At 65.0% G+C, this 54935-nt stretch carries 55 protein-coding genes (2 of these 55 cut by a window edge); 26 read left to right on the plus strand and 29 right to left on the minus strand.

The features are described from left to right. The 3 genes from JG747_RS15020 to JG747_RS15030 form a co-directional block, all read left to right on the plus strand. A protein-coding gene (locus JG747_RS15020) for a substrate-binding domain-containing protein (RefSeq protein ID WP_027047106.1) crosses the window boundary here: on the plus strand, positions 1 to 228 show its 3' portion. The gene continues 720 nt to the left of window position 1, outside the view; the window shows 228 of its 948 coding nt (coding positions 721-948); its start codon lies beyond the left edge, outside the window; its stop codon occupies positions 226 to 228. Between the two features lie 231 nt (positions 229 to 459). After that, positions 460 to 2055 (plus strand): sugar ABC transporter ATP-binding protein, encoded by a 1596-nt coding sequence (locus JG747_RS15025; RefSeq protein WP_202362098.1) that lies wholly within the window; start codon positions 460 to 462, stop codon positions 2053 to 2055. After that, positions 2052 to 3068: an ABC transporter permease gene (locus tag JG747_RS15030; RefSeq protein WP_038648308.1), complete on the plus strand. Its 1017-nt coding sequence runs from the start codon at positions 2052 to 2054 to the stop codon at positions 3066 to 3068. Before JG747_RS15025 ends, JG747_RS15030 begins: the two co-directional genes overlap by 4 nt. 335 nt (positions 3069 to 3403) lie before the next feature. On the opposite strand, the gene JG747_RS36985 is transcribed toward JG747_RS15030, so the two are convergent. After that, positions 3404 to 3796: a hypothetical protein gene (locus JG747_RS36985; protein WP_244748401.1), complete on the minus strand. Its 393-nt coding sequence runs from the start codon at positions 3794 to 3796 to the stop codon at positions 3404 to 3406. A gap of 185 nt (positions 3797 to 3981) precedes the next feature. On the opposite strand from JG747_RS36985, the gene JG747_RS15040 reads away from it, so the two are divergent. Next, complete coding sequence (locus JG747_RS15040) at positions 3982 to 5247, plus strand: hypothetical protein (protein ID WP_202362099.1); 1266 nt, start codon at positions 3982 to 3984, stop codon at positions 5245 to 5247. Positions 5248 to 5446: 199 nt separating this feature from the next. Here JG747_RS15040 and JG747_RS15045 read toward each other — a convergent pair whose 3' ends face one another. The 4 genes from JG747_RS15045 to JG747_RS15060 form a co-directional block, all read right to left on the minus strand. Then, on the minus strand, positions 5447 to 6028 hold the full coding sequence (locus tag JG747_RS15045; protein ID WP_202362100.1) for a hypothetical protein: 582 nt from the start codon (positions 6026 to 6028) through the stop codon (positions 5447 to 5449). Then, the gene (locus tag JG747_RS15050) at positions 6025 to 6621 is read right to left on the minus strand and encodes a hypothetical protein (protein ID WP_019859572.1); all 597 of its coding nucleotides are present in this window, start codon (positions 6619 to 6621) and stop codon (positions 6025 to 6027) included. Before JG747_RS15050 ends, JG747_RS15045 begins: the two co-directional genes overlap by 4 nt. Then, entirely contained in the window at positions 6618 to 7199 is a 582-nt protein-coding gene (locus tag JG747_RS15055) for a hypothetical protein (RefSeq protein ID WP_202362101.1), read from the minus strand. Before JG747_RS15055 ends, JG747_RS15050 begins: the two co-directional genes overlap by 4 nt. Positions 7200 to 7298: 99 nt before the next feature. After that, a complete protein-coding gene (locus JG747_RS15060; protein WP_081296215.1) occupies positions 7299 to 7661 on the minus strand; it encodes a hypothetical protein in 363 nt (120 codons plus the stop codon). Between the two features lie 173 nt (positions 7662 to 7834). Here JG747_RS15060 and JG747_RS15065 point away from each other — a divergent pair, with 173 nt between their 5' ends. Beyond that, a complete protein-coding gene (locus JG747_RS15065) occupies positions 7835 to 8137 on the plus strand; it encodes a hypothetical protein (RefSeq protein ID WP_019859569.1) in 303 nt (100 codons plus the stop codon). A 55-nt stretch (positions 8138 to 8192) separates the two neighbouring features. Here JG747_RS15065 and JG747_RS15070 read toward each other — a convergent pair whose 3' ends face one another. After that, entirely contained in the window at positions 8193 to 8897 is a 705-nt protein-coding gene (locus JG747_RS15070) for an XRE family transcriptional regulator (protein ID WP_019859568.1), read from the minus strand. Between the two features lie 74 nt (positions 8898 to 8971). Here JG747_RS15070 and JG747_RS15075 point away from each other — a divergent pair, with 74 nt between their 5' ends. Beyond that, positions 8972 to 9358 (plus strand): hypothetical protein, encoded by a 387-nt coding sequence (locus tag JG747_RS15075; RefSeq protein ID WP_202362102.1) that lies wholly within the window; start codon positions 8972 to 8974, stop codon positions 9356 to 9358. A 128-nt stretch (positions 9359 to 9486) separates the two neighbouring features. Continuing rightward, the gene (locus JG747_RS15080) at positions 9487 to 10164 is read left to right on the plus strand and encodes a GcrA family cell cycle regulator (protein ID WP_064985839.1); all 678 of its coding nucleotides are present in this window, start codon (positions 9487 to 9489) and stop codon (positions 10162 to 10164) included. Positions 10165 to 10363: 199 nt separating this feature from the next. Here the strand turns inward: JG747_RS15080 and JG747_RS15085 are convergent, their stop codons facing one another. Beyond that, complete coding sequence (locus JG747_RS15085; protein ID WP_032921203.1) at positions 10364 to 10681, minus strand: DUF982 domain-containing protein; 318 nt, start codon at positions 10679 to 10681, stop codon at positions 10364 to 10366. Between the two features lie 84 nt (positions 10682 to 10765). After that, on the minus strand, positions 10766 to 11047 hold the full coding sequence (locus JG747_RS15090) for a DUF982 domain-containing protein (RefSeq protein ID WP_019859563.1): 282 nt from the start codon (positions 11045 to 11047) through the stop codon (positions 10766 to 10768). Between the two features lie 80 nt (positions 11048 to 11127). Between JG747_RS15090 and JG747_RS15095 the strand changes: the two genes are divergently transcribed. From JG747_RS15095 to JG747_RS15105, 3 genes are all read left to right on the plus strand, one after another. Next, positions 11128 to 11829 carry a YdaU family protein gene (locus JG747_RS15095; protein WP_064985837.1) on the plus strand — a complete coding sequence of 234 codons (702 nt, stop codon included), beginning with the start codon at positions 11128 to 11130 and terminating at the stop codon, positions 11827 to 11829. Continuing rightward, positions 11750 to 12127: a hypothetical protein gene (locus JG747_RS15100; RefSeq protein ID WP_147377521.1), complete on the plus strand. Its 378-nt coding sequence runs from the start codon at positions 11750 to 11752 to the stop codon at positions 12125 to 12127. Before JG747_RS15095 ends, JG747_RS15100 begins: the two co-directional genes overlap by 80 nt. Before the next feature lie 174 nt (positions 12128 to 12301). Then, on the plus strand, positions 12302 to 12895 hold the full coding sequence (locus tag JG747_RS15105) for a DUF6456 domain-containing protein (protein WP_064985833.1): 594 nt from the start codon (positions 12302 to 12304) through the stop codon (positions 12893 to 12895). A gap of 58 nt (positions 12896 to 12953) precedes the next feature. Here JG747_RS15105 and JG747_RS15110 read toward each other — a convergent pair whose 3' ends face one another. The 8 genes from JG747_RS15110 to JG747_RS15145 all read right to left on the minus strand — a co-directional run bounded on the left by JG747_RS15110 (position 12954) and on the right by JG747_RS15145 (position 21289). Further along, on the minus strand, positions 12954 to 13256 hold the full coding sequence (locus tag JG747_RS15110) for a hypothetical protein (RefSeq protein WP_064985830.1): 303 nt from the start codon (positions 13254 to 13256) through the stop codon (positions 12954 to 12956). A 191-nt stretch (positions 13257 to 13447) separates the two neighbouring features. Then, positions 13448 to 15424, minus strand: a complete 1977-nt coding sequence (locus tag JG747_RS15115) for an acyltransferase family protein (RefSeq protein WP_202362103.1) — start codon at positions 15422 to 15424, stop codon at positions 13448 to 13450. Positions 15425 to 15562: 138 nt separating this feature from the next. Then, complete coding sequence (locus JG747_RS15120; protein WP_064985825.1) at positions 15563 to 16060, minus strand: DUF2306 domain-containing protein; 498 nt, start codon at positions 16058 to 16060, stop codon at positions 15563 to 15565. Positions 16061 to 16195: 135 nt separating this feature from the next. After that, positions 16196 to 16501, minus strand: coding sequence for a hypothetical protein (locus JG747_RS15125; protein ID WP_019859554.1), 306 nt, complete (start codon positions 16499 to 16501; stop codon positions 16196 to 16198). A gap of 447 nt (positions 16502 to 16948) precedes the next feature. Beyond that, the gene (locus JG747_RS15130; RefSeq protein WP_202362104.1) at positions 16949 to 17776 is read right to left on the minus strand and encodes an ABC transporter permease; all 828 of its coding nucleotides are present in this window, start codon (positions 17774 to 17776) and stop codon (positions 16949 to 16951) included. A gap of 2 nt (positions 17777 to 17778) precedes the next feature. After that, positions 17779 to 19059 (minus strand): ABC transporter permease, encoded by a 1281-nt coding sequence (locus JG747_RS15135; protein WP_202362105.1) that lies wholly within the window; start codon positions 19057 to 19059, stop codon positions 17779 to 17781. Positions 19060 to 19065: 6 nt separating this feature from the next. Further along, the gene (locus JG747_RS15140; RefSeq protein ID WP_202362106.1) at positions 19066 to 20118 is read right to left on the minus strand and encodes an ABC transporter substrate-binding protein; all 1053 of its coding nucleotides are present in this window, start codon (positions 20116 to 20118) and stop codon (positions 19066 to 19068) included. A 43-nt stretch (positions 20119 to 20161) separates the two neighbouring features. After that, a complete protein-coding gene (locus tag JG747_RS15145) occupies positions 20162 to 21289 on the minus strand; it encodes an ABC transporter ATP-binding protein (RefSeq protein ID WP_202362107.1) in 1128 nt (375 codons plus the stop codon). A 288-nt stretch (positions 21290 to 21577) separates the two neighbouring features. On the opposite strand from JG747_RS15145, the gene JG747_RS15150 reads away from it, so the two are divergent. After that, the gene (locus tag JG747_RS15150) at positions 21578 to 22966 is read left to right on the plus strand and encodes an aminotransferase-like domain-containing protein (protein ID WP_202362108.1); all 1389 of its coding nucleotides are present in this window, start codon (positions 21578 to 21580) and stop codon (positions 22964 to 22966) included. 63 nt (positions 22967 to 23029) lie between these two features. Then, complete coding sequence (locus JG747_RS15155; RefSeq protein ID WP_202362109.1) at positions 23030 to 24277, plus strand: NAD(P)/FAD-dependent oxidoreductase; 1248 nt, start codon at positions 23030 to 23032, stop codon at positions 24275 to 24277. Here the strand turns inward: JG747_RS15155 and JG747_RS15160 are convergent. The 5 genes from JG747_RS15160 to JG747_RS15180 all read right to left on the minus strand — a co-directional run bounded on the left by JG747_RS15160 (position 24274) and on the right by JG747_RS15180 (position 27899). Further along, positions 24274 to 24948: a GntR family transcriptional regulator gene (locus JG747_RS15160; RefSeq protein ID WP_019859547.1), complete on the minus strand. Its 675-nt coding sequence runs from the start codon at positions 24946 to 24948 to the stop codon at positions 24274 to 24276. The two genes, JG747_RS15155 and JG747_RS15160, sit on opposite strands and share 4 nt — an antisense overlap. Positions 24949 to 25099: 151 nt before the next feature. Further along, positions 25100 to 25864: a helix-turn-helix domain-containing protein gene (locus JG747_RS15165; RefSeq protein ID WP_038648259.1), complete on the minus strand. Its 765-nt coding sequence runs from the start codon at positions 25862 to 25864 to the stop codon at positions 25100 to 25102. A gap of 621 nt (positions 25865 to 26485) precedes the next feature. Then, positions 26486 to 27085 carry an SOS response-associated peptidase gene (locus JG747_RS15170; protein ID WP_202362110.1) on the minus strand — a complete coding sequence of 200 codons (600 nt, stop codon included), beginning with the start codon at positions 27083 to 27085 and terminating at the stop codon, positions 26486 to 26488. 66 nt (positions 27086 to 27151) lie between these two features. Beyond that, positions 27152 to 27511, minus strand: coding sequence for a low affinity iron permease family protein (locus JG747_RS15175; RefSeq protein ID WP_019859542.1), 360 nt, complete (start codon positions 27509 to 27511; stop codon positions 27152 to 27154). A 142-nt stretch (positions 27512 to 27653) separates the two neighbouring features. After that, complete coding sequence (locus JG747_RS15180; RefSeq protein WP_038648254.1) at positions 27654 to 27899, minus strand: hypothetical protein; 246 nt, start codon at positions 27897 to 27899, stop codon at positions 27654 to 27656. Positions 27900 to 28169: 270 nt separating this feature from the next. Here JG747_RS15180 and JG747_RS15185 point away from each other — a divergent pair, with 270 nt between their 5' ends. Next, positions 28170 to 28463 (plus strand): hypothetical protein, encoded by a 294-nt coding sequence (locus JG747_RS15185; protein WP_019859540.1) that lies wholly within the window; start codon positions 28170 to 28172, stop codon positions 28461 to 28463. A 202-nt stretch (positions 28464 to 28665) separates the two neighbouring features. On the opposite strand, the gene katE is transcribed toward JG747_RS15185, so the two are convergent. The 3 genes from katE to JG747_RS15200 form a co-directional block, all read right to left on the minus strand. Beyond that, entirely contained in the window at positions 28666 to 30774 is a 2109-nt protein-coding gene (gene katE / locus JG747_RS15190) for a catalase (protein WP_202362111.1), read from the minus strand. A gap of 150 nt (positions 30775 to 30924) precedes the next feature. Then, positions 30925 to 31140, minus strand: coding sequence for a CsbD family protein (locus tag JG747_RS15195; RefSeq protein WP_019859538.1), 216 nt, complete (start codon positions 31138 to 31140; stop codon positions 30925 to 30927). 274 nt (positions 31141 to 31414) lie between these two features. Continuing rightward, complete coding sequence (locus tag JG747_RS15200) at positions 31415 to 32446, minus strand: hydroxyacid dehydrogenase (RefSeq protein ID WP_202362112.1); 1032 nt, start codon at positions 32444 to 32446, stop codon at positions 31415 to 31417. Between the two features lie 202 nt (positions 32447 to 32648). On the opposite strand from JG747_RS15200, the gene JG747_RS15205 reads away from it, so the two are divergent. Both JG747_RS15205 and JG747_RS15210 read left to right on the plus strand, forming a co-directional pair. After that, on the plus strand, positions 32649 to 33704 hold the full coding sequence (locus JG747_RS15205) for a LacI family DNA-binding transcriptional regulator (protein ID WP_202362113.1): 1056 nt from the start codon (positions 32649 to 32651) through the stop codon (positions 33702 to 33704). 48 nt (positions 33705 to 33752) lie between these two features. Continuing rightward, the gene (locus JG747_RS15210; RefSeq protein ID WP_202362114.1) at positions 33753 to 34607 is read left to right on the plus strand and encodes a sugar phosphate isomerase/epimerase family protein; all 855 of its coding nucleotides are present in this window, start codon (positions 33753 to 33755) and stop codon (positions 34605 to 34607) included. Between the two features lie 177 nt (positions 34608 to 34784). On the opposite strand, the gene JG747_RS15215 is transcribed toward JG747_RS15210, so the two are convergent. Together JG747_RS15215 and JG747_RS15220 are read right to left on the minus strand one after the other, a co-directional pair. Then, positions 34785 to 35969: an FAD-dependent oxidoreductase gene (locus JG747_RS15215; protein WP_202362115.1), complete on the minus strand. Its 1185-nt coding sequence runs from the start codon at positions 35967 to 35969 to the stop codon at positions 34785 to 34787. A gap of 113 nt (positions 35970 to 36082) precedes the next feature. Beyond that, a complete protein-coding gene (locus JG747_RS15220) occupies positions 36083 to 37606 on the minus strand; it encodes a glucosamine inositolphosphorylceramide transferase family protein (protein WP_202362116.1) in 1524 nt (507 codons plus the stop codon). Between the two features lie 328 nt (positions 37607 to 37934). Here JG747_RS15220 and JG747_RS15225 point away from each other — a divergent pair, with 328 nt between their 5' ends. Both JG747_RS15225 and JG747_RS15230 read left to right on the plus strand, forming a co-directional pair. Beyond that, the gene (locus JG747_RS15225) at positions 37935 to 40022 is read left to right on the plus strand and encodes a GumC family protein (RefSeq protein WP_202362117.1); all 2088 of its coding nucleotides are present in this window, start codon (positions 37935 to 37937) and stop codon (positions 40020 to 40022) included. A gap of 1 nt (position 40023) precedes the next feature. Then, positions 40024 to 41358: a VpsF family polysaccharide biosynthesis protein gene (locus JG747_RS15230; protein WP_202362118.1), complete on the plus strand. Its 1335-nt coding sequence runs from the start codon at positions 40024 to 40026 to the stop codon at positions 41356 to 41358. A gap of 42 nt (positions 41359 to 41400) precedes the next feature. Here the strand turns inward: JG747_RS15230 and JG747_RS15235 are convergent, their stop codons facing one another. Next, on the minus strand, positions 41401 to 42663 hold the full coding sequence (locus JG747_RS15235; protein WP_202362119.1) for a glycoside hydrolase family 5 protein: 1263 nt from the start codon (positions 42661 to 42663) through the stop codon (positions 41401 to 41403). Next, entirely contained in the window at positions 42660 to 43829 is a 1170-nt protein-coding gene (locus JG747_RS15240; protein WP_202362120.1) for a DUF1972 domain-containing protein, read from the minus strand. Before JG747_RS15240 ends, JG747_RS15235 begins: the two co-directional genes overlap by 4 nt. 442 nt (positions 43830 to 44271) lie before the next feature. Here JG747_RS15240 and JG747_RS15245 point away from each other — a divergent pair, with 442 nt between their 5' ends. Genes JG747_RS15245 through JG747_RS15260 form a run of 4 tightly spaced genes read left to right on the plus strand, consistent with a single transcriptional unit; the run spans position 44272 to position 49230 of the window. Continuing rightward, positions 44272 to 45441 carry a glycosyltransferase family 4 protein gene (locus tag JG747_RS15245; protein ID WP_244748436.1) on the plus strand — a complete coding sequence of 390 codons (1170 nt, stop codon included), beginning with the start codon at positions 44272 to 44274 and terminating at the stop codon, positions 45439 to 45441. Further along, the gene (locus JG747_RS15250; protein ID WP_202362122.1) at positions 45438 to 46739 is read left to right on the plus strand and encodes a hypothetical protein; all 1302 of its coding nucleotides are present in this window, start codon (positions 45438 to 45440) and stop codon (positions 46737 to 46739) included. The genes JG747_RS15245 and JG747_RS15250 overlap by 4 nt, the downstream gene beginning before the upstream one ends. A 3-nt stretch (positions 46740 to 46742) precedes the next feature. After that, a complete protein-coding gene (locus tag JG747_RS15255; protein ID WP_202362123.1) occupies positions 46743 to 47978 on the plus strand; it encodes a GNAT family N-acetyltransferase in 1236 nt (411 codons plus the stop codon). Between the two features lie 28 nt (positions 47979 to 48006). Next, on the plus strand, positions 48007 to 49230 hold the full coding sequence (locus tag JG747_RS15260) for a GNAT family N-acetyltransferase (RefSeq protein ID WP_202362124.1): 1224 nt from the start codon (positions 48007 to 48009) through the stop codon (positions 49228 to 49230). A gap of 71 nt (positions 49231 to 49301) precedes the next feature. Here JG747_RS15260 and JG747_RS15265 read toward each other — a convergent pair whose 3' ends face one another. Then, positions 49302 to 49616 (minus strand): EthD family reductase, encoded by a 315-nt coding sequence (locus JG747_RS15265; RefSeq protein WP_019859524.1) that lies wholly within the window; start codon positions 49614 to 49616, stop codon positions 49302 to 49304. A 438-nt stretch (positions 49617 to 50054) separates the two neighbouring features. Between JG747_RS15265 and JG747_RS15270 the strand changes: the two genes are divergently transcribed. The 5 genes from JG747_RS15270 to JG747_RS15290 form a co-directional block, all read left to right on the plus strand. After that, positions 50055 to 50231, plus strand: a complete 177-nt coding sequence (locus JG747_RS15270) for a Flp family type IVb pilin (RefSeq protein WP_019859523.1) — start codon at positions 50055 to 50057, stop codon at positions 50229 to 50231. 101 nt (positions 50232 to 50332) lie between these two features. After that, positions 50333 to 50557 (plus strand): hypothetical protein, encoded by a 225-nt coding sequence (locus JG747_RS15275; RefSeq protein ID WP_019859522.1) that lies wholly within the window; start codon positions 50333 to 50335, stop codon positions 50555 to 50557. Between the two features lie 70 nt (positions 50558 to 50627). Continuing rightward, positions 50628 to 53129, plus strand: a complete 2502-nt coding sequence (gene ligD, locus JG747_RS15280) for a DNA ligase D (protein ID WP_202362125.1) — start codon at positions 50628 to 50630, stop codon at positions 53127 to 53129. Positions 53130 to 53408: 279 nt separating this feature from the next. Further along, complete coding sequence (gene ku, locus JG747_RS15285; protein WP_202362126.1) at positions 53409 to 54317, plus strand: non-homologous end joining protein Ku; 909 nt, start codon at positions 53409 to 53411, stop codon at positions 54315 to 54317. After that, positions 54314 to 54935, plus strand: partial view of a tetratricopeptide repeat protein gene (locus tag JG747_RS15290; protein ID WP_202362127.1) — the 5' portion only. It continues 503 nt past the right edge of the window; 622 of the gene's 1125 nt are visible here — the first part of the coding sequence; the start codon lies at positions 54314 to 54316; the stop codon falls past the right edge of the window. Before ku ends, JG747_RS15290 begins: the two co-directional genes overlap by 4 nt.

Below are 54935 nucleotides of genomic sequence, written 5' to 3' on the forward strand. Positions count from 1 at the left end.
ATCTACGGCTTCGACGCGCTGCCGGAAGCGCTGGTTGCCGTGCGCGACGGCAAGCTCGCCGGCACGGTCGAACAGTTCCCCGGCCAGCAATCGCGCACCGCCGTGCAGATCGCGGTCGCCTACGCCAAGAACAAGACCGAGCCGAAGGAGAAGCTGGTGCTGTTGACGCCGATCGTCATCGGCAAGGACAATCTCGACAAGGCCGAGAGGTTGAGCGAGACGAAGTAGGCTGATTGGATGAGGCCGGCGGGACAGCACCCCCCTCTGCCCTGCCGGGCATCTCCCCCGCAAGGGGGAGATCGGCAGTGTCGATGACGGCACTTTCCTTGCGACGTTGGAGATTAGCGAAAGCCGAATGGACAGCCAATCTCCCCCCTTGCGGGGGAGATGTCCGGCAGGACAGAGGGGGGTGTTCACGCGCTGACGGGACCAGCATGAACCGCATCGAGGAAGCAATCATTGGCTGAAGCCGCACCTGTCCTGCTTGCCGTCGAGGGCGTCACCAAGCATTTCGCCGGTGTCACCGCGCTGAGCGACGTCTCGCTCGACATCCACCCCGGCGAGATCCTCGGCCTGCTCGGCGAAAACGGCGCGGGAAAATCGACGCTGCTCAAAATCCTGTCGGGCGTCATGCCGCCGTCCAGCGGGCGCATCACTTTCGACGGCGCCGACTACGCGCCGTCAAGCCCGCAGGATGCCAAGCGGCTCGGCATCGTCACCATCTACCAGGAGCTCAGCCTGATCCCGACGCTGACGGTGGCGGAGAACATTTTCATCGGCCGCGCGCCGGTCGGGCCGTTCGGCCTGGTGAGCTGGAAGCGCATGGAGCGCGACTCGCGCGACATCATCGCCCGTGTCGGCCTTTCCATCGATCCGATGACGCCGGTCTCGGCGCTGTCGGTGGCAGAGCAGCAGCTGGTCGAGATCGCCCGGGCGCTGTCGCTCAAAAGCCGGCTGATCATCATGGACGAGCCGACCTCGGCGCTGACCGAGACCGAGGTGCAGCGGCTGTTGTCGATCATGGGCCGGTTGCGCCAGGACAAGGTCGCCATCATGTTCGTCACCCACCGGCTGGAGGAGGCCTCCGCCATCTGCGACCGCATGACGGTGCTGCGCGACGGGCGGCTGGCCGGACATCTCGACCGCGACAAGGGGCGGCCGATCCAGTTGCCGCGGATCATCGAGAAGATGGTCGGCCGAGCGGCCTCCGAACTCTATGCAAGGCCGTCGCAGCGCGCGGTGGCCGGCGATGTCGTGCTGTCGGTGCGCGGTCTGCGCACCGTGCGCGATCCCGAGGCGCCGCATGCCATCGTGCTCGACGGCGTCGACATCGATCTCAAGGCCGGCGAAATCCTCGGCGTCGCCGGGCTTGTCGGCTCGGGCCGCACGGAGCTGGCGCGCGCCATTTTCGGCGCCGACCGCATCGCGGCCGGAACCATCACGCTCGACGGCAAGCAGATCGCGCCGGCCTCACCGGCGGATGCCATCGCGCTCGGCATCGGCCTGGTGCCGGAGGACCGCAAGCACCAGGCGATCTTTGCCGCGCTTGGCATCCTGCCGAATTTCTCGGTCGCGTCGCTCGGCACGTTCAGCAACGGTTTCGGCTTCATGGCCGAGCGGCGCGAGCGCGACGCGCTGTCGGGTTTCAGGAAGATGCTGTCGATCCGCATGGCCTCGGCCGAGCAGGCGATCGAGGGCCTGTCCGGCGGCAACCAGCAGAAGGTGATCCTGGCGCGCTGGCTGGCGCGCGATCCGAAAGTGCTGATCGTCGACGAGCCGACGCGCGGCGTCGATGTCGGCGCCAAGGCGGAGGTGCATCAGATCCTGGTGCAATTGGCAGCGCGCGGCATCGCGGTGATGATGATCTCGTCCGAGCTGCCCGAAGTGCTGGCGGTGTCGGACCGCATCGTCACCATGCGCAGGGGCCGCATCACCGGTGAGATGCCGGGCGTCGAGGCAAACGAGGAAAAACTGATGGAACTGATGGCGCTCGACAAGCAGGATGCTCTTGGGCAAGACGCGCTTGGGCAGGATGCGGAGGATCAGGCACGATGAGCATCGCTGAAGAGCAGAGCCAGCGCGGCGGCGCGACGATCGCGCGGCTGTTGATGAGTTTCGGGCCGCTGCTGTTCCTGGCGGCGCTGGTCGTCGTCTTCACCGTGCTGAAGCCGAGCTTCATCGACCCGATCAATCTGTTCAACATCACGCGCCAGATCTCGATCACCGGGCTGATCGCGCTCGGCATGACCTTCGTCATCCTCACCGCCGGCATTGACCTGTCGGTCGGCTCGCTGCTGGCCTTCTGCGGCATGGTCGCCGCCGTCGTCGCCAAGGGCGGTGCGGCCAACACGCTGTCGCTGTCGACCTCAGGCACACAGGGCTATGGCTGGTTCGCGGCGCTGCTGGCGGCCGTCATCGTCGGCGCCGCCGCCGGCGGCGTGCAGGGGCTTGCCATCACCCGACTGAAAGTGCCGCCCTTCGTCGTCACGCTGGGCGGGTTGACGGTGTTTCGCGGGCTGACGCTGACCATCTCCAATGGCGGCCCGATCTCGGGCTTCGACGCCTCTATGCGCTGGTTCGGCACGGGGTTGATCGGCCCGGTGCCGGTGCCGGCCATCATCTTCGCCATCGCCGCGATCCTGTGCCACATCGTGCTGCGCTACACGCGCTATGGCCGCGCCGTCTATGCCGTCGGCGGCAATGCCGAGGCGGCCCGATTGTCTGGCCTGCGCGTCGACCGCATCCTGGTCTCGGTCTATGTCATCGTCGGCTTCTTCGCCGGGCTCGCCGCCTTCGTGCTGTCGGCGCGGCTCAATTCATCGGAAGCGGTGGCCGGCATCGGCTATGAGCTGACGGTGATTTCTGCCGTCGTCATCGGCGGCACCTCGCTGTTCGGCGGCATCGGCTCGGTCGGCGGCACGGTGGTGGGTGCGGCGCTGATCGGCGTGCTGCAGAACGGGCTGCAGTTCAACAATGTCTCGTCCTACACGCAAAGCATCGTGATCGGGCTGATCCTGATCCTGGCGGTGGCGTTTGACCGGTGGCTGAAGTCGCGGGTGCGGAGATGAGGGTGTTCGACGGAACGAGGCGTTGATGATTTTGCGCCGATATACCCGCCGCAGAACAAGCGTGGCGCCAAGCTGGAGCACCCCTCATCCGGCTCGGCGCTGACGCGCCGATCCACCTTCTCCCATAGGGGGAGAAGGGAAGATGGCGCATCACCCCGGCAACTGCTCCTCGATCACCCGCGCCGAGCCCGGCACCAGATGCCCGGCCTGATCGAAGCGCAGCACCACCACCCAGTTGAAGACATCGCCGGGCCATTTGCCGTTCGGCAGCAGCGCCTGCGGGTCGGCGCCAAAGGCCTTGATGAGTTTTCCGAGCTGGCCGTGATGCCAGGCGATCAGGATCGACTGCCGTGGGTTTCACTGGAGAGTGCGGCGACGAGGGCTTGGACGTCCTTGTCGGCGAAGCGCTGGTCGATGGGCAGTTTCAGCGCCTGGCTGAGCGGGGTGAGCGTCAGCCGCTCGCGCGCGCTGTTCTTCGAATCGGCGCTGGCCACCAGCATATCGGGCCGGAAGGCGACACCGTCGAGCAGGAAGGGCTGGAAATAGGCGACATAGGCCTGCGCGCGGGCTTCGCCCTCGGGCGACAGACCGGGTCCGCTGTCGGGCTTTTCGCCATGGCGCACGATCAGCACCGTGGCGTCAGCAAGCCCTGATGTGCTGTTGCCGGCGGCATGGGCGGACAGAGCAAGCGCCATCACCCACAGGGCGGCGAGAACGAGGGGTTTCATGGCGGTCCTTCCCTGGGTTTCGAGCCGACCAATCAACGTATCAATTCGACGGAATCAGGGCCGCCACGGTACCCACGGCATCCCGGCATTGAACCAAGGAGATGCGCGGCCATTTCCCGGCCCGGTTGCAAAACGATCGCCCTTTGCTAGAAAGGCCTGGGGCGGGTGGCATCGTGAGAGACCTCATGTTTGCCGATATCATCAGGCCGATCAGCTTGAGTTTTTCGCTGCTGCGGCGCTTCTGGCCGCAGCTTGTTGCGCTGGTGCTGGCCGGGGTGCTGGCCGGCGATCTCCTGCTGCAGCTGGCGGCGAAAGTGGCGCTCGCCAATCATTTCGCCGGGCTTGCCATGCTGACACTGGTGGCGCTGGCGCAACTGGTGGTGACGGTGGCGATGTTCCATGTGCTGCGCTCCGGCCTGCCGCATCTCTTGGCCGCGCAGCGCGGCGCCGACAAGGCCGCGGAGGAGCAGGTCACTGGCGACCGGCGCGGCTCGCGGCTGGTGCGCATGATCACCATCGCGCTGTTGCCTTTCTTCGCCTATTACGCGGCCTGGGGGTTCCTCGGCGATATCGTGCGGCAATATTCGCGCGCCACGCTCGACCAAGCCGATTTCGGCCAAGCCGGAAATGTGCTCGACGTGCTGGATTCGCGCTGGCTGCTGATCTCGGTGGCGGTGTCATGGCTGATCCGCCGGCTGGCCAAGTTCATGCAGACGAAAACCAAGACCGCCTCGTTCTGGCAGATCGTCGTGGTGATCTGCGAGACCAACTGGATCTTCGTCGGTCTCTATGTGATCAGCCGCTGGAAGGATACGGCGCTGCAATGGCTGATGAGCCGGTCCTTCTGGTCGGTGGTGCAGGCGTCGGCCGATGGGCTGGCGAGCCCAGTGCCGGTGGCGACGGCGGCCCCGATGGTGCCGGTCGAGATCACCTCGATCGCGCCGTCGACGGTCGCCATCAACCTGTTCTTCTACATGCTCCTGCCGCTGATCTGGCTGGTCATGGCGGCGCTGATCTATGGCTATGACGTGCGCGACGATGCGGCCCTGATGCGCGTGCACAATCGCGTGGAGCGCTTCGGCAAGCGCTATGCCGGCCTGCCGAAATTCCTGCGCGACTTCGTCGAGCATTTCATCGCCGGCTACCGCTCGCGCTACCTGCCGATCGCCAATGGCGTGCGGCTGACGGTGAGTTCCAGCCTTCTCCTTCTGTGCACGCTGATCATCGGCTATCGCCTCATCGACTGGGGCGCCGCCTGGCTGTGGCTCGGCGCGACACGGCTGATCGGCCCGCACGAGCTCGATGTCTGGCAGATCTTCTCGCACGGCGTGACGCTGCTGTTCGGCAGCCCGTTCCAGGATTCCTCCACCGGCATTTTGATCGAACCGATCAGGATATGTTTTCTCGCCGCCGTGCTGGAGACGGCGTTTTCGCTGTCGAAGGGTAGATGAGCTACCTTCTCCCCGTTTACGGGGAGAAGGTGCCGGCAGGCGGATGAGGGGCGGCGCTGTCGCGAAAGAATTGAGCTTGATTTCGCAGGGCCGGCGCTGGCCGTGACGTTAGGCAAATCAGCCACTTACCGGAGCGTCGGCGCTGCCCCTCATGGCCCTGCCGGGCATTTCTCCCCGTATAGTGACGGGGAGAAAGTAGCTACTTCGGCGGCCTTTGAAAGCGCAAGAACCAGGGCCGCTCGCTGCCCAGCCCGACCGCCGGGCGAATGGTTTTCACCGCGTCTTCCGGCACGATGAAGATGTCGCCGATGGTGACGGTGTCGCCCTTTTTGACGCCGGAGAATATCGCCGAGGTGCAGTTCGTCACACCCGCCGGCAGGCTGACGCCGGCGATGACATCCGGCAGCGAGCGGCGCCCGGCGGCGTCGGTCAGCATCAGCTTGCAGCCCAGCCACTGCTTTTGCAGGTCGGGGTCACCTATCTTGACCGAGAACGTGGCGATGACGGCGAAGGCGTGGTCGGGCAGGCGGTCGGCCTTGCCGCCGCGCAGATCGGCCAGTTTCCAGTCACTGCCGCCGAACGGCACGGACTGGCCGAAATCGACATCCCTGGCGATGAGGTCCTCGCCATGCAGCCATTCGCGCAGGCTGTCATAGCTGGTCTCGGCCAGCGTCAGCGGCAGCAGGATGGCAAGCGCCACAAGGCTGCGCCGCCGCCATTTTTGCTCGGCCTGCCGGTCTTCGCTGGCGATCGGTCCAGGGGCGGTAGAAACGGCGCTCATGACTTGCCTTGAGGTGGCGGCGCATCGAGGTCGTATTCCGGCAGCACATCCGCCGGCTGGCCATCGGCGCTTGTCGGCACCCCATCAAGGCTGATGCGCGCTTGCGCGTCGAGCGGGCCGAACTGGCGCGCTGCTATCAGCAGGCTGGCGCCGCGAATCTGGTCGGGCGGTATTTCGAACACGAACAGGCCGCGCTTCTCCAGGCCCGGATCGACGCCATGCGGCGGCATGTCCTGGCGGTAGCCGAGCCGTTCCGTCTGGTGATAGCGCAGCCCGGTCGGGCCTTGCCAGGTGCCGTCGGCAACCGTGGTGGAGGCAGCGGTGGCGGTGAGGCTGGTCGTCACCACCGCCCACAGGCCGCTGGTGGTCAAAAGCTTTTGCTGGCCGAACTGGTTGGTTTTCAGCGCGCGGGCAAAGACCACCTTGTCGAGCCGGACATCGAAGCTGCGCGCGCGGATGGTGTCGTGCATGGCGCCATCGGCCGGGATCGGCGCGGTGAGGTCGGCATAATGCGGCTTTGACACCTGCATGCCATAGCTCAGCACCACGGTCGCGCCGAGGATGACGAGATTGCCGAGGATGCGGATTCTCATGAGCCGGTTCCCGGCACGTCGGCGACCGGCAAGGTGATGGTGCCGAGCCGGTAGGGATTGAACCAGCCGGGCATGCCATAGAGGTTGTCGCGCGGCTTGAAGATCTCGGCGGTGACGCCGAAGCTCAGGCTGGCCGGGACAATGGCGTCGCCGGCCAGCGGCCAGACATAGGCCATGCGCTCCGTCATGCCGGGATGCAGTTCCGGCGTCAGCGTCTCGTCCCGCGTCAGCGCGATCATCGGCATGGGATCGGGCAGGGCGAGCCCGTCCGGCTTGAAGACATCGAAATAGGCCTTGTCGGATTGCGCGGTGCGATTGGTCAAGTCGGCCTCCAGCACCAGCGCCTTCTGGCCGGGCTTCATCAGCACGCCATAAACCTTGGCGTGGCTGACATAGGCGCGCACCGGCTGGACGCGCCAGCGTCCGGCATCGATGGCGGTGTCGAGCGGCAATTGCGGCGGAGCGTGGGCGGGGAGGGCGCCGAAGGCGCCCATCAGGCCGGCGACGAACAGCGCCGCGATGGTTCCCGCGCCGGCCGTGATCCAGGTTTGAACTTTTGAGCGGGCAGTCCTGAACATTCCAAATCATGCACGTCGAACGAAGAGCCACCCACGCGCAATCTAGAAAGAAACGGAACCGATTGGAACCCGCAAATGGCTGGTCCAGCGTGCCGGGCCTCAGGCCGCTTCGAGCGCCCACAGGCGATGGCCGTAGCGGCGGAAGAAGCGGGCTGCGAGACGCTGCTGCCTGGCCCGAACGAGATCGGGCAGGCGCCGTTCCTGGCGCCAGCGCGGCATGTTGCGCCAGCAGGCGATGAAGCGGGCGGTGTCCTCGATGGCCTCCTGCGCCGACAGCGCCGGGCCGATTGCCGCCAGGAACAGTGGTTCGGATTGTTTCAACTCGTCGATGACGGCCTTGCGCCGGAAATGATCCTGGCGGGCGTGCGTGATGCCGTTGCGGCGGATCACCTCGAAGGCTTCGAGCAGAGCAGGACTGTCGCCGGTGTAACCGCAGGCGCGGGCGAAATCGGCGGCATCCATCACTGCTCCCGGGTCTGATGCGGCAGGCGACTCACATCTGCGAGTTGTTGAAAGCATAACTCAAAAACCGATAAAAGGGAAACTTTTGGGAAAGTGTTAAAACTGCGACTCGACTCCCGGCTCAAAACACAGGATTATAAGAACAAATCAGGAACAAACGGGGTGGAGAGGCAATGGCATTGCCGGGCAGGAAACCAGTCATCGCGCATGTCGCCTCGATATCGGTCGAGTGCGCCGATTGCGGCCGCAACAGATGGTGGAAACCGGATGAACTCCGGCGTTTCGGGGTGACGGGCAGCACGCCGCTGGCGGAGCTTTCGGGCCGCATCGTCTGCTCGGCCTGCCGCGCCGACGGGCTGCCGGGGACGGCGGTGTCGATCCAGGCCGCCTTCATCGACGAGCGTCAGCGCGTGCGCAGCGAGGCACAGATGCTGAGCGAGCGCGAGGTGCTGGTGGAGGGGGCGAGGCGGGCTTGACAGGGGGTGGCGGTGGTTTTTCCTTCTCCCGCAAGGGGAGAAGGAAAAAAGTGCGCTAATATCCCAGCAATTCCTTCAGCGGTATAACCCGCCAGACATGCTTGATCGCGTAGCGGTTGAAGGTCAGCGTCTTGGGCGGATTGTACTGCTCGACCACCAGCTCGCTCGCTGTGCGCTTGACCAGTTTCTTGACGAAGGCCTTGCCGTTCTTCTCGTTTTCTTCCGGAAACGTCTCGATCACCACATGGTCGCCGGGCACGGCGTCGCGGCCGCCGCAATAGATGAGGTCGCCGGGTTCGTAACGCGGCACCATGGAGTCTGAGAGTACATGCAGCGCGAACACCTTGGGCAGGTTGCGCACGCCCGGCGGGCGCTGGACATAGCCGGCGGGCTCGCCGTTGAAGGTGAAGTCGCCGTCGTCGCCGCCGACCGCCGCACCCAGCACCTCGATATCCATTGAGCCGGCGGGCATCGGGCCGGCATCGGTGACGATCTCGGCGTCGGCCACCGGGCCGGCATCGTCGAGGAAGACGACCTCGCCTTTGCCCAGCGCCACCGGGTCGACGCGCAGGAAGGCGGCGGTCTTCAGGAGGTTCTCGGTCTTGGGCAGGTTGCGGCCGGTTTCCCAATTGCCGACAGCGGCGACATCGGTGTCGTTGTGCTCGGCAATGTGGCGCATGACCAGGCCGCGCTGCTTGCGCGCCTGGCGTATCGCCGCCCCGACCTTGATCGACAGTTCCGTTTTGGCCATGGCGCCCATGTGAGCGATGAAAGCGGTTCTCGTCTATGAAAGAATAGCTTGCATATATTTTTGAGTTATGCTTATATCTGGTCATGCAGAACCTGTCCAGCTTTCATGGCGCGATAGCGCCGGCCTCGCGTGAGGCGAACAAGGCGACTGAAGTCGCCGCCCATTCCCTTCCGTCCTGGCCGTCCTCCCCGGCCGGGGCTAAGCCCGAGCGCTTTGACGCCTCGGGTCCGGCCCGCCTGTCCCTGGCGGCCGGAGCGGCCGGAGCCGCCGCTCCCCTCGGCTCCGGCCCCCAATTCGACCGGCCCGTTTTGTCCGCCGGTCCCTACGTGCGCTCCTGCATCCGCACGCAGGACGGCACTGTCATCCTATTCGAGCCGATGACGGGCAGGGCGGTTTCCGCTCCCGACAGCAAGACGGCGGAGGCGCGGCTGGCGCGCCTGACTGCCGGACACGCGATCCGCCCCGGCTGATCCGGCCAAGAGCCGGCTTTAACACCGAAAACCCTGACCGTGGCCCGGACCGGGCCCGAACCCTGACGCCTTGCCGACGGCGCGCTCTCCAGTGCTGCCGAAGGCGCACCCCTGGATGGAGCCTGGACATGGCAAGCTACAGCGACGCCGAACTGCAAGAGATCGCCCGCTGGCTGAAGGAGGGGCTTTCGGCCTCGAGGATCGCGGCGGCGTTCAGCGCACTGCGCGGCAGCCAGGTGTCACGTAACGCCATCATCGGCATCGTCCACCGCAACGCCATGCTGGGCGCGATCGGCTTTGCCAATGGCCAGGGGATGCCGCCGGTCGCGAGACAAGCCGCCGGCGAAAGGACAATGCGCAAGCCGGCGGCCGTAGAGCGTGCAAATGGCAAGGCCAGCGGCAAAGCAGTGGCGCAAGAGCGCGCCGGCGTCCATCCGGCAGAGGGCGCGCGCAAGAACAAGGCCCGGCCCAGGCGCGATTCCTCGCCGGCCTGGCTGCCGCCACGCCTGTTCGTGCGCGAGGTGGGCGTGCTGATCGCCGATGGCGAGGCGTACCGTCTAGAGCCGCCCGCGCCCCAGCGTGGACCGATCGGCCGCCAGCCGCATGGCGTGGCGATGCGCTTCATCGACTGCCTGTTCGACCGCTGCCGCGCGCCGCTCGATCTGACCCTGGAAGAAGATCCGGAGAACGACGCGCCGGGCGGCCGGCCCGGCGCCGACATGCTGTGCTGCGGCATGCGAACCAAGGAGCAGAAAAGCTACTGCGGCTACCACCAGGCGCGGTTCCAGCGGCGGGTTTGCACGTGAGAGCTTGCCTTCTCCCCGTCTCTATACGGGAGAAGGTGCCGGCAGGCGGATGAGGGGCAGCGCTGACATGGCAGGATTAAAAGCAGATATGAACGTCAAGCATCCAGTTCAGGCGCTACTCGTTCAGACGCCGGCGCCGCCCCTCATTGCCCTGCCGGGCATTTCTCCCCTTATAGTGACGGGGAGAAAGACGCTTGGCCTATTTCGGTATCTGCCGGCCCTGTTTGGGCATGCGGCTTTGCACGGTTCGTGCCTCCAGCCGCATCGGCGGGCCACCCTCGGCAACCAGGATGCCCGCGACGCGGGCAAAGCCGGTGAACACCTTTATCGCGTCGGATTCGGAGATCTGCGCGGCGATCGCGGCACTGCAGGCATTGAGCGCGCTGCGGTAGACGTGACCGCGACGCTCGATCGGCCAGCGCTGCAGGAAATCGGCGGCATCGCTGACGCTGTCGATCTCCTCGACATGCCCTTCCAGGTTGACTTTGAGCGGCACTCCGGTTTTCAGCGTACCCACGGCGTTCACCTTCGATCTCAGCGAGACTATAAAGCCCGCGCTTATAAACGCGCAAGGCCGCCACGCGGTTGCATCGCCGCGGCGTCACGGGCCGGCGGCGGCGTCGAGCCAGTCATGCGCGCGGCTTCTCGGCTTCACCACCAATATGCCCTGTTGCCTGGCGGTCTTGCTGAAGGCCTCGAAGGCCGTTCGCGGGCAGCAACTGCCCTCGACCGCCAACCTGACCAGCCTTGCGGCTTCGATATAGGCGGGTGCGGTCTTGTCGGGCCATTGGTGCCGCAATGCCGTTTCGGCGTCGGCTACCGAGCCGACCAGCATGGTCTTGTTGTCGCAAAAGCGCAGCGTAATCGGCATGAACGCCGTCATCGGCAAACCTCCCCTTGGCACGGACGCGTCATAACGTGCGGGCCGGCGGCTGGTTCCATTAGCTTGCGTGCAGGCACCACATGAGCGAGCGGCCCTTCATGCAGCTCTATGTCTCCGATTTCGTCGGCGACACCTTGCCGCTCTCCACCGAGCAGATCGGCGCTTACATGCTGATCCTGATGGCGATGTGGAACGCCGGCGGCCGGCTGCCCGACGACGACGCCAAGCTGGCGCGGGTGGCGCGCCTTTCCCTGAAAAGATGGCGCGCCATCAGCGTCGATCTGCTGAGCTTCTTCGAGCGCGAGGCGGGCGAGATCGGCCACAAGAGGCTGACCAGGGAATTGCACAAGGCGCAGGTCAAAAGCGAGGCGAGGGCCGCCGCCGGCGCACGCGGTGGAACCGCCACCGCCTTGAAAACAAAGGCTCATGGGGCGGCAAATGCCGGCGTTTTGCCACGGCATTCTCCAGACTCCAGAAACCAGAGTGAAAAAGCTTCCGCTTTTTCCCCTGAAAATGCGCAGCATTTTTCGACTCATGGAGATCACGAGGTGGCAGGGGGCTCCTCTGAAAATGCGCAGCATTTGTCCCCTGCTGCGGGCAGAAACAGACCAACTCCCAGTTTTTCGGGGAAGAAACCCGCCTGGCAGCGGCCGAAAACCCACACCGACGCCGCCAACGCCATCATCGAGGAGATTCGCAGCCATGACCGCAGCCGAACTGCAGCAGGCGACGAAAGCGCTGGCCGCGATGTTCTCATGCTTCCCGCAATCCGCCCTGACTGACGTCGAGATGCAGATGCGTGGCTATCTCGGCGCGGTGCGCGACGCCGAGCTTGCCGATCTGCAGGCCGCCATCCAGCGCTTCGTGCGCGGCGAGGTGAAAAGCGGCAACGCCCAGTTCTGCCCATCGAGCGCGCAGCTCTGCATCGAGCTGCGGGAGCGACGGGTGATGCGCGAGCTGATGGCTCGGCGGGCGGCCTCACAAATCTTAGGTTCCTCGCCCCCGCAAGGCGGGGGAGAGGTGGCCCGGCGAAGCCGGGACGGAGAGGGGGGCGACCTCCGCCAAGCCAAAGCCGGTTGAGGATGGAGCACGAAATCCCGTTGTACGTCGGGCCGTTTCCCTTCGACCGTCGGCGCTACCCCCGCTCCGTCTCGGGCTTCGCCCGATCCACCTCTCCCCCGCTTCGCGGGGGCGAGGAACCCAAGTTCTGCAAGGCCAGCTCACCATCCAACCACCCAACCCAAGGAGCCACCCATGCCCAAAAAAGCCAAAGCCGCCAAGCCGCAGGCCCCCAAACTGCCGAAGGGCGAGGCAGAGCAGGTGCGCATCCGCCGCGAGCTCGGCCATGATTTCGCGCTCAGCGACGACGCCTTCGGCCGCAAGCGGCTGGCCACCGGCACGGCCGAAGCGCGGCGCGTCTATGAAGTGTCGAATGACGGCTACACCTCCACCGGTGGCATCGTGCGGGTGCGCAATGTCGACCCGCTCCTGGGCATCACCTCGCTGTCGCGCCAGCAGCGCGAGGCCGGCCAGCGCTACCGCGAGGATTTCCAGTGCAGCCAGCAGGCGAGCGTGAAGCCGATGCGCTGGAGTGAGCGCGTCGACGGCCGCCGCCATGGCGGCGGCATCGCCGACAGCGTGCTCGACTCCGGCCGGGCGCATGCCGCCGCCACCAGGGCGCTGGGGCACTGGGAGGTCGCGGTGGTGGTACGACAAGTCTGCTGCGTGGGCGGCTCGATCAAGAGCCTGGCTGAGCAGACCGGCGAGGGCAGGGACGTGGTGACGAAGCTGTTGAAGGTCGGGCTGGACCTGCTGGCGGTGCATTATGGGATGATGATGGGGCGGTGAGGGCCGGCGCGAACCAATCCGGCCGGCGATGCCGGCCGGATCAGTTCACGGGATCAGATTATCCGCAGACGCGGACTTCCTCGACGATCCTGTGATGATGGCGCCAGTGATTGATCACTTCGATGTGGCAACGGTGGTGCCGGTGGAAATAACGCGGCCTGTAGCCGTCATCATAGGGGTCGTAGGGGCTATAGACATAACGCCCGCCGCCATAGTCCCCATAGCCATCGTAATAGTCATTGCCGTAATAATTGTCGAAGCCGCCGATGCCGATAAAGACGTGACTGCGGGCGGCGGCCGGGGCGATCATCGCCGCCGCCGAAGCAATGGCGATAACCGAGACAAGCAGGAGCTTCTTCATGGCTACCTCCTTTTCAGGTTGATCTAATATAACTCTCGGGAGGCGAGCGCGTTCCATGGATTTTACGATCCACCGACCAGACCAGAGCGCGGAAAGGTGACGCTTGGGCGCTATGTGGCGGAACCGGTTGAGGCCGGGTTAGGGGCTCTTCCTTCTCCCACAAGGGGAGAAGGAAGAAGCGCTTTGTCTCCCTAAAACAGCGCCTTCTCCAACGGCCCTTCCAGCGTCTCCGCAAAGGCCGTCGCCAGATGATGCCGGTCACGGAAGGCCAGTTTGCCACCGATGAACACGTGACACTGTGTCGGGCCGCAGAAGCGGTCGGTGAGGTCGACATAGCGCGTGTCGGGCACGCTTTTCACCACGGCGCGCTCTTGCGCCGCAGTGCTGTCGTTCGCGGCCTGCGCCCTCGGCGTGTCGCAGCGCGAGGGGGCCTCGCGCCACCACAAAGCGCGGGCCACGCAGGAATCGGCGAAACTGTCGCCGATCGGCGTGTCGCGGATGACGGCGGTCTCGACGCCGGCCTGGCTGAAGGCCTGCAACGTGGAGCGCAGGCCGGCCTGCCAGCGCGCGGTCTCGGCCTTGCGGCCGGCGGCGGGCATGTCGCGCGTCAGATTGCCGATCGAGAATTCCGAGATCACCACCAGGCGCGGCTTGCGGCGGATGATGTCCGTGATCGCCTGTTCGCGCCAGGCGTCGCATTCGGTGTAGTCGCGCTTCAGCACCGTGTTGAAGGTCGAAAGCCGTGACGCGCGGCACGAGGATTTGAGATAGGTGACCACCTTGGTGTCGTTGCGCTTGGCCGCTTCGACCAGCGGCGTCGACCAATGGTCGGCGTGTGAATCGCCGAACAGCACGATGGTGTGGGCGGCGTCGGCCGGGCCGAAGGTGCAGGGTTTCGGCTTCACCGTGTGGAAGTCGAGCAGGCAGTTCTTGTCGACGGCGCGCGCGATGGAGGGCTGTTCGGCGGCCTGTTCGATGCCGCGCTGGGCGGAGTCGATGTTGCGTGCCGCCAGATGCGCGTTGGCATAGGCCGCCGCCACGCCCATGCCGGTCAGCGCCAGGGCGGGGGCGAGTGCTCGAGCGCCAACGGTCAGCCAGCCGCCGCGCCGCGCCGGGTTCTCGATCAGATGATAGGTCAGGAATGCCAGCGCCAGCGCCAGCGCGCCGCAGCCGAAGCGCTGGAGGATGCTGAGATCCGGCGCCAGCATGCCGGCATAGACGATGACCGGCCAGTGCCAGAGATAGAGCGAATAGGAGAGCGTGCCGACCCACTGCAGGGGCGCTAGCGAAAGCACGGAGGCAGGCGCAAGAGCCTGCCAGCGGGCCGGGCTGGTTTCCGCCGCATCGTTCTCTTCGCCGGCGCCGCTCAGCAGCACCAGCACCGTGCCGGCGACCGGCAGCAGCGCATACCAGCCGGGGAAGGGCAGGTCCTCGCTCAAGCTGAGATAGGCGACCGCGATCAGCACCAGGCCGAGCCAGCCTTCCGCTGATCGAAGCCATGGCCGCTGTTGCCACAAGGCCGCCGGCGCCTGCGTCGCCAGGCCGCCGGCGGCGAACTCCCAGGCGCGCAGCGGCGAGAAGTAGAAGGCCCAGGCCGGCGAGAGGCTGGTCAGCCACAGGCAGGCAGCGAAGGAGGCGAGGCCGGCGACGCCGATCACCACGACAGCCATGCGTCGGTCCGGACGCAGCCAGGCCGCGAAGAGCAGCAGAGCCGGCCAGACGAGGTAGAACTGCTCCTCCACTGACAGCGACCAGAAGTGGATGAAGGGGTTGCTCAAGGCGTCGGCGGCGAAATAATCGAACGACCAGCGCAGCAGCCACAGATTGATGGCATAGGCCGAGGCGAACATGGCGCCGCGCGAATAGAGTGCCTGCTCCTGCGGCGCCAGGATGAAATAGCCGAGGCCAAGCGTCATCAGGATGACGAACAGGGCCGCCGGCAGGAGGCGCCGGGCGCGCCGCGCATAGAAGCGCCAGAGGTCGAGCCGGCCGGTCTCGGTGATCTCGCCCATAAGGTGCGTGGTTATCAGCCAGCCGGAAATGACGAAGAAGATATCGACGCCGGCAAAGCCGCCGGGCAGTGCCGAGAGCCCGAAATGATAGGCCACGACGCCACCGACCGCCAGCGCGCGCAATCCCTGTATATCAGGCCGAAACGATGCCGCCACGACAGCTCCTTCGTTACTTAAAGCCCGCCACTTGTCTCGGCGCAACCGGCCGATATCGCAATGCAACAATGTTTTCGCAGTGCAACATGGCCAGAACAAGGAAATGGTCGGAAAGGCGGCGGCTTCGCCGGCTGACACTCAGCCCGGCACCCGCGCACTGCGCGAGGCGTAGAGGCCGGCCGCTGCCGCGAGGATGACCAAAGCGGCGAAGATCGCCAGCTTCTGCGGTGTCGCGCCCTGCGGGCCGAAGGCGACGGCATACATGGTGCGGCCGGGAATGAAGGTCAAAAGTCCGGTGATGATGAGCCCGAAAATATAGGTGCCCTGCATGATGCGGCGGTGGGCGGCAATGTTGCCGCCGCGCGCGGCGCGCACGCCGCGCCACAGCATCACCAGTACGAACAGCGACAGAAGGTGGATCGGGCTGAACGGTCCCCACAGCCGGATCGTCCAGATGAACAGGCCGGAGCCGGCGACCGTCGCCATCAGCGCCACCCAGACGCGGCCAAGCGCGCGGTGGAGCCGGTCGCCCTTGGTGCGCCAAAGCTGCACGGCGCCGAGCAGCAGCGCGGCAATGGCGATCAGCGCGTGGAGCTGGATGACGGGCGAGGCATGGAACAAGGGGCTGAGCGACATCGGTGTTCTCCACGATATCGCGGATTATGGCCGATGAGACGCTGAGGCAGCAAGGACGGCGATGCGACTTCTCGATCCGGCCGCCCAAAAAAACAGCCCCGCCAAAGGGGCTGTTTTTTCAATGGTCTGGGAGCGTTACTTGCTGCCGCCGTTCTGTTTCACGCTGCTGCAGAATTCCGGATGGGCGTTGGTGGGATTGGCGTTCTTGGCCTCATCATCGCAGGCCGCCATCACCATCTTCTGGTCTTCCGGCGTCAGCGCTTTCCAGGCCTTGATGAACTCGTCATTGCTGCGCATCTTCTTCATGGTGGAGTCCGTGTAGAAGGGCTGCATCTTGGCCGGGTCGTCGAGAGCCGAGGTCCCGCTGCCCGATGCGGCGAGAGCCGAGCCGGCAACCATCGAAAGCGCCATGGCGCCAAAGCAGATCATCTTGGTATTCATAATGGATTCCTTCCCTGTTGCTTTGTGACCGTCTAAGCAACGATCAAGGGTGTAACGGGAGGATTTGGGTAAAAGTTCCAATTTCCCACGCAAAATGAACTCGGTTTTCTAAAAATGGCATACGAAAGATTTCAACGTTTGCAAGTTTCATTCATTCGCGCAGGAGAAAGCTCTCATCTGTTGGCGGATGGCTGCACAACGACTTGCCCCGACGTGCACCGTGGCTAGCGCCGAAGTTGGCCGGACGTCTAGGAGCCCAGCGATTTGAGAACTTCCCGGCTCTCTGATTGTTCCGCGCCGGCGGCCTCAAAAAAGGCCCCACCGGCAGCACCGGCGGGGCATTGATCGGAGGTCTGCGATCGCCCGGGAGGCGATCCCAAAAAGCCACGGGAACGGCATTCGAAAAGTTTCACCGTTGCGTACGTCGCCCGTCGCCGATGGCGGGTCTCAGCCGCTTGCTGGCCGGCGGCCCTGGTCGCGCCGGGCAAGCAGGTTCGCCACCACCAAAAGCACGATCGACAGCGCCATCATCAGCGTCGCGGCGGCGGTGATGGCGGGCGAGAGTTTTTCGCGCAGGCCAATGAACATTTCTAGCGGCATGGTGCGCTGGCCGGCACTGGCCAGGAACTGCACGACCACCACCTCGTCGAAGGAAGTGACGAAGGCAAACGCCGCGCCCGAAAGCACGCCGGGCAGGATCAGCGGCAGCATCACCCGGAAGAAGGCGGTCAGCGGTTTCGCGCCCGAGATGGCGGCGGCGCGCATCAGATTGCGGTCGAAGCCGGTGAGGCTGGCGCCCACGGTGACGACGACGAAGGGGCTGGCAAGCGCGGTATGCGCCAGGATGATGCCGGCATAAGTGCTGGCGAGCCCGATGCGGGCGTAGAACAGATACGAGCCGACGGCGGTGATCACCACGGGGACGATCAGCGGCGAGAGCAGCAGCGGCATGACGATGCGGCGGCCGGGAAATTTCTCGTTCGACAGTGCGATGGCCGTCAGCGTGCCGAGCGTTGTGGCGATCAGCGTCGTGCCGAAGGCGACGATCAGGCTGTTGCCGATCGCCGACTGCCAGCGCTGCGTGCCCAGCACCACCTCGTACCAGCGCGTCGACAGGCCTTCGAGCGGGAAGATGAAGAAGGCGCCGCTGTTGAAGGAAAGCGGCACAGGGATGAGGATCGGCACCAGCAGGAACAGGATGACCAGCCCGCACCACAGCCAAAGCAGCGCGACGCGGATGCGTTCACCAGGAGTGGGGTAGGGCGAGAGCAGCATGGCTACACCATCTTCAGGCGGTCGAGGCCGAGGATGCGGGCGAAGATGCCGAACAGGGCCAGGGTGAAGACCAGCAGGATGAAGGAGAGCGCCGCCGCCATCTCCCAGTTCAGTTCGACATTGACGTAATTGGCGATGAAGTTGCTGATCAGCTGGTCGCTGGCGCCGCCGATCAGGGCCGGGGTGATGTAGTAGCCGAGGCACAGGATGAAGGTGAGCAGGCAACCGGCCATGACGCCGGGGAAAACCTGCGGGAGGTAGACGCGCCGGAAGGCAGTGAAGGGTCTAGCGCCGAGCGAATAGGCAGCCTTCATCTGCGAGGGCGCGATGGTGCGCATGACGGAGTAGATCGGCAGCAGCGTGAAGGGCAGCTGGATATGCGTCATGGCGATGATCAGGCCGATGCGGCTGTACATCAAATCGAGCCGCTCGGAGGCGAAGCCGAGCCACAGCAGCATGTCGTTGACCAGGCCGAATTTCTGCAAGAGCACCGTCCAGGCGGCGGTGCGCACCAGGATCGAGGTCCAGAACGGCAACAGCACCGCCACGATCAGGATCGCCGCCAGCCCTTTCGGCACGCTCGCTATGAGATAGGCGAGGGGAAAGCCGAGCAGCAAGGTGGCAAGCGTCACGGCGGCGGCGACGAAGAAGGTGCGCAGGAACACTTGCAGGAAGATCGCCTGTTCGGGCGGCACGCGCTCGATGCCGCCGTCGGCGTTCCACCTGAGGTCGAGGGCGCTCAGCAGGTAAAACGAGGTGAGGGCGTGGGTGCCGTTGGAGATGGTCGGCCAGGTGCCTGGCGCCGACCAGAAGGGCACGGCTTTGACGATCTCGAGCGGCGGCTTGCCGGCGGCGCCTTCGAGCTGGCGCACGGTTTTCAGCACCTGGCTGCGGGCGCCGGGCAGGCGTGCGTTGAGCGCCTTGGCCAGCTCATAAGCGGTGCCCTTGGCTTGGTTTTCGCTGAGGTCGGCGGCGAGCGCGATGAAGGCGGCGTCCGCAGGCAGGCCCTGGCCGTTCCAGTCGGCAAGGGCCTGGCTGGTGCGCGGCAGAGCGTCCGCGATGGTCGGGTCGTAGACGGCGCGCGACAGCAGCAGCACGATCGGGATGCCGAAGCTCAGGGCCAAAAGCAGGAGCAGGGGTGCTGCCAGCGCCAGCGAACGCAGCCGGTCGCCGAATTCGGCGCGCCGCATCGCCGCCGACGCGGTTTTGGGATCCGCGCCGGCGGCCGGCCGGCCGCGGGCCAGCGCGGGCCGGTCGAGTTCGCTGGGCTGCAGCGCCGACATCAGGGTCTACTGCGCCAGCCAGGCGTTGAAGCGCTTGACTAGGTCCTCGCCATAGTCGCCCCAGAACTCAGTGTCGGCGACGAGGTAGGCGCCGGCCAGATGGTCGGGCGCGTTGGGCAGTTTCGGCAAGGCATCGGCCGCGACGAACGAAGCCGCATCGGTGCGCACCGGCCCATAGGTGATGTAGCTGGCGAGCTTGGCGTTGGTTTCCGGCTTGGAGATATAGGCCAGGTATTTGTAGGCGAGCTCAGGGTTCTTGGCGCCCTTCGGAATGGCGATCATGTCGTATTCGAGGATCTGGTTGTTCCAGACGATCTTGAAGGGCTTCTTGTCGGTGTCGATGGCGTTCTGGATGCGGCCGTTCCAGGCGGTGGTCATCACCACTTCCTTGGAGGCGAGCAGCTGCGCCGGCTGCGCGCCGGCATCCCACCAGACGATGTCGTTCTTGATGGTGTCGAGCTTCTTGAAGGCGCGGTCGACGCCTTCCGGTGTCGCCAGCACCTTGTAGACGTCGGCGGGTGCGACGCCGTCGGCCATCAGCGCCCATTCGAGGTTCTGCGCCGGGAATTTGCGCATGGCGCGCTTGCCCGGAAACTTCTTGGTGTCGAAGAGGTCGAGCACCGAGGTCGGCGCTTCCTTCAGCACGGTCGGGTCATAGGCGAGGATGTCGCCGTAAGCATCGAGACCGACACCGCAATCGAGCGCCGAACCCTCGATGAATTTGTCGCGCGGACCGATCTTGGAATAATCGAGGCGTTCCAGAATGCCGGCGTCGCAGCCCTGCAGCACGGTCGCGGTTTCCACCGTCACCAGGTCGATCGGCACGTTGCCGGTGTCGACCATGGCTTTGACCTTGCCGAGATCGCCGAGATATTCCTGCTCGAGGATTTTTGCGCCGGTCTCCTTGCTGAACGGCTCGAACCAGGCCTTGCGCTGGGCATCCTGCCAGGCGCCGCCGCTGGCCATGATCGACAATTCATCGGCAAGCGCGGCGTGGCCGATGCTGAACAGTGCGGTGGCCGCGGCGAAAGCGAGCATTCGGGTATTTGCGATTTTCATTTTTCTTCCCCTGTTTTTGAGATGGATCTGTTCTTGGCTTGGTTCAGGACGGCCCTGCCTTGGCGGCCGCGGCATCTGCGGGAAAAGCGCGGCAGTCCTGCGGCGCGCAGGAGACCGTGACGGCCTCGCCATTGGCCATGGTCGCCTCGGGGCCGACCTTGACGGTCAGCACCTGGTCGTTGCCGAGCCGGGCCAGAAGCCGCAGATGGTCGCCAAGATAAATGCGGCCGTCGACCGTCGCGGGCAGGGCGTTGGCACCGGCCGGCATAAGGCTCAGCCGCTCGGGGCGGATGGCGACATGGCAGGCATTGCCCTGCGCCACGCCGATAGCGAGCGCCGTGAGTTCGCCCCCGCCGGTCAGCCGCACGCGGCATTCCTTACCCGAAACGCGGTCGACGATGCCTTCCAGCGTGTTGTTCTCGCCGATGAAGCTCGCCACGAAGGAACTTTGCGGGGCGTTGTAGAGATCGTCGGGCGAGCCGAGCTGGGCGATGGCGCCATTGTTGAAGACGGCGACACGGTCGGACATGGTCAGCGCTTCGCTCTGGTCATGGGTGACGTAGACGATGGTGACGCCGAGCATGGTGTGAATCTGCTTGATCTCGAGCTGCATGTGCTCGCGCAATTTCTTGTCGAGCGCGCCGAGCGGCTCGTCCATCAGCACCAGGCTCGGTTCGAACACCAGCGCGCGGGCCAGCGCCACGCGCTGCTGCTGGCCGCCGGAAAGCTGCGCCGGCTTGCGGTCGCCGAACTGCTTCAGCCGCACCATGTCCAGTGCGCGGCCGACGCGGCCGGCAATGTCGGCCTTGCTCACCTGGCGCACGGAGAGCGGGAAGGCGACGTTCTCCGCCACACTCATATGCGGGAACAGCGCATAGTTCTGGAACACCATGCCGATGTTGCGCTGGTAGGGCGGCAGCCGGTCGACCGGCCTGCCTTCCAGCGTGATGGTGCCGCTGGTCGGCCGTTCGAAGCCGGCCAGCATGTTGAGCGTCGTCGTCTTGCCCGAGCCGGATGGGCCGAGCAGGGTCAGGAATTCGCCACGCGCCACGCCGAGGTTCAGCCTGGTCACCGCGAAGGCGCGGCCGTCATAGGATTTCTCGACATCGACGAAATCGACGAAGGCCGGGCCTGGCGCGGAGGCTGGCGATGATGCGGCCAGGGCGCTCATCGGGCGCGACCCCGAAACGCAGCGGCTGAAGCATTATGCGGCTTGTGATGCATGGTTCCATCCCATTGGAAGCCCGCATCTCGGCGGGTCGTCCAAACTTGTATGCTCACACAATCTATCTAAAATCGAGCATAGATGCAGACAACTTTGGGCGTCAAGCCAGTTTTTCGGCGATTGTGTGATATTTTCGCTTGGAGTTCTCCGGTGTTGAGTCACACAAGCGCTATTGTCCGGCGAATTGTCTTATGCTAGAGCGCTTACATCAGTCCCAGCCCGAATCCTGTCCGTATGCTCAGCGATCTCCGCCTTACCGAGGATGAAAGTCCGGTCTATCGTCGTCTCGCCGACGCGATCGCCGAGCGCATTGCCGCCGGCACGCTGGCGGTCGGCGACCGGCTGCCGCCGCAACGCGACATTGCGCGGGCGCTCGGCATCAACGTCACCACGGTGACGCGGGCGCTGGCGACGCTGCAGCAGCGCGGCCTGCTGGAGGCGCGGCCAGGGCGGGGCACGACGGTGGCGGCCAGGCAGGCCGGCGAGCGGCCCGGTTTCGTCTCGGCGCCGAGCGACGAGAGCGGCATCATCGACCTCTCGGTCAACCGGCCCGCCACCTCGGCCTATCTCGACGCGCTGGCGGCTCTTTTGCCGCGCCTGTCCAGGGATCCGCACTATGCCTCGCTGCAGGACTATCACCCGCCGGAAGGGCCGCTGTGGGCGCGCGCGGCGATCGCCGACTGGCTCAAAGCGGTTGCCGGCGACGGCGACCCCGGCCGCGTGGTGCTGGCGGCCGGCGCCCAGCACGGGCTTGATTGCCTGCTCGGCGCGGTGACGCGGCAGGGCGAGGTGGTGCTGGCCGACGAGGTGACCTATCAGGGCATCAACGCGCTCTGCCGCGTGCATGGGCTGGATCTCAGGGGCGTTGCCATGGATCGCGGCGGCATGCGGCCGGATGCTTTCGACGCCGCCTGTGCGCAGCTGCGCCCGCGCGCGGTTTTCCTGGTGCCGACGCTGCACAACCCGACGACGATTACGCTCAGCGAAGCGCGCCGACACGAGCTTGCCGCCGTGGCGCGCCGCCACAATGTGCTGATCATAGAGGACGACGTCTACAGGCCCTTGGCGGATGAGGCCCTGCCTTCCTTCGCCAGCCTGGAGCCGGAGTTGACGGTGCATATCGGCGCGCTGTCGAAATGCCTGGCGCCCGGCTTGCGGCTCGGCTTCGTCATCGCGCCGCGCGCCATTGCCGGCCAGGTGGCGGCGGCGCTGCGCATCAATTGCTGGAGCATCAGCCCGCTGACGGCGCTGATCGGCGCGCGCATGATCGAGGACGGGGCAGCAGCGCGCGTCATCGAGGTGCAAAAACAGGAACTGCGCCAGCGCCAGGCGATCCTGAGCGAAATCCTCGGCCGCTATGATGTGCAGAGCCAGCCGAGCGCCACCCATGCCTGGCTGCGCCTGCCCGAACCCTGGCGCGGCGCCGGCTTTGCCCGCACCTGCCTGGAACGCGGCGTGGCGCTGCTGCCGGGCGATGCCTTCGCCGTCGGCCGCGAGCCGGTCCAGCACGGCGTGCGCATCAATGTCGGTGCGGCGCGTTCGCAGGACGATCTGCGCACGGCGCTGACCATCATGGCCGAGCTGCTGTCGGCCGGGCATCTGCAACTGCCGGGTTTTGTCTGATGCCTGCCGCTCAAAAAGGGCGGCGCGGTTTTGGGACAAGGACAGGCGTGGGGGGAACAACAAGTGACAGCTTCGAAGAGTGTCGAGATCGCCGTGATCGGGGCCGGCGTGGTCGGGCTGGCGACGGCGCTGCGGCTGGCCGGCGACGGCCGCGAAGTCGTGCTCATCGATCCCAACGAGCCGGGCTCGGGCGCCTCGTTTGGCAATGCTGGGACGCTCGCCGAATATGCCTGCATGCCGGTCGGCAATCCCGCGGTGCTGCGCGCGCTGCCGAAACTGCTTCTTGACGCCGACAGTCCGTTCTCGCTGCGCTGGAGCGCACTCATGCATCTGGCGCCGTGGCTGCTGCGGTTTGTCAGGCAGTCGCTGCCGGCCGCCACCCATGCCAATGCCGTGGCGATGGCCGGGCTGCTGGCCGATTCCCTGCCGGCCTGGGAGGAGATGGCTGTCGAGGCCGATGCCGCCGATCTGCTGCGCCGCAATGGCTGTCTCTATCTCTATCGTCGCCCGGGCGATCTTGCCGGCGGCGCGTCGAGCCGGGCGTTGCGCGCCGAATTCGGCGTCGACCAGGCGGTGCTCAGCCCGGAGGAAGTGGCCGCGCTGGAACCGAACCTGCCGGCGGTGCAGGGTGGCGGGCTGTTTTTTCCGCAGTCGATGAACCTCACCGATCCCCAGACCATGATGGCGCGGCTGCTCAAGGCGGCGACAGGCCGGGGCGTCGCCTTGCTGCGGGGCGAGGTGACAGAACTGCGGGCCGATGCCGGCGGTGTCGACCTCAGCGGTCCCGGCCTGCGGCTGCGCGCCCACAAGGTGGTGATCGCCGCCGGTGCCTTTTCGCGGCCACTGGCGGCGCAGGCCGGCGACCGCATCCCGCTCGAAACCGAGCGCGGCTATCACCTCGAATTCGCGACGCCGGCGCCGGTGCTGACGCGGCCGGTGTGCCCGGTCGATCTCGGCTTCTACATGACGCCGATGGCCGGCCGGCTGCGCGTCGCCGGCACCGTCGAACTCGGCCGGCTGGCCTCGCCACCCAATCCGCGCCGGCTGTCGCTGCTCGATCGCGGTGTGCGGCAGTTTTTCCCCGCGCTCGGCCAGCCGTCTTCAAAATGGCTGGGCTTCCGGCCTTCTCTGCCGGATTCCAGGCCGGTCATCGGCCCGTCGCCCGGCAATGCGAACGTGATCTACGCCTTCGGCCATGGCCATCTCGGGCTGACGCTCTCGGCCGTCACCGCGCGGCTGGTTGGCGACCTCATAGCCGGCCGGCGACCCAACAGCGAAAGGCTTGCGCCTTTCGCCGCCAGCCGGTTCTAACCGCCGCTGGCTGCCGGCGCCGTCTCGATCTCCTGGAGATAAAACACCTTGCTGGGCTGCAGATGGTCGACGCAGAGCTGCGCCAGCACCCAATTGTCCCGGCGCTTCAGCGCCTGGATCATCATCGCGTGGTGCTGGCGCGAGACGTCGAGCTTTTCCCTGTCGGCCAGCGAATTGGCCCGCACCGGCAGGCTGAGGCGCATATAGTGTTCGATCGAGGCGACAAGATAGGCATTGCCGCAGGCCGAGAACATGGTCAGGTGGAAGCGGTCATTGGCCTCGTGGATGCCCCTGAGGTAGCCTGCATCGACATGGCCGCTGTAGATGCGGTGGATCTCCTCCAGTTGCGCGATAAGCGCCTCGCTGACCGGCAGGGGGATCATCAGCGCCGCCTGGCGCTGCAGCATTTCTCGCACTTCGTAGATCTGCCGCACTTCTTCCGGCGAGAGCTGGCGCACCATGGCGCCCTTGTTGCGCTCGCGAGTGACGATGCCGAGTTTTTCCAGCTGGTACAGCGCCTGGCGGATGATGTGGCGCGAGACCGGGAAGCGGGCCAAAAGCGCATCCTCGACCAGGCGCGTGCCGGGCGCCAGCCGGCCGAAGATGATGTCTTCCTCCAGCGCATGCACGGTGTCGGCTTCCTTGCCGCCATAGTCGAAGCTGTTGAGCATCGCGTATCCCTGCTGCTCCCGGCTTCCTGTCCACCGGGAATGCCAGTCTAAAGCGGTTCATCGTTTCACGGAAATGCCTAACCACTGCATTTCCCTGCTGGGCGCAATTCCCCGGGGAAAGTGCCGCGCGCATTTCCCCGGGAAAACCGTTTCACACTTTTGCTGGAATTGCCTGGCCTTCGCGCACAAGGCTGACGACGATCTGGTCGAGGAGCGGGTCGTCGAGGCTGACGGGCCGGCACATCCCCAGCACCTGCCTGAGGCTGATCCTGCCGACTTCCTGGCGCATGATGACCGACACGCAGGCCGGTCCGGAACCGGTCAGGACGAATGCCTTGCCGACCAGAACCGGGTCCGAGAAGGGTGCCCATTGTACGGTTATGACAGACGGCTCCCTGGTCTGGCGGCGGTTGATGCCGGCGAAATAGATCCAGTTCAGGCGGGAGATCGCCACGCCATAATGCCAGCCGGGGACGCGCGCTCCACCCTGTCGATGGCCCTCGGCCCAGCGGGTGACGCGCCGGAAGGTCACCAGTTCGGGCTCGCGCCGCACAAAGGTGACCGACCGCACCAGCAGGTCGGGACGGTCGGGAATCGTGAAGTAGGTGAAGTAGGTGCCGCCGGCGATGGCGGGAGCCGGGCCGCGCATCATGTTCTCGTAAAGCGTCTGGTGGATCGGCAGCAAGGTCGGGTGTGCGGGCGCGGCGGCTTCCGGCGCGCGGTACAGTTCATCCTCGTCGATATGGAAATAGTCGCAGATGATCCTGGCTGTCGCTCGATTGGGCACGCTCTTGCCTTGCAGATAGCGCTCGAACTGGGTGCGGTTCATGTTCAGCCCGCGGCACACGGCGGCCACCGACGCATGGCTGCTGACCAGCCGTCGCAGATTCGCGGCAAGATTCTTGCGAATTGGCACGAAACCGCCCCTCGACAGTCGTCCGAACCATTATTCAAGTAATCGCTTATATTGCGCCAATCTCGCACAACATCGCGGCGCTGCGAATGGGACCTTCGACCAATATGGCGCGGCGCGGGATTATCCTTGTTCAAGCCAGGAACCAATGCGTGCGGCCAGCCGTTGGGTCGCACGGAAGGGACATCCGAAAAATGACTGACGAGCAAGAGAAGCCACCGGCCGCGACGGACGACGTTGTTCGCCGTTTGGTCAACAAAACCGGGATCACCGAAGCGCAGGCCCGCGAGCTTGTCGCCTTTCTTGGGCGGAACAATTGGACATCGCTGTTGCGCGAAGCGCGGATATTGAACCCGAAGCCCTAGAGCCGTTTGAAAGCGGCAAGCCCGAGGTGCCCACCCTGGCCTTCGGCGAAGGCCAGGGTGCTTGGCGGAATCGACCAGGATATTCTGGACTGGATTGTGCGCAAGTAGACTTTGCCGCCCTTGAGAGTGCCCGCGCCGCGTCAGTCGACGTCGATGATTTTTCGTGGGGCTTTGCGGGCCCACGCATCAGACTCCTGATTTATTCTTCTGTCGGCAACATAGCCGCAGGGGAGGGCATCGGTATGATGGTTCCTTGCGGTTACGCACTTTCGGGGCGCACGGTCTCCACCTGAAGCGCTCCAGCCGGAAGTGGACGCAACAGTTCGGCTTCCGGTTTTGTCAGGTTGATCCAGGCCGCCCAATCAGCGGGCTGAAGAACGACAACCTGGCGATTGTGGTAGGGCGCGATATCCGGCCCGGGGTCCGTCGTCAGCATGGTGAAAGTGGGGGGCTTGTTGCCGACGGCTTCACGCCAAAGCCCCGCAATGGCCAGGAACGGGGAGCCGTTGAGCGTAAAGCGATGTTTCGCCTTCGGATATTTCGCGCCGGTGAATTCGAAGAAGCCGGACGCCGGGACGAGACAACGTTTGCTGTTTGCGAATTGCCGGCCTTCGGAGCGGAAGTTGAACACTGGCCCGCCTTTGGGACCGGCCGGCGGAAATCCGAATGTCATCGACGCCAATTCGATAGCGTCGCTGCCGGCGGTGGCGCGCATTATGGGCGCCGGGTCGTTGATGCGAATGTCATCGGCTTGAGGCAGGTCAAGTTCGCTCTGGTGGCTGGGTATTCGAAGCGTCAGGGACTCCATCATCCGGCAATACTCGGCCCATGCCACATGCTGTTCGTAGTCATTGCACATATCCGGCACTCGCTCTCAATGCGCTGGATTCTCGTATAGCGGATTCCTCCGCCGCCGATGAAGTGCTTAGCCGGCCTCGGTTTCAGCGCGGCGAACCAGTGTCCGTGCCGCCTCTTCCTCGAGCTTGCCAAGCTTTGCCTTGATCTCCTTCGGGTCGGCATGTTCGAGACCGACCACGTCGTTCCTGGCGTCGTTGAGCGCGACGATGATCTCGTCGAGCTTGGCGTGGATGGCGGCGGTGTCGCGGTAGCCCTGGATCAGGACGACGCCGGTGATGATGATAGCCGCCACGGACAAGGCATAGGTGACGGCGTTTGTCAGGCCGAAGGGCACCAGGGCAGTGCACACCACCATGGCGACGATGATGACGTAGAAACCCGGCGGGCGAGACAGGAAGTCAGCGCTGGCGAAGAGGAATTTGTTCATGCTTCCCACCGACCCTCCAGATGTTCACCAGGGCCAGAGCAGTTCCAGGAAAATTGTGAACGGCTCGCAGTACGGAATTGCATCACACAGGCACGGGCATGCGTTTCAGGAGAACGACCGCATCCAGGCCACACCGCAATCCTCACTCCCTCGAGGGCTTCGTCTTGCGGGCGTCCTGTTCGCCATTCAGAAGACCAAAATCCGCTGAACGCGTGCCGCTGTTGGCATGCAGGAAGCCATCGGCGGCGAGGCCACGGCGCAGCAACTCACGCACGGCGGCCGCTCGGCTTGGCATGCGCTTGTCGAAACGCCATGTGTCGAGGGCCGCGAATTCTTCCTCGTTCAGCATGACCTGCAGGCGTTCAGGACGCTCGAGATTATCAGCCATCGTGGAGATCCTTCTTCCGGCGATGCCGGCGGTGAGCCGAATGAGTAAGTGACTTATGTGCCTCACAATCTGCCAATGGCCTGTTTGGTTCCGAGGTAGCCAAATACATTTGTTGCATCAGTCCCTCAAAGTGCTCCGGTTACATCACTAGCTCAACATACTAACTAATTGATTTTATTAATACTTTTTTCACAATTGGCTTGCTTTAACGAATCGTGGGGCGCATGGTGAAAGTGAGGGAAAACCCAGTCCGCTGGACAGGAGTTTGCCATGCACAACTACCCGATCGAACTGCGCGACGACCTGAATCGCACGCTGATCAAGACCATCTACGATTTTGGAATCGTCAACGTTCCAGTCCTTGCCGCTCGACTGGCCGGCCGCCATTGCGACCTGTCGCTTGCCGACGCCGAACGGCTGGTGCTGGGCTTCGCCCAGCTCTATTCGGCGCCGATCGAGTTCGACCGCTCAGCCCGCGATTGGCGGTCGAGGGAGCCTGTCGGCGCGGACAATAATGGCCTGCTGCTCGATATCGTCGAAAACGGATTCGGCCGCGCCGCCTGACGCTTGGCCGGCGGGTTTCGGCTGGTTTGGTTGTGCGGGCTGATGCAGGATCCCCGCAACGGTCGGCCGGATTCCATCCGTATCCGTCAGCCCTAATATCCGGTGATGCCCCCCACTGCCGACGCGGGCGGCAATCTCGCCGCCGACTTCACAATCGCTGGACCTGGCTGCGGCGTGTGCGCAGCCAGGTCCAGTTCCGAGTTCAACCCAGCTTCACCTTCGGCTCACGCGCCCAGAAGCGCAGGTCGCCGAGACTGGCAATGAAGCCCGCGACATCCTTGGCGGAAGCCAGCGCAATGACCGCCTCGTCCTCGACAATACCGGCCTTGTCCAGCAGCGGGGTCGCCGCCTCGACGAAGCCGATGAACTTACAGTGCGCGAAGGCGTCGGCGACGAAATCGCGGGCGGTCGATTCCTTCAGCAGTTCGGCCATTGCAGGCTTTGCCGGCAGCAGCGCAATGGCGTCGTAGAGGACAGACGGCGCGCCGGCGATCATCTGTTGCGCGTCGATCCAACTCCCGTCGCTGGCCTTGGCGCCGCCGACCTTCGGCGCGATGATCTCGAACTTGGCGCCGGCCTTGGTCATCCCCTGCTTCAGCGCATTGAGCAGAGCTGCGTCGGTGCCGTCGGTCACCAGCATGCCGAGCTTGCGGCCCTCGAAGCGACCGGGGCCGTTCTTGAGGATGCTGAGCTTGTCCGACGCGGCAAGGTCGGTGCGCGTCGGCACCGCCGCATCGGCGGGCTTCGGCATCGCCTTCAGGCCGAGCGCATCCGCCACCTTGCGAGCCAACGCATCATCGATATTGAGAAGGTGGGACACGATGCGCTCGCGGATGACCGGGGTCTGCACCTTGCTCAGTTCGAAGGTCAGCGCCGAGGCGATGTGGCCTTGTTCAACGGGGTGCTGGCTGATGTAGAATTGGCGTGCCTGGCTGTAGTGATCGGCAAAGCTTTCGGAGCGCAAACGGGCCTTCGGCCCAGCTTCGGCTTCGGCAAAGGAACGGAAGCCCTTTTGCGGGGATTCGCGCGGGCCTTCATCCCATGAATTGGGCTGGTAGTTGGCCCGGCCGACCGGGTTGCGCATCGCCATATGTCCGTCCTGCTGGAAAGTGTGGAAGGGGCATTTCGGCGCGTTGATCGGGATGTGGGTGAAGTTGGTGCTACCCAGCCGTTTGATCTGCGTATCGAGATAGGAAAAATTGCGGCCCTGCAGCAGCGGGTCGTTGGAGAAGTCGACGCCGGGCGGCACGTTCTGCGTCATGAACGCCACCTGCTCGGTCTCGGCGAAGAAATTGTCGGGCATGCGATCGAGCACCAGGCGGCCGACCGCGATCGGCGGCAGCACCTCCTCGGGAATGATTTTGGTCGGATCGAGGATGTCGAAGTCGAAACTGTCGGCGAAGGCCTGGTCGAAAAGCTGCAACTGCAGTTCCCATTCCGGGAAATTCCCGGCGTGGATCGCGTCCCAGAGGTCGCGGCGATGGAAGTCGGGGTCCGCGCCGTTGATCTTGACCGCCTCGTTCCAGGCGACCGACTGGAGGCCGAGCTTCGGCTTCCAGAGGAATTTGACGAAGGTTGATTCATCCTTGGCGTTGAGCAGCCGGAACGTGTGAACGCCGAACCCTTCCATGAAGCGCAACGAGCGCGGGATGGCCCGGTCCGACATTGCCCACATGATCATGTGCATGCTTTCCGGCGTGAGCGAGATGAAATCCCAGAAATTGTCGTGCGCGGTCTGTGCCTGTGGGAAATCGCTGTTGGGCTCGGCCTTCGCGGCATGGATCAGGTCGGGAAACTTGATCGCATCCTGGATGAAGAATACCGGCATGTTGTTGCCGACAATGTCCCAATTGCCTTCCTGCGTGTAGAGTTTTACGGCGAAGCCGCGCACGTCGCGGGCAAGATCGGCGGAGCCCTTGTTGCCGGCAACGGTGGAGAAGCGCACGAAGGCCGGTGTCTTTTCGCCGGCGCGCTGGAAGATGTCGGCGCGGGTGTATTTAGCCAGCGATTCGTACGTCTCGAAATAGCCGTGGGCGCCATAGCCGCGCGCATGGACGACGCGTTCGGGAATGCGCTCGTGATCGAAATGGAAGATCTTTTCGCGGAAGTGGAAATCCTCAAGCACGGTTGGCCCACGGGCACCGATCCTCAGCGAGTTCTGGTCGTCGGAGACAGGGCCGCCCTGTGCGGTCGTCAGCACCTCTGCCGAACCGGAAGCGGTCTGGTGCAGTTCGCCGCCTTCGCCGCGCTGCAGTTTCTGATCGTGGATGGTCGCGGCCGTCCCGGCCGCTTTGGATGCTTGCTTCGCCATGACTGAAAATCCCTGGGGTCAACGCGCGGGCTGCGCTGGTTCCTCAATCTCTGGAATGGCAATGCGTTCCCGGCTGATTTCAAATCCGCAAAGAAGAAAGCCGCCGGTTCGAACGGCGGCCTCCAATTGTCTCTAGAAAGCGAAGAACCCTCAGAGGTTCTTGTTGATTGCGGCCGCGGTCTTGTTGGTCGCGTCCTTGACGGCCGACTTGGCGTCGCCGACGGCTTTCTGGACCTTGCCCTTGGCCTCCTGTGCGGCGCCTTCGGCGCGCAGGCGGTCATTGCCGACGGCCTTGCCGACGCCTTCCTTGGCCTTGCCTACGGCCTGATTGGCGAGACCAGAGGCCTTGTCACTTGTGCTTCCCATGGAATGTTCCTTTTTGCGAATTGTCTGCCTGACCGGCGGGGACCAACGTCGCGTTGTCAGGAAGGTTCCTCATGCCATGAAGAGCGCGGCAAAACGAAAAGGCCCGCCACCGACGCGAATCGTGACGGGCCTTCTGGAGTCGGTCGGGCGTCCCACCGCCCGGCCTTTTACAGAACCTGTCAGCGGGGTGATCGTTCCATCACGACGTGAAGCCCGCCGGCTTCCGGGCTTTCGCAAGATCTCGCAGGACGATGGAAATGCGGTGCCTCGCCCGTCAGTTCCGATCCACCGGCTTCGATCGCATGCGCGAGACCGTCTCGCGCTCGGCGCGCTTGGAGCGCAGCGGCGGCAGGCCGCGGTCGATCAGGTCCATGTCCTCCAGCACCATGTCGCCCATGCGCTTGAAAGCGATGTCGAGCGCGCCGGCGCGGTGGGCCGAGCGCAGGAAGCCGGGCAGGGTGCGAACCGGATGATCCAGTGCCGGCGGCTCTTCCGGGAAGACATCACTGGCGGCGACGATGTGGCCGCTCTTCACCGCCGCCATCAGTGCGGGGAAATCGACGACGCCGGCGCGGCTGAGCAGGATGAAGGCGGCGCCCCTCCGCATGCTGGCGAAGGCCTCCGCACCGAGAAAACCCTGGTTCTCGGAGGTCACCGAGGCGACGACGAAGACGAAGTCGCTCGAGGTCAGCACCTCGTCCAGCGAGGCGGGCTCGACGCCATTGTCGATCAGGATCGATGGCGGCAGCCAGGGATCGAAGACTTTGGTGTTGACGCGGAAACCCGTCAGCAGCCGGTTCAGCGCGCGGCCGAGATCGCCGAAGCCGATGATGCCGACATCGGCGCCCGACAGCAGCCGCGCCGTCTGGTTGCCGTCGCCGCCCCACAGCTCTTCGCCCTTGCGGAAGGCGAGGTCGGCATCGACGATGTCGCGGGCAAGGTTCAGCGCCATGGCAAGGCCAAGCTCGGCCACCGGCTCGGCGAACACCAGACCGGTGGTGACGATATGGATGCCGCGCGCGAACAGCGTCTCGTAAGGCATGTTGTTGAGGAGGTTGGACTCGACATTGAAGACGCAGCGCAGCGCCGTCATCCGACCCAGCGTCTCCGACGAGATCGGCGGCTGGCCGACAATATAGCGGGCCTGCGCCAGCACATTGGCCGGCAGTTCGGTGACACCGTCGGCCGTGGTCTCGACGATGCGGTATTTCGCCCGGAAGCGCGCCAGCTGCGGCGGCGTGAAGATCAGTTCCAGCGAGCGCGGTTCCGGCGCGCTGATCACCAGCGGCAAATCGTTGTTTGGCACGATGATTCCTCCCGACGCGGTCGACGCCGCGCATTTTTGCTTTGCCCATGTCGTTGCCCCCAAAACCGTTTACATCTTTGGGCGACATGTGGCTCCGCAGCTAAAATACCGCCGATGAAACGATTTACAACTGCGAAAAATCGATTTACTCGTTTCTCATGCGGACAGAAATGCCTCTGTCCGCGCCTCGGGAGGAGGAGCAATGGCGCACAGGCAAGACCAGCAGCGGCGTGCGTCGATCCACGACGTGGCCAGCCGTGCCGGCGTGTCGGCGGCCACCGTCTCAAAGGTCATGGCCGGCGTCGCCACCGTGAAGCCCGAGAATGCGCAGCGCGTCTTTGACGCCATCGAACAGCTCGGTTACCGCGTCGATCCGCTGGCTTCCGACATGCGCCGGGCCAAGCGCCGCATCATCGGCGCCATCATGCCGGAATTCGAAAGCGAGTTCTTCGGCCAGATGGTCACCCAGCTCGAAAGCCTGGCCGAGCAGCGCGGCTATACGCTGGTGGCGGCGTCGAGCCGCGAATCCGAAGCCCGCGAAACGGAAATCCTCGCCCGTATGCATGACTGGCGGGTCGCCGGCGTGGTGCTGGCGCCGGTGCGCAACGAGCATGGCCCGGCGGCCGCCTTCATGAAGGCCAACGGCATGACCGGCGTGCTGATCGACCGCGTGCTGTCCGACGACGCCTTCGACACGGTGTCGGCCGACAGTGCGGCGGCCAGCGCCGAAGTGGCGCGTGAACTGATCGGCAAGGGTCATCGTCACATCCTTGTCGTCGGCCTTGGAGAGCAGGCGGCGACGGTGCGCACCCGTCTCGATGGGTTTCGCACCACCGCGCTGAACCTGGCGCCGGATGTGCGCATCGATGTCGTGCTTGCCGAAAGCGATGTCGAACCGCTCAGGGCACAGCTGCGTGATTACTTTGCAGAAGGCGAGCGCCCGACGGCGGTCTATTCGCTGTTCCTCAAGGGCACGCTGGTGGCGCTGTCGGAGTTCCGGCGGCGCGGCTGGCACTGCCCCAACGACATTTCGCTGGTCGGCTTCGACGACGCCGAATGGATGCAGGTGACATGGCCGGCCATCGCCGCCGTGGTGCAGCCGGTGCGCCAGATCGCCGGCCACGCCATGGAGGCGCTGTTTGCCCGGATTGAAGGCGAGGAGGGGCCGCCGACGGCACGTCTCGAACCTTGCAAGGTTTTGATGCGGGAATCCGTTGGCTCGCCAGGCAACGGCCCGCATTCCGCAAACCCGCAATAGAAGCTTCGGCGACAACAGCATCGCGACCGCGCGATCACAGAGGCTGAGATGAACACTTTTGGACTGCACACTTTCGCCATCGCCCCGGTCTGGGACCTCGACCTGATCGAGCCGCAGATGGACCGGCTGAAGGGGTTGGGCATCGGCCTGCTCGAAATCCCGCTGCTGCGACCGGAAGAGATCGACACCAGGCGCACGCGCGCTTTTGCAGAACGCTGGAATGTCGAGCTTATCCCGTCGCTTGGCCTGCCGGCTTCACTCGATGTTGGCGCGCGGCCGGACGAGGCGCTGGCCTTTCTCGAGCCGGCCTTCGGCGTCTGCGAGGCTGTCGGCAGCAACGCGCTGGGCGGCGTCACCTATGGCACCATCGGCAAGACGTCGGGACGCGCGCCAACCGAAGACGAGATCGACGGCATGTGCCGCTTCCTGATGCGCGCGGCCAAGGCCGCCAAGGCGCATGGGCTGAAGCTCGGCATCGAGCCCTGCAACCGCTACGAGACGCATCTGATCAACCGCGGCATCGATGCGACGCGGATCATCGAACGCGTTGGCGCCGACAACATCTTCATCCATCTCGACACCTATCACATGCATATCGAGGAGGAGAGTTTCGAGGCCGGCTTCAAGGCGGCGGCGCCCTATCTCGGCTATGTCCACGTCTCGGAAGCCAATCGCGGCGTGCCAGGACGCGGCATGCTCGACTGGGCGGCCTGCATGAAGGCGATCGCTGACATCGGCTACACCGGCGCCATCACGCTCGAAAGCATGAACCATGTCGACGCCGACATCGCCGGCGGGCTCGCCGTCTGGCGCCCGGTGGCGGAGAACCCGGACGATGTCATCGGTGCCGGCCTGCCGTTCCTGCGCGAGGCGGCGAGGAAGGCGGGGCTGCAATTGGCGTGAGGGTTTCCTCGGATTATGTGGCCCGCCGCGCTGGGCGGCGGATGTAAGCAATAACATCAAAGCGTTAGCGCGTTGCTCTCAGCCCACAAACCTGGGCCTGGCGCGCTTCCCGTCTCCGCGGGAAGGGAGAAGGGAACACGCCTCGGCCTTGGATGGCGGGAGAAAGTGGGAGGACCCTCACGCCATTCCGGGCTCCCGGCGCGGTCCCAAATGGCGCATCTTGCGGCCGATGATCATCAGCTGACGCGCCGTGTTGTTGCGCAGGCGCCGCACGCGCCATTCCAGTCCGGTTTCGGTGGTGATCTGCTTGGCGTAGAAGCTCACTCGCATGCCTGCCTTATCGGAGGCCACCTTGACCGGGTCGTCATAGAAAGCGCCGATCTTGTCAGCCGCCATGCCTGGTGTTTCCAGCCAGCGCGGAATGTGAACGGAATGGAGCTGATCGACATCGACCATGACCCGCCCGATGCCGACGCCCGGCGTTGGGCATGTCGTGTTGAATGCGTCGCCGATGAAGACGACGCCGTCGCGGCGATGGCCTTGTGTCGTGGTCAGATTGACCTGCCTGACCTCGACCGGGCTCGCCACCTCGAAGTTGCCGCACTGCGCCGCGATCTCGGGCATCAGTTCGCGAAGCATCTTCTGCGGATCGGCGCGGAAGTCCCGCGTCCATTGTTCGGCGACGGTGCGATAGACGAACATGTTCGCGCGCATCTTGTCACCGATGGGAAAGACGGTGAGATAGGCGACACGGTCTGAGGCTCTCTTGCCGTAGCAGGTGACGGCCCCAAAGGCGCAGTCACGCCGCGCAAGAGCGAGGTCGAATCCCATCGACAGCGAATGCGCCTTCGACAATTCGACGCGCTCGACGCCGATGGCGCGCCGCACCAATTCGCTGTAGCCGGTGGCCACCACCAGCAGGCGGGCATCGATGACGGCGCCGTTGGCCAGCACAAGCCGCTGCCGGTCAGGTCCGGTCGAGACTTCGGCCACCTTGCCGATCGTGATCGGCACTTGCGGCGGCAAGGCATCGCGCAGGCCGTTGATCAGCGCACCATAGGAAAATGCGTACTCCCACTTCTTTTCACGGGCGAAGAATTGACCGAGGCGGAAGACATCAACGTCGGTAAACGGGGTGACGAGCGGCATGACCATCTTGTCGAGGCCGAGCTTCTGGAACAGCTGCATTTGATCCGCACCGATCTTCTCGGCCCGGAATTCGTCGTGATGAACGCGGTGCGGATCGATCAGCGCCACCTTGCGGCCGGCGTTTCCCAACAGCGTTGCCAGGGTGGTGCCGGCCATTCCGGCGCCGACGATCGCTACGTCGACTTCGGTCGGGCCAGCCGCTGCGGTGGTCATGTCTTTGCCTTTCTGCTGGTCATCTTGCGCCTGCCACAATCTGCAGTGGAAATATCTTCCGGCCCCATATCAACCTCAAGCAACCAGCGCGGGTGGCTGGTAGTAACGATTGTTTACGTTAACGACGAACGCTTCTGTTTCCAGCGCGGCGCGATCGCCGAGCCATCGATGAATTCCAGGCCGCCCGCCTCGTTGAGCGTGTGCAGCTTGCGCCCATTCCATAGCGCCCCAGGAGTTAAGATGGTCTCGACGACTTGCTCCATGCCGTTCAAATCAAGGTGAGCGACGCGTGCGATGCCAAGGGCGGCGCCATAACTCCTGCGGCAATCCTGCACCGGGCGCAGCAATTGGCCGTTGCGCTCAACCATGCGGCCGGCCGGTCGCGCCGAGGCGATGTCGACCAGCACGGGGTTCTTGGGATGCGGTGTCCAGGGGCCGCGGAAGTCGGGCGCCGACCAAAGATGCAGCGCATCGGAGAAGGCGCCGCCGCCGTCCCTGACAGTGGCGAACAGCCACCAGCGCCCGCCATGCTCGACCAGAGTGGCGTCGCTGGCGACGATGTCGGACAAGAGCGTGGCTTCCTTGACCCATCCGCCGGGGAAGGCGGTGGCGCGATAGAGATCGACTGTGCGGTTGGCGCAGCTTTCCGGCACCATCCAGACCTCGCCGTCGCGCTCGAAGACGAAGGGGTAGGAGAGGTGGTAGGGCAGGTCGAGCACAGGCTCGGGGCGGCCGATCGGCCCCGACGGGCCGAACGGCACGGCGGAGATGATGGCCCGGCCCAGCCGGTGGATATAATCCTCGACGAACAGGGTCACTTGTCCCCGGTACAGGATCGGGAACGGATCGGCGTAGAAGCGGCTGCCGTCGTCGGGCAGCACCTGCCAGCCGGCTGCCGGATGGACGCGCAGGTCGAACAGATCCTGCCCCTTGGTCTCGCGCCAGCCGACCTTCCAGTGCGGGGCATTGTAGCAGAGATGGTAGATCTTCTGGACGATGCCCCGCGCCAGCGCCTTGCCTGCCCTGATGCCGAGTTTGGTGGGCGAGGGTATCTGCGGCGGGGCACCGGCTTGCGCCGGTTCGGGCAGCACCGGCAGGGCGGCCCGCGCCGCGCCATTCACTGCCGAGGGGGGCATTGCCGCGAGGATGAGGCTTGCGGTGCGCGCGAGCATGTCCTGGAAGGAGGCCAGCGCGATGCCGCCATATTCGGTGCCCAGGCGCCCTTCGGCAACGGTGGCGCCGCTCTCCTCGACGCGGGCAATCGGGGTGCGGCCGTCCAGGATCAGCGCCAGCAAGGCTGCTTCGCCGGCGGCGCCGTCATAGGTGACGCGCCAGACCCGCGTTCCTTCCAGCCTCACATCGCCGCAGAGGTCGATCACCAGATCGGGAGAGGCGGGCGGCTGCGTCCGATAAGGCGCCAGCGCCGACAGCGGCAGGCGCTTGGCCAGTCCGTCCGCCGGCAAGCCATGGATGGCTGTCTCAAGCTGGAAAAGCGCGGCAGCGCTGCCCGGAATGCCGCCCCCGGCCGGCCTGGCATCGACCGACATCTCGACCTGCGCCAGTGCCGCCAGGCGCTGCAGCAGCAGCAGGTGAAAAGCACGGACGCATTCGCTGTCCAGGCGCAGGCTCACTTGCATGTCGCACCCCTAGCATCTTGATCGGTGTCTGGCCGGTGTTCGAAAATGGGGCAGGAGAGATGGCCGCACGGATGGTCTGGACTGATCTGCTGCCCCATTTCCATCCGTCTCCTGTTCACCAGCGCCGTGTCGACATGCACGTGCCTTTATGAGGCAAACTCCGTGCCAAAAATCAGAAGAGCTCTCAACATAATTAACAGTGTTTTAACAGTTGGAGGAATAGCTAGGTCGAAGCTGCAATTTACACTTGCAGGCACACGGAGTGTTGTCGGAGCGACCTTTGCAATCATCCCTGCTCTCGTTGCCGCAACAACCCGCTTCGGAGGCGATGCAATATGCCGCCCCGGAGCCAGTGCCGACGGCGTCCTATGCATCCTCGACCGTCGAGCTGGGTGACCTGAAGCGCATATTGGTGCGCCGCCGTTTCCTGATCTTGTTGACCGCCGCGCTGCTGACCCTCGGGGCGCTGGCCTATGGCTTGCTGACGCCGGCGCTCTACAGCTCGGTGGCGGAAATCCTCATCGATCCGCAAGACCTGCAGGTGGTCACCAACGACGTCAATCCGAGCCGCGTTCCGCCCGATGGCGGCATCACCATGGTGGAAAGCCAGGTCAGCGTCGTCCAGTCGACAGGTGTCCTGCTCAAGGCCATCGAGGCGACCAAGCTGACCGAGGATCCGGAATTCAACGGGCAGGGCGGGTTGGTGAGCCGTCTGCTCGGCGGCTTGCTCGGCTCGGGGTCGGCCGAAACCGACAGGACGGGCAAGACGCTCGATGCGCTGCGCCGCCGGCTGGCGGTTAAGCGGGCAGACAAGGTGCTGGTGCTCGACGTGATCGTCACCGCCAAGAGCGCCGACAAAGCGGCGAAGCTCGCCAACGCCATCGCCCAGGCCTATCTGGCCGATCAGGCGAGCGCGCGCGCCAAGATGGCCACGGACGCTTCCGATTCCATCACCGCGCGGCTGGAGGAGCAGCGCAAGCGCGTGCAGCAGGCCGAGAACGCCGTCGAGGCCTACAAATCCGCCCACAACATGGTGATGGCGGCGGGCAATCTGGTCAGCGACCAGGAACTGACCGAGATCAACACGCAGCTTTCGGCGGCGCAGAGCCGCACCGCGGCGCTGAAGGCGCAGGTCGACCAGCTGCGCCGCTCCGGCGGCGCGCCGGACGCCACCTCGGAAGCGATGCGCTCGTCGGTCATCTCCAGCCTGCGGGCGCAGGAGGCGACGCTTGTCGACCAGGTCTCGCAGCTTGGCACGGAGCTTGGGCCGCGCCACCCCTCGATGATCGCCGCACAGCAGCAGCTGCGCGACACGCGCGCCCTCATCGCGCGCGAACTCGGACGCATCGCCGCCGCCGCCGAAACCGACTACGAGCGGGCGCTGGCAAACCAGCAGGCGCTGGAGGCCAAGGTTGCCGGCATGAAGAGCAAGTCGCTCGACACCGACCAGGCCTCGGTCAAGCTGCGCGAATTGCAGCGCGACCTCGAGGCGGTGCGCTCGGTCTACGCCACCTATCTGCAGCGAGCGCAGGAAACGCGCGAGCAAATCAATGTCGACAGCACCAATGCGCGCATCATCTCCAATGCGATGCCTGCCCTGAACAAGAGCTGGCCGCCTTTGCCGCTGCTGGTTTTCGGCGCCCTCTTCGGCGGGCTGGGACTGGGCACCGCGCTGGCGCTGATCGCGGAATATTCCTCGCCGACCGTGCTTTCCAGCGCGCAGATGCAATCGGCCATCGACGCGCCGGTGTTTGGCGTGCTGCCGGCAAAGGCAGGCAGTGGCCGCCGCTGGTGGCCTTTCAGCGGCGCCGCCGCCGCGGCCGGGCAGAAGACGGATGCGGTCGCGGGCCTGGCGCTGAGGCGGCTGTTCGCCTCCAGCCGGCGTCCGCCGAACTGGCCGCTGGTGCCGTCCATCCTGCTGACGTCGCCGCCGGAAGACGCCGCGCATCGGGGCCGGGTGGCGCGCCTGCTCGCCAATGCCGCGGCCGCCAGGGGCAGCCGCGTCCTGTTCATCGACACCAATGCCGTCAGCGGCAAGAAGGAGCCGCAGCCCGGCCTGCTCGACGTGCTGCGCGGCGAATATGCCTTCGAGGCGGTGAGCCAGCACACCGCCGGCAGCAATGTCGCGGTGCTGGGTAGGGGCCGGCAAAAGGCCGTCTTCTCCGAGGCGCAGGGCGTCTACTTCACGCAGCACATGCTGGCCCAGGCCGGCCGCAACTTCGACCTCGTCGTCGTCGACGGCGGCGCGCTGGCAGACAATCTCAATGCCTCGCCGCTGGTCGCCATGGTCGACGAGATCGTGATGGTCGCGACGCTGAACTCGACGCCGATGCGCGACGTCACGGCGGCCTCGCAGGCCATTTCCGTCATGGGGCGGCTGCCGACCGGCGCCTTGCTGGTCGACGAGGCGGCCTGACGTGGCCGCGACCGGGACCGACACCCGGACAGCCAACCCGGCGGCCGGCTGGGCCGGTTCCGGTCAAGTCCGCGCCGGCGATTCCGTCGACTGGATCACGCGCTTCGGCCTGGTCGCGACGGTGGCGCTGCTGTTCGCCATCTCCGGCGGCATGCTGTGGCTGGTGGGCTACAATTACGACGGCCTGACCGGCAACCCGGCGACCAAGATCCATCCGTCGACCTATCTGCTCGTATTGGTGTTTGCCTGGCGCGCCTGCACCTTCGGCAACCCGGTCGGCTATATGGTGGCCGTCGCCGACCGGCGGCCGGCCAGCACGCTGATGGCGGTCATCTCGATCGTGCTCTTGGTGGTCGTCGTCGCCAGGCAGCGTCCCGGCATGGCCGGCATGGTCGACACGTTCGTGGCGCCGGCGCTGCTGGTTATGATGCTGGCCGAGGACGACGAGAAGACATTCGCCCGGATGCAGACCGTCGTTCACGCCATCATGACCGTGAACGCGCTGCTCGCTCTGTTCGAGTTCGCCACCAAGACGCTGCTCTTTCCCTATCGCCTCGACGGCGAGGCGTTCATGAGCGACCTGCGCTCGACGGCGCTTCAGGGCCATCCGCTGTCCAACGCCACGGTCACCTCGATCTATGTGCTGGCGCTGCTCTCCGGTTCGAGATCCCTGTCGATGCCGGTGCGGCTCGGATTGATCGGCCTGCAATGCGCGGCCCTCGTCGCCTTTGGCGGCCGCTCCGCGATGGTGCTGACGATCGTGCTCGGCGGCTGCTACCTGCTCATCCAGGGGCTGCGCGGCTTGCGCACGGGGCGCGTCAACCTGCTCGGCGCGGCGCTCGGCCTGATCCTTGCCGCGCTGGTGCCGGTCGTCATCGCCGTCGCGGCGGCATACGGCTTCTTCGATGCGCTGCTCGAGCGCTTCGTGTCGGACTCCGGCAGCGCCAATGCCCGCGTCGAGATGTTCGAACTGTTCAAACATTTCGAACTGCGCGACCTGATCGTGGGGCCTGACATCGACCTCATCGAGAGCCTGCGCCGCATCAGCGGCCTCGAGCAAGGCATCGAGAACCCGATCATCCGCATGGTCCTCTACCAGGGCGCCTTCTTCACCTTGCTGCTGTTCGTCGGCTTCGCGCTGTTCATGCACGAAGTCGCGCGCCGCTGCCATGCCGGCATCTGGCTGCTGATGTTGGGCTGGCTGATCCTGCTCAACACCTCCGAAAGCCTGGCGTCGAAGACGACGCTGATGACCAAATTCGTGGTGATCGCGCTGGTGCTTTATAGGCCGGCAAGGGGTGTGATGGGGCAGAGGGTGCAAGCCGGGCGAAGGTAGCGCCGTAGAACGCGACGATTGCCTGTGTGGAACGGTGGGTGCCTATCCCGGCATCACCAACCCAAGCGCCTCGACCATCGCCGGATCCAGCGCGCGCGTGGTGTCGTCCATCATGCCCATGCCGTCGAAGAGGTCCCAGAAGGCCCAGGGGAAGCCGGCCGCCTCGGCGCTCTGGCGGACATCGGAAATGTAGCGGGCGCGGTCGGGGTTGGGGGCGGCGGTGTAACGGGCGTCGGTGCGCAGCGCGCCGAATTCGCCCATGATGACACGCTCCGGGGCAATGCCGTTTCTGTCGGCCCAGTCGCGCGCCTGGCTGAGATATTTGTCGATGAACCAGCGGTCTGGCCGGGCGTCGAAATAGACTTTCAGCACGCGCTCGGTTTCGGCATAGGCGGCCTGCTTGTCCGCTTCCGAGGTCTCGGTATCCTGCGCCATGCGCGTTCTGACCGAGGCGAGCGTCGCGTCGAGCGAGCCGGCGGAGGCCGGCCACGGCACATTGTTCAGCGAGCGGTAGACCGGCTCGCGCATCCAGGGCGCGCCCTGATGGCTGAACAGATAGGGCTCGTAAAAGTGGAAGGTGAACAGGATCGGCTCGAAGGATGCCAGCGGCGCCGGATCGAGTGCCGCCAGCCCGCTCACCATCGAGCCGCAGCCGCCGGTGACGACCAGCGGCAAGGTCCGGGCTGACGCCCTGGCCGCCGTCAGCAGGGACGCCTGGACCTGCGACCAGACGTTGGAGTCACAGGATTGCGCCGGTTCGTTGACCGGCTCCAGCGCCACCATGCCTGGCGTGAACCGCGCCAGCCTGCCGGCAAGCTCGCCGACCAGCGCCCGGTACAGGTCGAAGGCCGGAGCCTCGGTGCTGGAGACCATGCGATCGGGGTTCCAGTAATGCGTGGCGCCATTGGCCTGGACGTTGACGATGATGCCGAGACCGGCGTCGAGCGTGGCGCCTACGGCGGCGTCCAGCATGTCCAGCAGCTTGCCGCGCGTGGCGGTGTCGGCGGCCAGGAACGGGCCGGGATCGACGGGCAGGCGGATGAAATCGAGCCCGGTGGCGCGCAGCCGACGGAGGTCGTCCGGGGTCGGCACCGGCCGCTGCGACTGGAAGGGCGGCCAGTCATAGTCGGTGCGCGGTGCGGGAAATTCGCGTGTCAGCGCGAACCAGGGCCAGGCGTTGACGCCACGGCGGAAACGCCATTCACCACTGGCCGCTCGCGCGGACGAAAGCGGCGCCAGCGCGGCAGGCACCAGCGCCGTCGACAGCGCGGTGGTGAGAAGCCGCCGGCGCGACCAGCCCGTCATACCGCGCCGGGCGAGGGGCGGTCGATCGCGGCCGTTCGGGCTGACGTGACGCCGAGAAGCCGGTAGGCTTCATTCTCATAGGCCAGCAGCACGTCCTCCCAGCGGAAGGCTTCGCGGGCGCGTGTCCTGGCGGCCTCACCGCAGGCCTTGACCAGCGCGTCGTCCTCCATCGCCTGCTGCATCCGCTCGGCGCAGCTTTGCGTGTCGGTGAAATAGATGGCGGCGGCTCCGGCGACCCATTTGTTGTAGGGATTGTCGTGCGCGATCACCATGTTGCCGGCGGCCAGCGCCTCGACCAGCGACGGGTTGGTGCCGCCGACCGTGTGGCCATGCATGTACGCGCGCGCATGGTACCGCAGCGCCTTTACCGCCGCCTGGTCGTAGATGGCGCCGGGCAGGACCACCGAGGCGTTCGCTGCCTTGCGGACCGCGGCATGATAGGGGATCTGGTCGGACAGCGTGCCCAGCACCACCAGCTTCATGTCGCGCTTGCGGCTGCAGAAGGCTTCGACGATCGGCAGGATGCTGTTGTCGGGCTCGATGCGCGCGATCGAGATCAGGTATTTTCCGGGCTCGAGGCCGAGCGCGCGCACCGGCGCTTCGGGTGCCGATGTCACCGGATCGGCGCCATAGGCGATGGTGGAAATGGCGCTGCGCGGCCGGCGCGTCGCCAGGTGATCGGCAATGACCGGATGATCGGCGACCAGCCGGTGCGAAGCCCAGGCGCCGATCCACTCATTGAGCCAGAACCAGGTGCGCGCCGCGCGCCCCCATTTGGGGCGGCGCCACTCGATACCGTCCATATTGGTGATGACCTTGCGCCGCATCAGCCTGAGCCAGGTCAGGAAGACCGCGCCATTGTAGCCGAGCACCAGGCAGACGCCGGGCCGGCGCGCAGCGTCTAGCACGCATTGCCAGTCGAATTCCAGCGTCGCGCGCGGGCCTTTCGAGGCGACCTGGACGTGGATGAGGTCGATGCCGCGCCAGCTGTCGAGGCGCACCCTCTGGTCGACCCGCTCGACCTCTTCCTGGCAGTAGACGCCGACCTTCCAGCCGCGTGCGACCATAAAAAGCGCCAGTCTCTCGGCGAAGGTCTCGAAGCCGCCATGGGCCGCGGGGATGCCGCGCGTTCCCAGGATCAGGATGGAAGGCTGTTCCGGTTTCATGGCTGCTGGCGCTTTCAAATCCGTCCGACCCGCTGTGGAAGGCTGTCCCGTCTCGGCCTTGCAATAAGCCTGCCAGGCCCGATTCCAGCCATTGTCGCATTCGGGTTGTAAAATATTTGTTCCAGCCGCCGGAGTTGTTTCACTATCGGTCAACTTTCCGAACGTATGTGTACCGAAACGAGGCGATGCCGGGGCCAGTCGGCCCGCGAATGGATATAAATGGATATATTAGCCCGGCATGAACCTTGCTGATGGACTTCTGCGCGCCGGAATCGGCGGAAGGCGTGCAGCGTTGGTGTGGTGAACCGGATCCAGATCCGTTTCGTGACCACACTGAAAACCAGTGAAGTCCAAAGGGGTCTTGGGCTTGACGTTTCCGGTCGCCGGTATGGTCAGGCGGCGGAATTGTCACACCACCCCTGGCAGAAAGATGCGCGTGAAGATGCGGATTGCCTGCATCCACCAGGGGTACGAACTCTACGGCTCCGACCGCAGCTTCGCGGAGAGCGTGGCGGCGCTGCGCGCCGCGTTTCCGTCGGCCGACGTCGAAGTGGTCCTGCCGCGCAGCGGACCGATCGTCGAAATCCTTCAGCCTCATGCCAGCCGCATCGTCTTCGAGCCGCTCTGGGTGCTCAGGCGCCAGGCGATGCTGAGGCTGGCGACCATTGAGATGGCGCGGCTGCCGGTCGCGCTGTGGCGGGCATGGCGGCGTCTGCGCGATTGCGACCTCGTCTATGTCAACACTTCGATCGTCGCCGATTATGCGCTGGCCTCGCGCCTGCTGCCTTCCAAGGCGCTGCTGCACATCCATGAAATTCCCGAAGGCGTGTTGCGCCGGATCCTCGTCGGGCTCATGCACTGGAGCCGTGCCGATCTCATCTTCAACTCGAAAGCGACGCGCGACACGTTCGGCGAGCCCAGATCCGCGCGCTCCTATGTCGTCTATAATGGCGTTGCCGGTCCCGCCGTGGCGGAGGCGATGACCTATGACGGCAAGCGCTCGCTGCGGGTGCTGTTGCTTGGCCGCGTCAACCGGATCAAGGGCCAGGAAGTGCTTCTGGAGGCGATCGCCTCGCTGCCGGCCGAACTCAAGTCGAGGATCGAGGTGCGGCTGGTCGGCGGCGCCTTCGAAAGCGTCGAGCGCGAGCGCGCCCTGGCCGAACTGGTCGAGACCATGGGGCTGGCCGGACAGGTCAGCGCCTTGCCTTTCATCCCGGATCCTTCGGAGCATTATCGCTGGGCCGACATCGTCACCGTGCCGTCGCGACGTCCGGAATCGCTCGGCCGCGTCGCCATCGAGGCGATGGCCTATGGGCGGCCGCCGCTGGTGTCGGCGATCGGCGGGCTGGTCGAAGTGGTGGCCGACGGCGAGACCGGCTGGCATGTTCCGCCAGGCAATGCAGCGGCGTTGGCCGCGAAGTTGCAGGAGATCATCCTCGCCCCCGAGACCTGGCGCGGTTTCGTCGCCGCCGGGCGCAAGCGCTACGAGACGGTGTTCAGCGAACCGGTCGCCGCGGCCGCGATCGCGGCGATCGCCGCCGACAAGCTGAAGGCTGCCATCGCCAGGCCGGGCCGGACGGCAAGCACCCGGCAGGCGGAGACGCGGCCGTGAAGTTCCCCCTCCATCTGGTGCGGCGCCTCGTGCTGATGATCGGCGGCGAGGCGATGCAGAGCGGCTTTCACTTTGCCCTCAACATCGCGCTTCTGCACATGTTGTCGGCGCAAGGCTACGGCCTTTTCGCCATAGCCATGGTGATGGGCGGCGTCGGCCTGTCCTACATCAGATCGCTGACCGCCGTTCCCGCCTCGATATGGATGGGCAAGAGCACCAACAGTGCCGGCGTCGATGCCCATGACGTGGCCTTCGGATCCGCGGCGCTGGTGGTGGCGCTGCTGATGGCCGTCGGCACGGTTATCCTGATGCGTCTCCTGGGCGACCCGAGCGGCATCGCGGCCGGCTGCTTTGTCGGCGCATGGTCGCTGCGCAGCCATATGCGCACGGCATTCTTCGCCCGCCGCCAGCAGGTGATCGTCTCCGTCAGCGACGCGGCTTTCACAATCGCCGGCACCGTGTTCGCCGGCCTGGCGATCTGGTTCGCCGGGGCCGCGCTGCAGACTGTGTTCTATGCCCTTGCCGCGGCCAATGTGATCGGTATCCTCGTGCTGGCCCGGCTGGCGCCCCGCACGCTTCGCATCAGCTTCCGCATGCCGACGCGGCGGCGCTACACCAGACTCTGGCGCCAGCTGTGCTGGTCGGCCTTCAGCGCGACCACCACCAACATCCAGGGGCAATGCCTGGCACTGCTGGTCGCCGGCATTGCCGGACCCGCGGCTTACGCGCCGCTGGCGGCGGTGATCGTGCTGTTCGCGCCGCTGCGCATCATCAGCCTTGCTTTCGTCAACATGACGCAGCCGGAGCTCGCCAAGCTGATGCGGCGCAATGAAACGCGCCGCGTCTGGTCTCAGGCGAAGATCTGGTCGGTCGTCATGGGGCTCGGCGGCCTGGCCTATGGATGCGCCATCCTGTTCGTCCTGCCGATGATCAAATCCCAGGCCCTGCAGGATGCCTCGGTCGAGTTCATCGGGCTCTTCGTGACGGTCAATTTTATCCCGATCATGCTCTACATCATGCCCCGCATCGTCCTGGAGATTTTCGGTGATTTCCGCATCGTCGCCTTCATCACCATGGGCGGCGCCATCGTCGGGCTGGCGCTGATCGCCATCCTGCTGGCCGTCGCGTCCCCACCATGGGCGCTGCTGGGCTCCGCGGTCTCCGAGACCTTCGTGCTCGCGGCATCATGGTATTTCGCGCACCACCGCATGTGGAACATCGAGCATCCGGACCAGCAGCGTAACAGCCGTTTGGGCTCCTGGCGGCGGGCGGTCACGTTCGCCGCGGTAAAGCGATAGGAGATGGATGTGGCTGGCCAGGTGGTACAAATTGCTGCGGTGGATGACGGCTTGCCCGTAGGGGAAGCCTCCCGTCCGGTGACCGTCCCCGCGAACGATGCGTACACGGCGCGATTGCACACAAGCCTTGAAGCGGTCAGGCCGCTCTGGCTGCGCTTCCAAATGGACGGTGTCTGCACCGCCCACCAGCATTTTGCGTGGGTGCAGGGGATCGTGGCGCGGCTGATGCCTGCAGGCGCGGAGCCGCTCATCGTTGAAGTGAACGACGCGGTGACGGGCGCGCCCTTGATGCTGGTGCCGCTGATGCTGCGATCAGCCTTCCAGCATCGGGTGATCGAGTGGCTGAGCTGTGGCGTGTGCGACTATTCGGCACCGCTGCTGGCCGATGCGGGTGCGTGGACCGCCCAATCGGCGCAGGCTGCGTGGGCGGCGGTGCGTTCCGTGCTGCCGTCGGCGGATCGCTTCCATATCACGGGAATACCGCAGCAGATCGGCGGCGTCGCCAATCCCCTGGCCTTGCTGACGACCACGCGCGATTCCGTCCAGACCACCTTCGGTCTTGCCATCGATGGCGACCCGGAAACCGTGCTCAAGCGTCTCTGCAGGCCATCTTTCGCCAAGGAATTCGGCAAGGACTGGCGCCGGCTCGAAAGGCTCGGCGATGTGGAACTCGTCCAGGCCGGTTCGCCGGACCAGGTGGAGGAAATCTTCGGCGAACTGGTCCGGATGCGGCTCAGCCGCTTCCGCGAGCTTGGCCGCTTCGACCTGCTGACGCAGGAGGCGGTTGTCGATTTCTACCGTGACGCGGCCATCCAGGGCTTGTCGGACGGTTCGGTGCGGCTCTTCGGGCTGCGCGTCGGCGGCTCCCTGATCGCGGTTCAATATCTGCTTGTCCATCAAGGGACTGTTCATGCTCTCCTGATAGCCATGGACCAGAGCGTCGTGCCCAACGTCTCACCTGGAATGGCGATCATTGGCAGGTTGATGAGTTGGGCACGCGAGCAAGACTTCGGCTATTTCGACCTGTCGGTCGGCAACCAGAGCTACAAGGAACATATGGGCGCCAAGGGTTCGGTTCTTGTGGAACTCTGCCATGGGTACACGATGCGGGGCAGGGCGGCGAGCAACGCCATCGATCTACGCAACCTGACCGAGGCGTTCGTGCGATCCAAACCACGGCTGCTCAATGTGGCCCAGAGACTGATGCGAGGTTTGCGGCGTTCGCGTGGAGGACGTTGAGAGCAGGCCTGAACGACGGGAGAAGTACGTGGCAGGCCAGGCAGTGCGAATAGTCGCGGTTGGGGATGCACCGGACCAACCTCTTTCCCCAATTATCGCCGGTTGGGGCGCCGCCGCGCGCTTTGCCGCGCGGCTGCACACCAGCTTCGATTCCGTAAGGCCGCTGTGGCTGCGCCTCGAGGCGACCGGCTTGTGCACGGGCCATCAGGGCCTTGCCTGGGTGGAAGGGATCGCAAACCGTCTGATGCCCAAAAGCGCGGAACTGCTGGTCGTCGAGGTCAACGACGCCGCAACGGGCGCGCCGGTCATGCTGTTGCCGCTGATGCGCCGCCGGGCCATGGGCCATTATGTGATCGAATGGCTGAGCTGCGGCGTGTGCGATTATTCCGCGCCGCTGCTGGCCGATGCGAGGCCCTGGACCACGCAGAGCGCCGACGCCGCCTGGGCCGCGGTGCGCGCCGTGCTGCCGCCGACGGACCGCTTCCACATAGCGGGGATTCCGCGAGAGATTCATGGCGTCGCCAATCCGCTGGCGCTGCTTTCGCAGGCGCGCGATTCCATCCAGATCGCTTCGAGCCTGGCCCTGAACGGCGATCCGGAGACGCTGATCAAGCGCATCTGCAAATCGTCCTTCGCCAAGAATTTCCACAAGCACTGCCGCCGCTTCGAACAGATGGGCAAGCTCGATCTGGTCGAAGCCGAGACGCGCGACATGGTGGAGGCGCATTTCGCGACGCTGCTCGAGCTCAGGCTCAACCGCTTCCGCGAACTCGGGCGCTTCGACCTGCTGACGCAGGCGCCGATCGTCGAATTCTACCGCAATGCCGCCCTGCAGGGCCTGTCCGACGGCTCTGTGCGGCTGTTTGGGCTGCGTGTCGGTGAAGCCTATCTCGCCGTCATGTACGTACTTGTCATGAAGGGCACCTTGCACGCGCTTTTGCTCGGGATCGATCACGACGCGGTGGCCAACGCCTCGCCAGGCCTGACGACGATGGGCAAGCTGATGATGTGGGGGGTGGCGCAGGGGCTCGACTGTTTCGACCTGTCGGTCGGCAGCCAGAGCTACAAGCAGCACATCGGCGCTTCGAGCGCGGTGCTGGCAGAATTGTGCGAGGCGGTGACGCTGCGCGGCCGGGGCTCGACCACCTTTATCCAGTTGCGCGGCAAGACCGAGCTTTTCGTGCGCTCCAAGCCCGGGCTGTACAAGGCCGTGCAGGGCGTGATGCGGCGATTTCGGAGATTGAAGAATTGAAGAATTGAAGAACGGCTCCCGAAGCGGCTTCGGGAGCAGGAATTGATGGCCGTGCGCCACGACGTGACGGCTCACAGCGGCTCGGTGTCGAAGAGCAGCATCGTCACCAGATCGTCATCCCCGGCGAATTTGCGCCGGTCCTCCGCGCAGGCGCGGCCGATCTCGCTGGCAAAGGCTGTGCGAATGGCCTCCAGACTGTCGAAATAGAGGATGGCGACCCTGTAGGGCGTCTCGCCCGGCAGGACGTTCATGACCGGCGACCGGCTGATCTCGTAGCGATGCAGTCCGGGCAATTGCTTGGCCAGCGGCACGTGAATGTCGTGGTAGTGACGCTCGAAGGCCGCCGGATCGGCGGGGGTTTTGTAGATGACAAGCATCTTGGCCATGGTGGTGCTCCCTGTTTGAGGTGATCGCGCCTCGTCGGCGCCGCACCAATGTCGTTCGCCGGAAGCGGATTTCGACAGGGATGCGGGTTTTCGCGAGACCAACGGCATGGGGCCGGCGCCAGGAGACGTTCCGCGCCTCGCCATCTTGGCCGCCGGCCGGTGCCTGCGGCTGCGCACTTGATCCATGTCAAAGCGGATCGGCGTCGATGCTTTTATCTGGTTCAGTGTCTTGGGAAGGACACAAGGCGGTGGGTGGTTCCGGACCGGCAAGTTGAAAACAGCTCCGGTCCGGACTGCCTGTCCCTAGCCATGGCCGATGCTTCATGTTTTGATTCAATCCCGCGGGCAAGCACCTTCAAAACTCTGGCAGAATTTAACCGAACTGCAACTCACGATCTGTATTAGGTTGTGTGAGGGCTAAGAAACCAAGGGCTTGCAATGCCATCAATTGTTTCCCGTTTCATGCGAGATGAAACCGGTGCTACCGCCATCGAGTATGGCCTGATCGCCGCCCTCATCGCGCTCGCCATCATCGCCGGCGCCGGTGCGCTCGGCAATGCGATCAACGCCAAGTTCACGAAAATCGGCAACACGCTCAACAGCAGCGGGTCGTAACGGTCGGCCACGGTCGCCAACCCGCGAAATTGACAGGACAGTTCGTCTCCGTCATCCTTGAGCCAGTCGCCTGATGTGTCAGGGCGACCGAGGGCAGCGTCATGTTCAGTCCCGTCACCAGCCAGAATGCCAAGCGCGCCGCGGTGCGCAAGGCGCTCGACGCCCACAAGGTCTACATCACCGCGCAGAGCTTTTCTGACGGCGCCTACCGCGCCCGCGTGCTGGTCGACGGCGAGGCCTATTGGGTGGATGAGTTTCGGCTGAGCCAGCTGCAGCAGGGCCTGTCGCCGGCCGAGCTCGAGCTGACCCCGGCCGCCGACGATTGACAGCGTGACTTCCATCCGTTCCGGAATGCGGCGGTTGCTCCTGCTTGCCAAGCGCTTCGAGCGCTGACCCATGCCCGCTCCCGCCAAACTCAAAACCTATCGCGCCAAGCGCGAATTTTCCAAAACGCCGGAACCGGCCGGCGGGCTGATCACTGGCGACGACAACCGCTTCGTCGTCCACAAGCACCACGCCACGGCGGATCACTATGATCTGCGCCTGCAGGTCGGCGACGTGCTGAAGAGCTGGGCGGTGCCGCGTGGGCCCTCGCTCAATCCGGCCGACAAGAGGCTGGCGGTCGAGACCGAGGACCATCCGCTCGAATATATCGATTTCGAGGGCGTCATTCCCGAGGGGGAATATGGCGGCGGGCCGATGATCGTCTGGGACACCGGCACCTGGGCGCCGATGGACGATGTCGAGAAGAGCCTGCGCACCGGCGCTTTCAAGTTCCGGCTGGCCGGCGAAAAGCTCAATGGCGGCTGGATGCTGACCCGCCTGAAGCCCAAGCCCGGCGAAGACGAGAACAAGAAGAACTGGCTGCTGTTCAAGGAGCGCGACCTCGCCGCCGACACGGCGCTGAATATTCTGGAGGCGCGGCCGGAAAGCGTGAAATCCGGCCTGCGCATCGAGGAACTGGCGGCCGCCGCGAAACCGCCAGCGAAGTCCGCGCCAAAGCCGGGTTCCCTGAAGCCCGGCGAACTGCCAGGCGCGGTGAAGGCGCCGGCGCTCAGCCGTATCGAGCCGCAGCTGGCGACGCAGGCACTGAAGCCGCCGGGCGGCGAAGGCCCTGCCCAGAACACCAACGAACTTTGGCTTCACGAGATCAAATTCGACGGCTACCGCACCATGGCGCATCTGTCCGACGGGCAGGTGCGGCTGATCACCCGGGGCGGCATCGACTGGACGAAGCGCTATGGCGACCTGCCGCATGCGTTCGCCAAACTGCCGTGCCGCGAGGCGATCATCGATGGCGAGATAGTCGTGCTCGACGCCAAGGGCATCAGCCGCTTCGCGCTGCTGCAGGATGCGCTGGCCGAAGGCGCCGGCAGCAAGCTGCATTTCTATGCCTTCGACCTCCTGCATCTCGACGGCTGGGATTTGCTGAAAGTACCGCTCATCCGGCGCAAGGCGCTGCTGGCTGAGCTGCTTGGCGGGCTCGGGGCGAATTCCGCCATCCAGTTCTCCGACCATGTCGAGGGCTCGGGGCAGGGCCTGTACGACCAGGCGACGGAGCTCGGGCTCGAAGGCATCGTCTCCAAGCGCGCTAGCGCGATCTACCAGAGCGGCCGCACCAAGAGCTGGACCAAGTGCAAGGCGCTGCAGAAGGACGATTTCGTCATCGCGGGTTACACGATTTCCGACGCGGCGGAAGGGCTGGCGGCACTCGGCATGGCCGAGTGGGAGGAAGGCGAGCTGCACTATCGCGGCAAGGTCGGCACCGGCTTCGATGCCGAGACGGCAGCCGACCTGCTGGCACGGCTGGAGCCGCTGACATCCGGCGCCACGGCGCCGGAAGGCGTGCCGCGCGAGATCATGCGCGATATGCATTGGGTGAAGCCGCTGTTCTCGGCGCGCATCCATTACGCCAACCGCACGGCGGACAATGCGTTGCGCCATGGCGTGTTTCGCGGTCTCAGGGATGTCGGCCTGTCGACGCCGGTCTCGGCCAAGCGCAAGCGGCTGATCTCGGAGGCGGATCTTGCCACCATCTGGGTGACCAATCCGGAGCGGCGGCTGTTCGGCAAGACGGGGCCGACCAAGCTCGATATCTCCGTCTATTACGCGCTGGTCGGCGACTTCATGCTGCCGCACATCCTTGGCCGTCCGGTGTCGCTGGTGCGCTGCCCGACCGGCCTGCCAAAGGATTGCTTTTTTCAGCGCCACGCCTTCACCGGCATGCCGCCTTCGGTGGTGACGTTCCAGGCGACCAATTCCGAGGGCGAGACCAAATCCTATCTCTCGGTCGAAGGGGCAAAAGGCTATCTGGCGCTGGCACAGTTCGGCGTCGTCGAGTTCCACACCTGGGGCACGCACCGCACCAGCCTCGACAAACCCGACCAGATCGTCTTCGACCTCGATCCAGGCGCGGGGATTTCCTGGCGCGAAGTGGTGGAAGCCGCCGTCCACATCAAGGGCGAGCTCGAGGGGCTGGGGCTGGTGCCGTTCGCCAAGACGTCCGGCGGCAGCGGCATCCACATCACCGTACCGGTGACGAAAAAGCAGAACTGGAAGAAGCTGCACCAGGCGACCAGCGCCATCTCCACCCATCTGGCGGCGACCGCGCCCGACACATTCACCACCACCATGGGCAAGGAAAACCGCAAGAAGCGCATCTTCATCGACTACCACCGCAACGCCCGCGGCCACACTTCCGCCGCGCCCTATTCGCTGCGCGCCCGTACCAATCTGCCGGCCTCGACGCCGGTGAGCTGGAGCGATCTGGAGGCGATCGATGCGCCGCAGGACTTGAATTATTCCTCGCTGCCGGGGCTGCTGGAGACGTCGGGCGATCCCTGGGCGGATATCGAGGATTTTGCGCGGGATTTGCCGACCCATCTTTCGTCATCCTAGGGTCTGCGCCGCGTCGCTTCGCTCCTTGCTCCGCCCTAGGATGACGAAGAAATGGGGAGCTTGTCGTTGTCAACCTCTGTCTAGGCCAAGGAGTCCAAGTCCATCGACGCTTCATACAATTTGAATTATCCTCCGCCCGCGACCCTCCAGCGCCCTAAAACACTTCGTCAGGGATTTGCCGGTATCTTGCGGGGTCGGTGTAGGATTTGCGCAGCCTTGTTCGTCCTTCGGACGAAAAGCGCTGAGCAGTATCAGTGCATGGCCGCGTAGGAGTGTATCATGGCGCCCAGGGCAAGTTGGAAGGGTTATCTCAAGCTCAGCCTCGTCAGCTGTCCGGTCCGGCTCTATCCGGCGACGACGACCAGCGAGCGCATCTCGTTCAATCAGCTGCACAAGAAGACGCATAACCGCATCAACATGAAGCCGGTCGATCCCGAACTCGGGCTCGTCGAGCGCTCGGACCTGGTCAAGGGCTACGAGTACGAGGACAAGCAGTACATCATCATCGATGATGCCGACCTCGACGCGGTGCGTATCGAATCCAACCACACGATGAACATCGAGGCCTTCGTCGACGAGGGCGAGGTCGATGTCATCTACCAGGACGCGCCCTATTACCTGGCGCCGGACGGGGCGATGGCCGAGGAAACCTTCGCCGTGCTGCGCGAAGCCATGCGCAAATCCGGCAAGCTGGCGATCGCCCGGCTGGTGCTGTCCAGCCGCGAGCGGGTGGTGACGATCGGCGCGCGCGAGAACGGCATGTTCGTGTGCACGTTGAGGAACCCGAACGAAGTGCGCGGCACGGCTGAATATTTCGGCAACATCCCGGCCGGCAAGCCCGACCCGGAAATGCTCGAACTGGCCGAAGCGCTGATCAAGCAGAAGAAAACCACCTTCGATCCGAAGGATTACGAGGACCGCTACGAGATCGCGCTGATGGCGATGATCCGCGAGAAGCTGAAGGGCCACAAGCCGATCATCGCGGCCGCCCCCGAGCGTGGCAATGTCATCAATCTGATGGATGCGCTGAAGGCCAGCCTGTCGCAGTCGAAGCCGCCGGCCAAGTCGAAGAGCAAGGCCGACGAAGTGGTGGCCAAACCCGCCGCCAAGAAGGCGGCAGCGGGCGGCGCGCCTGAGAATCCGCTGAAGGCCAGTCTGCTCAAGGCGGTCGGCAAGAGCAAGAAATGACGGCACCGGCCGTTTCGGTTCCGGGGGCCGTCTTCGGTACCATCGGCGCGCTGGCGGCATTTCCCTTGCGGCTCGCCGCGCGGGAGGTCGAGCGCCAGCACGGCCAGCTGAGGCGCGGCATCACCAGGCGTACGACGCATGTCGTGTTCGGCCGCGCGCTGCTCGCCAAGGCCGGATTGACGAAAAACGGCGATGTCGGGATCGAGCGCCGCGTCGCCGTCGAGCGCGCGGCCGGGCGCACGCTGATCAGCGAGAACGGTTTTTTGCGCCTGCTCGGCCTGATGAAGGCGCCGGAGGCGTCATCACTGTCGCGGCAATCGCTGATCGATCAATCGCGACTGTTGGGCGCCGACCTCGACCTGCTGTCGCTGTTCGATGCGTTCGAGCATGATTGCGAACCCTATTCCTTTCGCGACCTGATCCTGGCGCGCAAATATGCCGGGCTGGTGGCCGGCGGCGCGACCTGGGGCGCGATCGCGCGCTCCGTGCACCGCTCCGGTCCGGTCGCCTCGCTCACCGCCAAATCGCTCAACGTCGGCTCGCAGCACGGCCGCCCCGACGCAATCTATCTCGAAGGCGGCCAGAGCGAGCTCGACGGGCAATTGCTGTTCGATCTGG

The organism is Mesorhizobium sp. 131-3-5 (genome assembly GCF_016756575.1).
GTDB lineage: Bacteria > Pseudomonadota > Alphaproteobacteria > Rhizobiales > Rhizobiaceae > Mesorhizobium > Mesorhizobium jarvisii.

What these genes read in the sequence shown, in the direction of transcription:
- JG747_RS15030 (WP_038648308.1), top strand. Translation starts at nt 2,052, where the DNA reads ATGAGCATCGCTGAAGAGCAGAGCCAGCGCGGCGGCGCGACGATCGCG.
- JG747_RS36985 (WP_244748401.1), bottom strand. Translation starts at nt 3,796, where the DNA reads ATGAAACCCCTCGTTCTCGCCGCCCTGTGGGTGATGGCGCTTGCTCTG.
- JG747_RS15040 (WP_202362099.1), top strand. Translation starts at nt 3,982, where the DNA reads ATGTTTGCCGATATCATCAGGCCGATCAGCTTGAGTTTTTCGCTGCTG.
- JG747_RS15045 (WP_202362100.1), bottom strand. Translation starts at nt 6,028, where the DNA reads ATGAGCGCCGTTTCTACCGCCCCTGGACCGATCGCCAGCGAAGACCGG.
- JG747_RS15050 (WP_019859572.1), bottom strand. Translation starts at nt 6,621, where the DNA reads ATGAGAATCCGCATCCTCGGCAATCTCGTCATCCTCGGCGCGACCGTG.
- JG747_RS15055 (WP_202362101.1), bottom strand. Translation starts at nt 7,199, where the DNA reads ATGTTCAGGACTGCCCGCTCAAAAGTTCAAACCTGGATCACGGCCGGC.
- JG747_RS15060 (WP_081296215.1), bottom strand. Translation starts at nt 7,661, where the DNA reads ATGGATGCCGCCGATTTCGCCCGCGCCTGCGGTTACACCGGCGACAGT.
- JG747_RS15065 (WP_019859569.1), top strand. Translation starts at nt 7,835, where the DNA reads ATGGCATTGCCGGGCAGGAAACCAGTCATCGCGCATGTCGCCTCGATA.
- JG747_RS15070 (WP_019859568.1), bottom strand. Translation starts at nt 8,897, where the DNA reads ATGGGCGCCATGGCCAAAACGGAACTGTCGATCAAGGTCGGGGCGGCG.
- JG747_RS15075 (WP_202362102.1), top strand. Translation starts at nt 8,972, where the DNA reads ATGCAGAACCTGTCCAGCTTTCATGGCGCGATAGCGCCGGCCTCGCGT.
- JG747_RS15080 (WP_064985839.1), top strand. Translation starts at nt 9,487, where the DNA reads ATGGCAAGCTACAGCGACGCCGAACTGCAAGAGATCGCCCGCTGGCTG.
- JG747_RS15090 (WP_019859563.1), bottom strand. Translation starts at nt 11,047, where the DNA reads ATGACGGCGTTCATGCCGATTACGCTGCGCTTTTGCGACAACAAGACC.
- JG747_RS15095 (WP_064985837.1), top strand. Translation starts at nt 11,128, where the DNA reads ATGAGCGAGCGGCCCTTCATGCAGCTCTATGTCTCCGATTTCGTCGGC.
- JG747_RS15100 (WP_147377521.1), top strand. Translation starts at nt 11,750, where the DNA reads ATGACCGCAGCCGAACTGCAGCAGGCGACGAAAGCGCTGGCCGCGATG.
- JG747_RS15105 (WP_064985833.1), top strand. Translation starts at nt 12,302, where the DNA reads ATGCCCAAAAAAGCCAAAGCCGCCAAGCCGCAGGCCCCCAAACTGCCG.
- JG747_RS15110 (WP_064985830.1), bottom strand. Translation starts at nt 13,256, where the DNA reads ATGAAGAAGCTCCTGCTTGTCTCGGTTATCGCCATTGCTTCGGCGGCG.
- JG747_RS15120 (WP_064985825.1), bottom strand. Translation starts at nt 16,060, where the DNA reads ATGTCGCTCAGCCCCTTGTTCCATGCCTCGCCCGTCATCCAGCTCCAC.
- JG747_RS15125 (WP_019859554.1), bottom strand. Translation starts at nt 16,501, where the DNA reads ATGAATACCAAGATGATCTGCTTTGGCGCCATGGCGCTTTCGATGGTT.
- JG747_RS15130 (WP_202362104.1), bottom strand. Translation starts at nt 17,776, where the DNA reads ATGCTGCTCTCGCCCTACCCCACTCCTGGTGAACGCATCCGCGTCGCG.
- JG747_RS15135 (WP_202362105.1), bottom strand. Translation starts at nt 19,059, where the DNA reads ATGTCGGCGCTGCAGCCCAGCGAACTCGACCGGCCCGCGCTGGCCCGC.
- JG747_RS15140 (WP_202362106.1), bottom strand. Translation starts at nt 20,118, where the DNA reads ATGAAAATCGCAAATACCCGAATGCTCGCTTTCGCCGCGGCCACCGCA.
- JG747_RS15145 (WP_202362107.1), bottom strand. Translation starts at nt 21,289, where the DNA reads ATGAGCGCCCTGGCCGCATCATCGCCAGCCTCCGCGCCAGGCCCGGCC.
- JG747_RS15150 (WP_202362108.1), top strand. Translation starts at nt 21,578, where the DNA reads ATGCTCAGCGATCTCCGCCTTACCGAGGATGAAAGTCCGGTCTATCGT.
- JG747_RS15160 (WP_019859547.1), bottom strand. Translation starts at nt 24,948, where the DNA reads ATGCTCAACAGCTTCGACTATGGCGGCAAGGAAGCCGACACCGTGCAT.
- JG747_RS15170 (WP_202362110.1), bottom strand. Translation starts at nt 27,085, where the DNA reads ATGTGCAATGACTACGAACAGCATGTGGCATGGGCCGAGTATTGCCGG.
- JG747_RS15175 (WP_019859542.1), bottom strand. Translation starts at nt 27,511, where the DNA reads ATGAACAAATTCCTCTTCGCCAGCGCTGACTTCCTGTCTCGCCCGCCG.
- JG747_RS15180 (WP_038648254.1), bottom strand. Translation starts at nt 27,899, where the DNA reads ATGGCTGATAATCTCGAGCGTCCTGAACGCCTGCAGGTCATGCTGAAC.
- JG747_RS15185 (WP_019859540.1), top strand. Translation starts at nt 28,170, where the DNA reads ATGCACAACTACCCGATCGAACTGCGCGACGACCTGAATCGCACGCTG.
- katE (WP_202362111.1), bottom strand. Translation starts at nt 30,774, where the DNA reads ATGGCGAAGCAAGCATCCAAAGCGGCCGGGACGGCCGCGACCATCCAC.
- JG747_RS15195 (WP_019859538.1), bottom strand. Translation starts at nt 31,140, where the DNA reads ATGGGAAGCACAAGTGACAAGGCCTCTGGTCTCGCCAATCAGGCCGTA.
- JG747_RS15205 (WP_202362113.1), top strand. Translation starts at nt 32,649, where the DNA reads ATGGCGCACAGGCAAGACCAGCAGCGGCGTGCGTCGATCCACGACGTG.
- JG747_RS15210 (WP_202362114.1), top strand. Translation starts at nt 33,753, where the DNA reads ATGAACACTTTTGGACTGCACACTTTCGCCATCGCCCCGGTCTGGGAC.
- JG747_RS15215 (WP_202362115.1), bottom strand. Translation starts at nt 35,969, where the DNA reads ATGACCACCGCAGCGGCTGGCCCGACCGAAGTCGACGTAGCGATCGTC.
- JG747_RS15220 (WP_202362116.1), bottom strand. Translation starts at nt 37,606, where the DNA reads ATGCAAGTGAGCCTGCGCCTGGACAGCGAATGCGTCCGTGCTTTTCAC.
- JG747_RS15225 (WP_202362117.1), top strand. Translation starts at nt 37,935, where the DNA reads ATGCAATATGCCGCCCCGGAGCCAGTGCCGACGGCGTCCTATGCATCC.
- JG747_RS15235 (WP_202362119.1), bottom strand. Translation starts at nt 42,663, where the DNA reads ATGACGGGCTGGTCGCGCCGGCGGCTTCTCACCACCGCGCTGTCGACG.
- JG747_RS15240 (WP_202362120.1), bottom strand. Translation starts at nt 43,829, where the DNA reads ATGAAACCGGAACAGCCTTCCATCCTGATCCTGGGAACGCGCGGCATC.
- JG747_RS15245 (WP_244748436.1), top strand. Translation starts at nt 44,272, where the DNA reads ATGCGGATTGCCTGCATCCACCAGGGGTACGAACTCTACGGCTCCGAC.
- JG747_RS15255 (WP_202362123.1), top strand. Translation starts at nt 46,743, where the DNA reads ATGGATGTGGCTGGCCAGGTGGTACAAATTGCTGCGGTGGATGACGGC.
- JG747_RS15265 (WP_019859524.1), bottom strand. Translation starts at nt 49,616, where the DNA reads ATGGCCAAGATGCTTGTCATCTACAAAACCCCCGCCGATCCGGCGGCC.
- JG747_RS15270 (WP_019859523.1), top strand. Translation starts at nt 50,055, where the DNA reads ATGCCATCAATTGTTTCCCGTTTCATGCGAGATGAAACCGGTGCTACC.
- JG747_RS15275 (WP_019859522.1), top strand. Translation starts at nt 50,333, where the DNA reads ATGTTCAGTCCCGTCACCAGCCAGAATGCCAAGCGCGCCGCGGTGCGC.
- ligD (WP_202362125.1), top strand. Translation starts at nt 50,628, where the DNA reads ATGCCCGCTCCCGCCAAACTCAAAACCTATCGCGCCAAGCGCGAATTT.
- ku (WP_202362126.1), top strand. Translation starts at nt 53,409, where the DNA reads ATGGCGCCCAGGGCAAGTTGGAAGGGTTATCTCAAGCTCAGCCTCGTC.